Source organism: Anaeromassilibacillus sp. 1001302B_160321_C8, assembly GCF_015554745.1.
Taxonomy (GTDB): Bacteria; Bacillota; Clostridia; order Oscillospirales; family Acutalibacteraceae; genus Anaeromassilibacillus; species Anaeromassilibacillus stercoravium.
The window spans coordinates 1-57671 of the sequence record NZ_JADNJD010000018.1 but is presented as its reverse complement, the minus strand read 5'-3'; the positions used below and the strand labels follow the sequence as shown (position 1 = coordinate 57671).

The 57671-nt window shown below is 54.2% G+C and carries 53 protein-coding genes, 1 tRNA gene and 1 riboswitch (1 of these 55 running past the window's edge); of the genes, 43 read left to right on the top strand and 11 right to left on the bottom strand.

Annotated features, from left to right (window positions below; genetic code table 11):
- The 3 genes from I2E77_RS11700 to I2E77_RS11690 all read right to left on the bottom strand — a co-directional run.
- Positions 1-880 carry the 5' portion of an alpha/beta hydrolase gene (locus I2E77_RS11700; protein WP_191448355.1) on the bottom strand. It extends 152 nt beyond the left edge of the window, so 880 of the gene's 1032 nt are visible here — the first part of the coding sequence; it begins with the start codon at positions 878-880; its stop codon lies off the left edge, out of view.
- Between the two features lie 118 nt (positions 881-998).
- A complete protein-coding gene (locus I2E77_RS11695) occupies positions 999-1241 on the bottom strand; it encodes a hypothetical protein (RefSeq protein WP_191362340.1) in 243 nt (80 codons plus the stop codon).
- A 117-nt stretch (positions 1242-1358) separates the two neighbouring features.
- Positions 1359-1434: transfer RNA gene (locus I2E77_RS11690), tRNA-Ala, on the bottom strand.
- 450 nt (positions 1435-1884) lie between these two features.
- Between I2E77_RS11690 and I2E77_RS11685 the strand changes: the two genes are divergently transcribed.
- The 19 genes from I2E77_RS11685 (at position 1885) to I2E77_RS11595 (ending at position 23638) form a co-directional block, all read left to right on the top strand.
- Positions 1885-3144, top strand: a complete 1260-nt coding sequence (locus I2E77_RS11685) for an HlyC/CorC family transporter (protein ID WP_191362717.1) — start codon at positions 1885-1887, stop codon at positions 3142-3144.
- Positions 3145-3249: 105 nt separating this feature from the next.
- On the top strand, positions 3250-4212 hold the full coding sequence (locus tag I2E77_RS11680) for a glycosyltransferase family 2 protein (RefSeq protein WP_191362716.1): 963 nt from the start codon (positions 3250-3252) through the stop codon (positions 4210-4212).
- Positions 4213-4299: 87 nt separating this feature from the next.
- Positions 4300-4665 carry a PadR family transcriptional regulator gene (locus tag I2E77_RS11675; RefSeq protein WP_087234885.1) on the top strand — a complete coding sequence of 122 codons (366 nt, stop codon included), beginning with the start codon at positions 4300-4302 and terminating at the stop codon, positions 4663-4665.
- Positions 4662-5882: a DUF4097 family beta strand repeat-containing protein gene (locus I2E77_RS11670; protein WP_195451282.1), complete on the top strand. Its 1221-nt coding sequence runs from the start codon at positions 4662-4664 to the stop codon at positions 5880-5882. The genes I2E77_RS11675 and I2E77_RS11670 overlap by 4 nt, the downstream gene beginning before the upstream one ends.
- 355 nt (positions 5883-6237) lie before the next feature.
- Complete coding sequence (gene miaB / locus I2E77_RS11665; protein ID WP_243252611.1) at positions 6238-7641, top strand: tRNA (N6-isopentenyl adenosine(37)-C2)-methylthiotransferase MiaB; 1404 nt, start codon at positions 6238-6240, stop codon at positions 7639-7641.
- A 71-nt stretch (positions 7642-7712) separates the two neighbouring features.
- On the top strand, positions 7713-8117 hold the full coding sequence (locus I2E77_RS11660) for a YlbF family regulator (protein WP_191362713.1): 405 nt from the start codon (positions 7713-7715) through the stop codon (positions 8115-8117).
- A 105-nt stretch (positions 8118-8222) separates the two neighbouring features.
- A complete protein-coding gene (gene mutS, locus I2E77_RS11655) occupies positions 8223-10835 on the top strand; it encodes a DNA mismatch repair protein MutS (protein WP_195451280.1) in 2613 nt (870 codons plus the stop codon).
- 36 nt (positions 10836-10871) lie between these two features.
- Positions 10872-12851, top strand: coding sequence for a DNA mismatch repair endonuclease MutL (gene mutL, locus I2E77_RS11650; RefSeq protein WP_195451279.1), 1980 nt, complete (start codon positions 10872-10874; stop codon positions 12849-12851).
- A 32-nt stretch (positions 12852-12883) separates the two neighbouring features.
- Positions 12884-13849: a tRNA (adenosine(37)-N6)-dimethylallyltransferase MiaA gene (miaA, locus tag I2E77_RS11645; protein WP_237966828.1), complete on the top strand. Its 966-nt coding sequence runs from the start codon at positions 12884-12886 to the stop codon at positions 13847-13849.
- Positions 13850-13877: 28 nt separating this feature from the next.
- Positions 13878-15266 (top strand): HlyD family efflux transporter periplasmic adaptor subunit, encoded by a 1389-nt coding sequence (locus tag I2E77_RS11640; RefSeq protein WP_195451278.1) that lies wholly within the window; start codon positions 13878-13880, stop codon positions 15264-15266.
- A complete protein-coding gene (locus I2E77_RS11635; RefSeq protein ID WP_191395324.1) occupies positions 15247-15987 on the top strand; it encodes a YggS family pyridoxal phosphate-dependent enzyme in 741 nt (246 codons plus the stop codon). The genes I2E77_RS11640 and I2E77_RS11635 overlap by 20 nt, the downstream gene beginning before the upstream one ends.
- A gap of 96 nt (positions 15988-16083) precedes the next feature.
- Positions 16084-16563, top strand: a complete 480-nt coding sequence (locus I2E77_RS11630) for a cell division protein SepF (RefSeq protein WP_087234877.1) — start codon at positions 16084-16086, stop codon at positions 16561-16563.
- A complete protein-coding gene (locus I2E77_RS11625; protein WP_195451277.1) occupies positions 16563-17321 on the top strand; it encodes a YlmH family RNA-binding protein in 759 nt (252 codons plus the stop codon). The genes I2E77_RS11630 and I2E77_RS11625 overlap by 1 nt, the downstream gene beginning before the upstream one ends.
- A 16-nt stretch (positions 17322-17337) precedes the next feature.
- Positions 17338-18039, top strand: a complete 702-nt coding sequence (locus I2E77_RS11620; RefSeq protein WP_191441166.1) for a DivIVA domain-containing protein — start codon at positions 17338-17340, stop codon at positions 18037-18039.
- 21 nt (positions 18040-18060) lie between these two features.
- Entirely contained in the window at positions 18061-20850 is a 2790-nt protein-coding gene (gene ileS / locus I2E77_RS11615; RefSeq protein ID WP_195451276.1) for an isoleucine--tRNA ligase, read from the top strand.
- 130 nt (positions 20851-20980) lie between these two features.
- On the top strand, positions 20981-21463 hold the full coding sequence (lspA, locus tag I2E77_RS11610) for a signal peptidase II (protein ID WP_237966826.1): 483 nt from the start codon (positions 20981-20983) through the stop codon (positions 21461-21463).
- Complete coding sequence (locus tag I2E77_RS11605) at positions 21450-22439, top strand: RluA family pseudouridine synthase (protein ID WP_442858924.1); 990 nt, start codon at positions 21450-21452, stop codon at positions 22437-22439. The genes lspA and I2E77_RS11605 overlap by 14 nt, the downstream gene beginning before the upstream one ends.
- Positions 22408-23217 carry a Cof-type HAD-IIB family hydrolase gene (locus tag I2E77_RS11600; protein WP_191362706.1) on the top strand — a complete coding sequence of 270 codons (810 nt, stop codon included), beginning with the start codon at positions 22408-22410 and terminating at the stop codon, positions 23215-23217. The genes I2E77_RS11605 and I2E77_RS11600 overlap by 32 nt, the downstream gene beginning before the upstream one ends.
- Positions 23218-23239: 22 nt before the next feature.
- On the top strand, positions 23240-23638 hold the full coding sequence (locus I2E77_RS11595; RefSeq protein WP_087234870.1) for a ComEA family DNA-binding protein: 399 nt from the start codon (positions 23240-23242) through the stop codon (positions 23636-23638).
- A 52-nt stretch (positions 23639-23690) separates the two neighbouring features.
- Here I2E77_RS11595 and I2E77_RS11590 read toward each other — a convergent pair whose 3' ends face one another.
- The 4 genes from I2E77_RS11590 to I2E77_RS11575 form a co-directional block, all read right to left on the bottom strand.
- Positions 23691-23939 (bottom strand): hypothetical protein, encoded by a 249-nt coding sequence (locus I2E77_RS11590; RefSeq protein WP_087234869.1) that lies wholly within the window; start codon positions 23937-23939, stop codon positions 23691-23693.
- Positions 23940-23961: 22 nt separating this feature from the next.
- A complete protein-coding gene (locus I2E77_RS11585; protein WP_191362704.1) occupies positions 23962-25038 on the bottom strand; it encodes a 6-phosphofructokinase in 1077 nt (358 codons plus the stop codon).
- 165 nt (positions 25039-25203) lie between these two features.
- On the bottom strand, positions 25204-27330 hold the full coding sequence (locus tag I2E77_RS11580) for an RNA degradosome polyphosphate kinase (RefSeq protein ID WP_195451275.1): 2127 nt from the start codon (positions 27328-27330) through the stop codon (positions 25204-25206).
- Positions 27331-27388: 58 nt separating this feature from the next.
- Complete coding sequence (locus I2E77_RS11575) at positions 27389-28942, bottom strand: Ppx/GppA phosphatase family protein (protein ID WP_087234866.1); 1554 nt, start codon at positions 28940-28942, stop codon at positions 27389-27391.
- Between the two features lie 471 nt (positions 28943-29413).
- Between I2E77_RS11575 and I2E77_RS11570 the strand changes: the two genes are divergently transcribed.
- From I2E77_RS11570 to I2E77_RS11550, 5 genes are all read left to right on the top strand, one after another.
- Positions 29414-30793, top strand: a complete 1380-nt coding sequence (locus I2E77_RS11570; RefSeq protein ID WP_172749750.1) for a Sapep family Mn(2+)-dependent dipeptidase — start codon at positions 29414-29416, stop codon at positions 30791-30793.
- A gap of 18 nt (positions 30794-30811) precedes the next feature.
- Entirely contained in the window at positions 30812-31486 is a 675-nt protein-coding gene (locus I2E77_RS11565; RefSeq protein ID WP_087234864.1) for an HD domain-containing protein, read from the top strand.
- A 97-nt stretch (positions 31487-31583) separates the two neighbouring features.
- Positions 31584-33923: an ATP-dependent DNA helicase gene (locus I2E77_RS11560; RefSeq protein ID WP_191448664.1), complete on the top strand. Its 2340-nt coding sequence runs from the start codon at positions 31584-31586 to the stop codon at positions 33921-33923.
- A 101-nt stretch (positions 33924-34024) separates the two neighbouring features.
- Positions 34025-35509, top strand: a complete 1485-nt coding sequence (locus I2E77_RS11555; RefSeq protein WP_087234862.1) for a DUF1846 domain-containing protein — start codon at positions 34025-34027, stop codon at positions 35507-35509.
- A 21-nt stretch (positions 35510-35530) separates the two neighbouring features.
- Positions 35531-35935 (top strand): DUF3842 family protein, encoded by a 405-nt coding sequence (locus tag I2E77_RS11550; protein ID WP_087234861.1) that lies wholly within the window; start codon positions 35531-35533, stop codon positions 35933-35935.
- Positions 35936-36032: 97 nt separating this feature from the next.
- Here I2E77_RS11550 and I2E77_RS11545 read toward each other — a convergent pair whose 3' ends face one another.
- Positions 36033-36674 carry a phosphoribosyltransferase gene (locus tag I2E77_RS11545; RefSeq protein WP_087234860.1) on the bottom strand — a complete coding sequence of 214 codons (642 nt, stop codon included), beginning with the start codon at positions 36672-36674 and terminating at the stop codon, positions 36033-36035.
- Between the two features lie 283 nt (positions 36675-36957).
- Here I2E77_RS11545 and I2E77_RS11540 point away from each other — a divergent pair, with 283 nt between their 5' ends.
- From I2E77_RS11540 to I2E77_RS11455, 18 genes are all read left to right on the top strand, one after another.
- Positions 36958-37782, top strand: a complete 825-nt coding sequence (locus I2E77_RS11540; protein WP_087234859.1) for a mechanosensitive ion channel family protein — start codon at positions 36958-36960, stop codon at positions 37780-37782.
- Between the two features lie 12 nt (positions 37783-37794).
- Positions 37795-37978: riboswitch (cobalamin riboswitch) on the top strand.
- A 135-nt stretch (positions 37979-38113) separates the two neighbouring features.
- Positions 38114-39253 carry a cobalt-precorrin-5B (C(1))-methyltransferase CbiD gene (gene cbiD / locus I2E77_RS11535; RefSeq protein ID WP_195451274.1) on the top strand — a complete coding sequence of 380 codons (1140 nt, stop codon included), beginning with the start codon at positions 38114-38116 and terminating at the stop codon, positions 39251-39253.
- The gene (gene cobM, locus I2E77_RS11530; RefSeq protein ID WP_195451273.1) at positions 39250-40029 is read left to right on the top strand and encodes a precorrin-4 C(11)-methyltransferase; all 780 of its coding nucleotides are present in this window, start codon (positions 39250-39252) and stop codon (positions 40027-40029) included. The genes cbiD and cobM overlap by 4 nt, the downstream gene beginning before the upstream one ends.
- Positions 40019-41044: a cobalt-precorrin 5A hydrolase gene (locus I2E77_RS11525; RefSeq protein WP_195451272.1), complete on the top strand. Its 1026-nt coding sequence runs from the start codon at positions 40019-40021 to the stop codon at positions 41042-41044. The genes cobM and I2E77_RS11525 overlap by 11 nt, the downstream gene beginning before the upstream one ends.
- 17 nt (positions 41045-41061) lie before the next feature.
- Entirely contained in the window at positions 41062-41787 is a 726-nt protein-coding gene (gene cobJ / locus I2E77_RS11520; RefSeq protein ID WP_191395332.1) for a precorrin-3B C(17)-methyltransferase, read from the top strand.
- 13 nt (positions 41788-41800) lie between these two features.
- A complete protein-coding gene (gene cobK, locus I2E77_RS11515) occupies positions 41801-42574 on the top strand; it encodes a precorrin-6A reductase (RefSeq protein WP_195451271.1) in 774 nt (257 codons plus the stop codon).
- Between the two features lie 23 nt (positions 42575-42597).
- Entirely contained in the window at positions 42598-43809 is a 1212-nt protein-coding gene (gene cbiT, locus I2E77_RS11510; protein WP_191395334.1) for a precorrin-6Y C5,15-methyltransferase (decarboxylating) subunit CbiT, read from the top strand.
- Positions 43806-45182, top strand: a complete 1377-nt coding sequence (locus tag I2E77_RS11505; RefSeq protein WP_195451270.1) for a cobyrinate a,c-diamide synthase — start codon at positions 43806-43808, stop codon at positions 45180-45182. Before cbiT ends, I2E77_RS11505 begins: the two co-directional genes overlap by 4 nt.
- Complete coding sequence (cobT, locus tag I2E77_RS11500) at positions 45179-46237, top strand: nicotinate-nucleotide--dimethylbenzimidazole phosphoribosyltransferase (RefSeq protein WP_195451269.1); 1059 nt, start codon at positions 45179-45181, stop codon at positions 46235-46237. Before I2E77_RS11505 ends, cobT begins: the two co-directional genes overlap by 4 nt.
- 14 nt (positions 46238-46251) lie before the next feature.
- Positions 46252-46785, top strand: a complete 534-nt coding sequence (locus tag I2E77_RS11495; RefSeq protein ID WP_195451268.1) for a bifunctional adenosylcobinamide kinase/adenosylcobinamide-phosphate guanylyltransferase — start codon at positions 46252-46254, stop codon at positions 46783-46785.
- A complete protein-coding gene (locus I2E77_RS11490) occupies positions 46785-47543 on the top strand; it encodes an adenosylcobinamide-GDP ribazoletransferase (protein ID WP_195451287.1) in 759 nt (252 codons plus the stop codon). The genes I2E77_RS11495 and I2E77_RS11490 overlap by 1 nt, the downstream gene beginning before the upstream one ends.
- A gap of 16 nt (positions 47544-47559) precedes the next feature.
- Positions 47560-47943, top strand: a complete 384-nt coding sequence (locus tag I2E77_RS11485) for a bifunctional adenosylcobinamide kinase/adenosylcobinamide-phosphate guanylyltransferase (RefSeq protein ID WP_191441158.1) — start codon at positions 47560-47562, stop codon at positions 47941-47943.
- Complete coding sequence (cbiB, locus tag I2E77_RS11480) at positions 47940-48929, top strand: adenosylcobinamide-phosphate synthase CbiB (protein WP_191520948.1); 990 nt, start codon at positions 47940-47942, stop codon at positions 48927-48929. The genes I2E77_RS11485 and cbiB overlap by 4 nt, the downstream gene beginning before the upstream one ends.
- On the top strand, positions 48920-49981 hold the full coding sequence (gene cobD, locus I2E77_RS11475; RefSeq protein ID WP_195451267.1) for a threonine-phosphate decarboxylase CobD: 1062 nt from the start codon (positions 48920-48922) through the stop codon (positions 49979-49981). The genes cbiB and cobD overlap by 10 nt, the downstream gene beginning before the upstream one ends.
- 2 nt (positions 49982-49983) lie before the next feature.
- Positions 49984-51510 (top strand): cobyric acid synthase, encoded by a 1527-nt coding sequence (locus tag I2E77_RS11470; protein WP_195451266.1) that lies wholly within the window; start codon positions 49984-49986, stop codon positions 51508-51510.
- Complete coding sequence (locus tag I2E77_RS11465) at positions 51503-52135, top strand: precorrin-8X methylmutase (protein ID WP_191362687.1); 633 nt, start codon at positions 51503-51505, stop codon at positions 52133-52135. The genes I2E77_RS11470 and I2E77_RS11465 overlap by 8 nt, the downstream gene beginning before the upstream one ends.
- A complete protein-coding gene (locus tag I2E77_RS11460; protein WP_195451265.1) occupies positions 52132-52974 on the top strand; it encodes a sirohydrochlorin cobaltochelatase in 843 nt (280 codons plus the stop codon). Before I2E77_RS11465 ends, I2E77_RS11460 begins: the two co-directional genes overlap by 4 nt.
- Positions 52975-53141: 167 nt before the next feature.
- Entirely contained in the window at positions 53142-53924 is a 783-nt protein-coding gene (locus tag I2E77_RS11455) for an alpha/beta hydrolase (protein ID WP_195451264.1), read from the top strand.
- Positions 53925-54110: 186 nt separating this feature from the next.
- Here I2E77_RS11455 and I2E77_RS11450 read toward each other — a convergent pair whose 3' ends face one another.
- Positions 54111-54836, bottom strand: a complete 726-nt coding sequence (locus I2E77_RS11450; protein ID WP_195451263.1) for an MBL fold metallo-hydrolase — start codon at positions 54834-54836, stop codon at positions 54111-54113.
- Between the two features lie 120 nt (positions 54837-54956).
- Here I2E77_RS11450 and I2E77_RS11445 point away from each other — a divergent pair, with 120 nt between their 5' ends.
- Positions 54957-55685: a M48 family metallopeptidase gene (locus tag I2E77_RS11445; protein ID WP_195451262.1), complete on the top strand. Its 729-nt coding sequence runs from the start codon at positions 54957-54959 to the stop codon at positions 55683-55685.
- Here I2E77_RS11445 and I2E77_RS11440 read toward each other — a convergent pair.
- Together I2E77_RS11440 and I2E77_RS11435 are read right to left on the bottom strand one after the other, a co-directional pair.
- Positions 55663-56988: an MATE family efflux transporter gene (locus I2E77_RS11440; protein WP_195451261.1), complete on the bottom strand. Its 1326-nt coding sequence runs from the start codon at positions 56986-56988 to the stop codon at positions 55663-55665. The genes I2E77_RS11445 and I2E77_RS11440 overlap by 23 nt on opposite strands.
- Positions 56975-57415 (bottom strand): MarR family winged helix-turn-helix transcriptional regulator, encoded by a 441-nt coding sequence (locus tag I2E77_RS11435; protein WP_087234839.1) that lies wholly within the window; start codon positions 57413-57415, stop codon positions 56975-56977. The genes I2E77_RS11440 and I2E77_RS11435 overlap by 14 nt, the downstream gene beginning before the upstream one ends.
- Positions 57416-57671: the final 256 nt, after the last annotated feature.

Here is a 57671-nt window from a genome sequence, read left to right as displayed (position 1 = left end):
TGGTACGCCAGTTGGCGATGCCATCGTTTTCGCCGGCGCAGGCAAAGGTGGGTGGATCATTTTCTGTGTAGTCGCTGTGGCCGGTGTACTGCATAATCACTGCACCCGGCTGAGGGAGATCGTCCCCGCCAAAAGCTGCCGGGCCGTAAGAGCCAAGCCAAGCCGCCATCCGCGCCCCTGCAGAACCGCCCCAAAGGGAATAGCAATCGGTGTCTACTTCCAGTTCTTCTGCGTTTTCAAAGATAAAGCTGATTGCCCGCGCCAGATCTTCGCAGGCTGTTTGATCCCCAGGGCGGTAGATGAGGGCAAAGGCGTTATAGCCCTGCTTAGATAATTCCAGCGCATGGGGAAAACTATCTTGCATGGCGCCTACATAGGCAAATCCGCCTCCAGCATTGCACACGGCAAACTTTTCTCCCGGCTCACCCTTAAAGAAGAACAACCCGGTGTTCTCCTTTTCGGGGTCTGCCAATTTTTCTTCTTCGGTGTAAATATCGTAGAAAACCGTTTCACCCGCATCGGCCCGTTTCCACAAAGTATTGACGATCTCCACTGTTTCTGCCGGATCGATGTTGTGATACCAGGTCAACTGCAAATCTCCAAGGGTGCTTCCACTCATATACCAATCATCTGTGGGAAACAGCAGGTGGCCATAATTGCCAAACACTGGATCGCTGCGCACCATATCAATCTCTGTATTTTCATCAAAAGGTTCCTGTGTCACATCTATATCCACATCCGGCACAGAACTTTTTTCTAAGGTTTCCCACTCTTCATTGGGAATAGCGGAAACATCGCGGAGGGTTTTCTCTTCGTTACCACACCCTGTCAGGCAGAGCAGGATACACAAAGCTGACACAAATATTTTCTGTACCTTCATGTCCTTCACCTACCTTTCCTTTTGCTGGTTTTATTATAAAAAAACGAGACCTCCGCAGAAGTCTCGATTGGTTATTCAGTATTTACCGTTAGGTTAACAGTGGATTTTTCTTTTGATCCTATGCATTTGTGCTGTAAAGATCCATATCCATAATTTGCATTTGAGGATGCTTTTCCAGAGATCCCCTCTGAACAGACCAACATAGTGGTTTCATTTGCATTTCATAAGCATCATAAGCATCAGCTTCTCGATGTACAAATTCTGTACAGTCAGTTTGTCCTTCTGAACCAACTTGTGGTGGATAGAAACGGCGCAGAATAATATGGCAACTCTTTTTGTCTGGAAGATCAAAATAAAACACACAGCGCTCCATAAAAGAGGCCATCGCGTTTTATGGCGGATATGGGATAAATTTCAGGGCGATAAAAATAAATCCGAACCCATCGCCTAACGGCACAAGGTTCGGATTTGTACGATGTGGTGGAGCATAGCGGGATCGAACCGCTGACCTCTACACTGCCAGTGTAGCGCTCTCCCAGCTGAGCTAATGCCCCATAGTTTGCTCGAAATGGAATCGCTCGAAACAGCTTTTTTATATTAGCACACTTTTATTTTCAATGCAAGAGGTTTTGGCAAAAAAATTGTAAAAATAGAGTCTGCCCCATCCTCTGGCAAAGTAAATGGTTCCGAATGAATCTGAAAAGAGAAAACCACTCACAAGATCCGCCTAACTAAAGGCTGGGAAGCCCGGGGTAAGGTTCCGCTATGTAAACCACTTGTATAATAGGAACCAATGTCCATTCGGATGGAAGCCGGCGATTGTCCCGCTAAATCATCGCGATGAGAAGAAAATCCATAAGAGCATCCGATGGAATAAAAGATCGGCGTGATTCTCTGGCTATTTCAGGCTAGGGGCAAAAACTAGCGGATTGAAAATCAAGTAGAAATCTGATAAAATTGTATCAATATCAATCTATTTTACTGCAAAAGAGGAGTAATATATTATGCTAGGTGCCGATTTTGGCATTATTGTAGGGATTATTATTTGTGTAATGTTTTCAGCGTTCTTTTCTGCTTCTGAGACAGCCTTTACAACGTTAAACCGAATTCGTCTAAAAACTGAGGCCGAGGCAGGCGACTCTCGGGCCGCACTTGTACTTTCCATCGCAGAGAACTATGATAAAATGCTGTCCACAATCTTAATCGGGAACAATATTGTGAATATCGCCAGTGCTTCTCTGGCGACGATTGTATTTACCCATGTGCTGGGTGATGCCGGGGTGTCTGTGTCCACGGCGGTTATGACGGTCATCGTGCTGATTTTTGGGGAAATCTCTCCCAAAAACCTGGCCAAAGAGCATCCGGAGGCGTTTGCACGGTTCAGCGCCCCATTTTTAAGACTCTTGATTACCATCTTGACCCCGATTAATTTTATTTTTTCCCAGTGGAAGAAGCTGCTCAACAAGATCTTTAAGAAGAAGTCGGACAATCGAATGACCCAGGAGGAACTGAAAACCATTGTGGATGAAGCACAAAGCGAAGGTGGCATTGACGAGGAAAAGGGCGAGCTGATCCGCTCAGCGATCGAATTTGACGACCTGACGGCTGACGATATTTTGACGCCTCGTGTGGATATTGTTGGCATCGACGAGGAATGCCCTTTTCAGGAAATCTCGGATATTTTTCTCAAGAATACATACTCTCGCTTGCCCGTTTATTCCGATTCCATTGACAACATCATAGGAATCGTTCACGAAAAGGACTATTTCAGCGCTCAGAAAAGTGGCATCAGCGATATCAAACAGGTGATGAAGAAGGTCCTTTACATCAGCCGGACCGTAAAGATTTCCGACCTGTTGCGAACCCTGCAAAAGACAAAATCCCACATGGCGATCGTCGTCGATGAATTCGGCGGGACAGAGGGGCTTGTCACGATGGAGGATATCATCGAGGAGCTCGTGGGCGACATTTGGGATGAACACGACGTGGTGATCGACTACTTTAATCAAATCGACGACCATACTTATGTAATCAATTGCAGCGCGGACCTGCATGACCTATTTGAAGAATTTGATCTAGGAGACTCGGATGAATTTGAGTCTGCTTCCGTCGGCGGATGGGCTATGGAACTGCTCGGAAAAATCCCGTCGGTGGGGGACACTTTCGATTTTAAGGGATGGCATATTACCGTCACGAAGGCGACTTCTCACCATGCAACACAGTTGACAATGGTTTCACCAGAAGAGGGGGCAAGGGACGAATAATCTTTGGGAAAATTGGCGCTTTTATCTTTTGGGATTTGTGCTATACTGAATAAAAGTTTTATCAATAAACTTGTGCGCGGCTTCGCTTGGATAAGGGGTGAGTGTATGCAAGCGATCAACCTTTCCATTATTCTGCCTGTTCGGAATGTAGAGCAGGAGATTTCTGGGATCTTGCGTTCTGTGGTGAGGCAGACAAACGGGATCGAGGCAGAATTTATTTTGGTGGATATGGGGTCCGAAGATGGGACGCCTTTGGAGTGTGTGCAGCTCATCAAAAATGAGAAGTTACATGGCTTTGTGATCCAAAATGGCGACGGCGACGTTGCCGCAGCGCTCAATACCGGAATACAAAAAGCCAGCGGAACCTATGTTTCCTTTATTTTTGCCCGGCGGTTGTATATGGACTTCTTAAAAGGCTATCTGGAAACCGCGGAGCGCACAGACGCAGATTTTGTATTTGGCAGTTTCAGTGAAGAAGATGTCCGTTTAGCGGAACGCCGTTCGCTCAGTAAGGCGGTCCAGCAGCAGTCCGGCGTGCAATACATGAAGGAAGTCATCCGTGGAAATTTGCAGATCGACCTTTCGGCAGTGTTATTGAAACGCAGTTTCCTGCGCGAATGCGGGCTGCATTTTACCGAGGGATGCCGGTACGGGTACGCGCAGGAGTTTTTATACCGCTGCCTCCTGAATGCGCAGAATATCGTGCAATCTCCAACACTTTTAAAGCGGGATACGGTGTTTGAACTCAAGCGTGGAAAAGAGAAGCCAGTCGGCAAGGAAATTTTCCAGGCGGTGGAGGCAATTCAACGGGTGGAATTGCTGTTGCAAACCAGCTTTAAGCAGGAAACGGAACTACAGGCGCTGTTTTCGCAGGAGTTGCTTCCGCGGACCGTTATGAACAGTGTGGATGTCATGCTGCGGGAGGGCAGCGGATATAACGCGGTGCGTGGCGTTTTGCGGGTTTTGGGGTACGATTCATTGCTCAAAACAGGCAGACGTACAGAGAAAAATCTAAAGCGGCGTATCCGCGTTTGGAATCTAATCCCTTGGATGTACCAGGCAAAATGAGGTGGCTGTGTAAATTGGTATTACACAGCCATTTCTTGACAGACAATACTATGTATTATATAATATAGTAGAATAGGAGGTATCTATATGGACATACAGCTGAAAAAGGGGCTTTTGGAGGTATGTGTCCTAGCGGTGGTGGAGTGGCAAGATTCATATGGATACCAAATTATGAAGGATTTATCCGCCTGTGTGGAGATCTCGGAATCGACGTTGTATCCCATCTTGCGCCGTTTGGAGGCGAGCGGATACCTGACAACATACTCTGTTGCACACAACGGCCGTCTTCGGAAATATTACCGGATAACCTCTTTGGGGAAACGGCGGCTTTCTGATTTTTGCGAAGAGTGGAAGGAATTGGAACGCATTCATGCGTTCATTTTACAGGCAGGATGCGAAAAGCACCAGTTGCCTGCGGGGGAACGTACGGACAAGGAGGGGAAGAACCCGTGAAAAAAGAGACCTATTTCCAAACGCTGTACAAGCTGCTTCGGAAACTTCCGGAGAATGACCGCCAGACAACCGTTGCGTTTTATCGGGAAATCGTAGAGGACCGGATGGAGAACGGGCTTTCAGAAGAAGCAGCAGTGGCAAGCCTGGGAGACGTCCACCAGCTTGCCCAGAAAATTCTGTTGGAAAATCCACAGCGGCGGTCCAGCACGAAACCGTTATGGATTGCCTTGGGCGTTACGATGGCTGTCCTAGTCGGAATGGGAGCCCTGGTTACCTGTGGCGTTTTGACCTATCGGGAACTCCGGACATCTTCGGTTGCCGAACCGATCGGCCCTATGGAGGATTCTATCCCATCTTCTCAGCTTCCAGAGGGAGCTGTACAAGGGGAGAAGGCTTCCACCCCTCCATCCGAAGAGGGCCAGACGGAGAAGCATATGGAAGAATACCGCACATCCGTCGAGGAAGTGGATGTAGTGGAGGTTGATGCAGAAAACAAACAGATTCTTTTTGAATCCTCAGAAGAGGAAGAACTGGTGATCCTCTACGAGACCGATGACACACAGTTTTATTCCATCAAGAACGAAGGCCGTTCTGTAACTTTGAAAAATGAAGACCACCGGCGTTCCGACCAAACAGAGGGGAGCTATCGCATTCATGTGCAGATTCCTTCGGCTTACATGGGAAGTTTGAAGGTGGAAACCGGAAACGGAAAGATCGTTGCAAAAAATTTGCAGGAACTTGCAGATTTCTCTTGTGTGACAGACAATGCCGCAATCGTTTTGGAAGAGTTTGCAGCTCAAAAACTATCGGTAGAAAGCAAGAACGGAGCGATTTCTTTGCACGACGTCCAGGCAGATCAATCGCTGGCACTCCATGCGACGAACGGCTTTATCGGATTAACCGGTTGCACCTCGCCAGAGATCGGGATTGCGACCCGAAACGGTGCGATCTATTTGACACAGGTTCAGGCGGCGCAGGCCATCCGGGTCGAAAGCTCTAATGGGGCAATTTCCCTGGATTCCCTGGAATCCCCGGACATTCAATTGCAAAACCAGATTGGAGCAATCACTGGAAGCATCCAAGGGAAAAAGGCGGATTATCGGATCGTCACAGAACAGAAATTGGGCGAAAACAACTTGACCGAGCAATCCGGCGGCACGAAACAGCTGCAAGTGAAAACCAATCTGGGACGCATCCACGTCACTTTTAACGAATGAAGAATACAAACGAAGCAGAAGCTGGCGGAAAGAAATGCTGGCTTCTGCTTTGTTTGTTTTTTACCGTAAAGACGTTGTTCGCTTCGGTTGTAAGAGAAGGCGCTGTTTACGCCTGCAAAGCGAATCCGCCGTCCTGTAAAGCGCGCTTCGCTCGCTTGTTTTATGTATGGTGGGATTTTGGGGCAGCGGAGGAAAGGGCGAGTCTTGGGAAGGGCGGGCGGCATTGAGCGAGAGATTCGGATAAGATGGAAAATTTGTGGGGCTTATCTTGTGAAAAATGCTGCAACCCTTGCGAGAATATGCACAATATGGTATAATGACTCGAAAACCATACAACATGGGGAGGGCTAACCTTTTGGCAGAATTTTCCCAAAAACAATATATGGAGGACGTGGCGCAGATCATGGCGGTCCGTGCGCGCGGGCCTCAACCCATGGCATTTGTACACACCTATGGATGCCAGCAGAACGTCGCGGACGGCGAAAAAATCAAAGGCCAGTTGGAAGAGATGGGGTTCGGTTTTACGGACGACGTAAACGAAGCGGACTTTATTCTGTTCAACACCTGTGCAATCCGCGAACATGCCGAGGACCGGGTGTTCGGCAATGTGGGTGCTTTAAAGAATGTCAAACGCCGCCATCCGTCCGTACTGATTGCGTTGTGCGGATGCATGATGGAGCAGGAACATGTGGCGGAGCGCATTCGCAAGAGCTTTCCTTATGTCAATTTGGTCTTTGGCACACATGTGATTCATAAATTTCCGGAGCTGATGTTCCGCATGTTGACGGACGGGCGCCGTGTGTTTGAGCGCGGCGACGACAGCGAGGATCAGCAGATTGTGGAGGGGCTTCCCATCCACCGCGATGGAAATGTGCGCGCGTGGTGTACGGTGATGTACGGCTGCGACAATTTCTGTTCCTACTGTATTGTTCCCTACGTGCGCGGCAGGGAGCGCAGCCGCTCTCCTCAGGCGATTTTGGAGGAATTCACCGGCTTGGTGCAGGCCGGGTATAAAGATATCACCCTGTTGGGGCAGAATGTGAATTCCTACGGCAAGCATCGGGAGGAAGGGGTCAATTTTTCAGCGTTGCTGCGCATGCTCGACGAGGTGGAAGGCGATTACCGCATCCGCTTCATGACCTCCCATCCCAAGGACGCAACCCATGAGCTGATCGATACCATCGCGCAGGGAAAGCACATCAGCCACCATCTGCACCTTCCGTTCCAATCCGGCAACAACCGTGTGCTGCGGGAGATGAACCGCGGCTATACGCGTGAAAAATATTTGGACCTGATCGCCTATGCGAAGGACAAAATTCCGGATCTTTCTCTAACCTCGGACATCATCGTCGGCTTCCCCGGGGAAACCTATGAAGAATTCCTCGACACGGTGGACCTCATTCGGCGGGTGGAGTTTACCTCCCTCTACACGTTTATCTATTCGCCGCGCGTGGGAACCCGTGCCGCAAAGATGAATGATCCCATCCCGGCGGAGGAGAAAACCAAGTGGTTCCAGGAGCTCTGTTCTGTGCAGGAACAGATTGCGGCGCGACGCTGTGCGGCGGCTGTGGGAACCGTCCAGCGGGTGCTGGTGGAAGAGCAGAATGAAAAGACCGGCCTGCTGACCGGCCGGACGGACGGCAACGTCGTGGTGGATTTTCCGGGCGATGCGTCTCGGATCGGAACGTTTGCCGATGTTCGTGTGACAGCCGCGCGCAATTGGATTTTGCGCGGGGAACTGGAAGAAGCAAACAATTAAAGCGCTTTGAAACCTTTTTTAAGGATTCTTGATATACCACCTATATTTGATAAGGAACAGGAGCGATGGATATGGATATTATTGAGTTGGCCAGAGAGATCGGCCGCGAGCTACAGAAGGACGAGCGTTATCTGAACATGCGCACCGTGAGCGCACAGTGCGATAAGGACGAAGAGCTGCAGGAGCTGATCGGGGAGTTTAACCTCAAGCGGATTGCCATCAGCAACGAGACCCAGAGCGACACGCGCGACGAGGAAAAACTGCAGCGTCTGAACGGCGAGATGCGCCATATCTATGCACGCATCATGCAGAATGAGAACATGACGGCCTATAACCGCGCAAAGGAGGACTTTGACCGGCTGTTGCAGCGCATCAGCGCGATCATCAGCCAGAGCGCCGACGGCGAGGACCCGAACACGGCCGACTATGTGGAATCCTGCGGCGGGAATTGTTCCGCCTGCGGCGGTTGCGGCTGATCCCGCCAAGGACGAAGAACATTCGAATGGAACCGAGAGACGATCCTCCCGCCGGGCCTGTTCCGGCGGGGATTGTTTCTTTTTTGAAAGAGGAGAGGCATTGGCATGGCGAATTTATCCCCGATGATGCAGCAGTATTTTCAGATCAAGGAGCAGTATCCCGACACGCTTCTGTTTTTCCGCCTGGGCGACTTTTATGAAATGTTTTTTGACGATGCAAAGCTCGCCTCGCGCGAGTTGGAATTGACCCTCACCGGGCGCGATTGCGGGCAGGAGGAGCGCGCGCCCATGTGTGGCGTGCCGTTCCACAGCGCGGAGACCTATATCGCCCGGTTGGTTGCGAAGGGGTACAAGGTGGCCATCTGCGAGCAGATGGAGGACCCTGCGCTCGCAAAGGGGCTTGTCAAGCGCGACATCGTCCGCGTCATCACCCCCGGCACCGTGCTGGAAAGCAGTATGCTGGATGAGACGCGCAACAATTTTATCTGTTCGCTCTGCGCGGAGGGAAAGCAAGCGGGAATCTGTTTTGCAGACATCTCCACGGGGGAGCTGCATGCCACCACCCTGGAAGGGGAGGATTTGGAGGAACGCTTGGTCAATGAGCTCTCGCGCTATTCACCGCGGGAGATTCTCATCAACCCGGACGCTTTGGAATACAAAACCCTGCCGCCCTTCATCAAGGAACGCCTTTCCGCCAGCTTGGAGCTTTTGGAGGCGGCGGAGTATGAGGCGGAGACGTGTGAACCGCTTGTTTTGGAGCAATTTCAAAAGGAGACGCTCGAGGCGTTGGGTCTGGAGCAAAGCCCGCTGGTGGTGCGGGCGATTGGCGCCCTGCTGTGCTATTTAAAGCGCACCCAGCGGACGGGACTGGAGCGTATGACGGAGGTCGAGCTCTACAGCGGCGCTCAGTTTATGCGGCTGGACCTGAATGCCCGCCGGAATTTGGAACTGCTCGAAACCATGCGGAACAAGGAAAAGCGCGGGTCCCTGCTCTGGGTGTTGGATAAGACCCGCACGGCCATGGGCAAGCGCCTGATCCGCGCGTGGATTGAGCAGCCGCTTCTCAGCCCGGCGCAGATCAGCCGCCGCTTGAATGCGGTGGAAGAGCTCTCGGGGGATGCCATTTTGCGCGGCAGCCTCTCGGAGCAGCTCACCGGAATCTACGATTTGGAGCGCCTGATGTCGCGGATTGTGTACGGCTCCGCCAATGGGCGGGAACTGCGGTCTTTGGCGGCGGCAGCAGCCAAGCTGCCGGGGTTGAAGGGCCTCTTGAAGGATGCGCAATCGGCCATGCTTTCTGGCGTTTACCAGGACCTGGATACGCTCGACGATGTGTTGGAGCTGATCGACCGCGCCATTGTGGAGGACCCGCCGTTTACCATCCGGGAGGGCGGCATCATCAAACCCGGCTACAGCGCGGAGCTGGACGAGCTCAAGGGCGATATGAGCGATGGGAAGGGGATCATCGCGCAAATCGAGGCCAAGGAGCGCGAACGCACGGGGATTCCGAAACTGAAGGTCGGCTATAACCGCGTATTTGGTTATTATATCGAGATCACCAATGCCTACAAGGACCAGGCGCCCCCGGAGTACATACGCAAGCAGACCCTCACCAATTGCGAGCGCTACATCACGCCGGAGCTCAAGGAGCTGGAGGGGCGCATCCTTGGCGCGCACGACCGCTCCGTCCAGCTGGAACACCAGCTCTTTGACGAGGTTCGCAAGACCGTGGCCGCCCAGCTCAACCGGATTCAAAAGACAGCGCGTGCAGTGGCCCGCCTCGACGTCTTGCTTTCCTTTGCGCAGGTCTCCGTGGACAACGGCTATACCCGGCCGGTGGTCGATCTCAATGGAAAGATTTTGCTCAAGGAGAGCCGCCACCCGGTGGTGGAAACGCTTTTGGACGCGCCCTTTGTACCGAACGACGTGCTGCTGGACAAGGGGGAGAACCGGGTTGCGATCATCACCGGCCCCAATATGGCGGGCAAATCGACCTATATGCGCCAGATTGCCCTGATTGTCATCATGGCGCAGATCGGCTGCTTTGTCCCGGCCTCCTATGCGGAAATCGGCATTGTAGACAGCATTTTCACGCGCGTCGGCGCGTCGGACGACCTCGCTTCCGGGCAGTCCACCTTTATGGTGGAGATGACCGAGGTGGCGGAAATCATCAAAAACGCGACGGACAAAAGCCTGTTGATCCTGGACGAGATTGGCCGCGGAACCTCTACCTACGACGGCATGAGCATTGCGCGCGCCGTGCTGGAATATGCCGCAGACAAAAAGGCTCTTGGCGCAAAGACGCTCTTTGCCACCCACTACCACGAGTTGACCGAGCTGGAGTCGCTTATCGACGGCGTGAAAAACTATAATATCGCGGTCAAGAAGCGCGGCGACGACATCACCTTCCTACGGCGCATCGTGCGCGGCGGGGCGGACGACAGCTTTGGCATCGAAGTGGCGAAGCTGGCTGGCGTGCCGGACAAGGTGGTTTCACGCGCGAAACAGATTTTGGCCGAGTTGGAACAGGGACAGCAGGTTTCCATGCCGAAGGCGCGCGGCAGAAAACGCCAGGAGGAGCCGGAAGTGCAGTTGGCCCTGATCCCTCCAAACGAGACAGAGGTGATGGACCGTCTGCGGCAGCTGGACGTCAACACACTGACGCCCATCGAATGCATGAACACGCTATTTGAGCTTTGTAGGATTGCAAAGGAATAAAGAGATCGGGATCGATGAAGATAAAGGAGGTGCCGTATGGGAAAAATCAATGTGCTGGATAAACATGTGGCCGAGCTGATCGCCGCCGGCGAGGTGGTGGAGCGGCCGAGTTCCGTCATCAAGGAGCTTGTGGAAAATGCAGTGGACGCTGGCGCGACCGTCCTGACGGTGGAGATCAAAAACGGCGGCACGACCTTTATGCGTGTTACCGACAATGGCTGCGGCATTGCGCGGGAAGACGTCCCGGTCGCTTTCCTGCGGCACGCAACCAGCAAGGTGAAGGTACAGGACGATCTGGAAAACATCGCCACGCTCGGGTTCCGCGGGGAGGCGCTGGCTTCCATTGCGGCGGTGGCGCATGTGGAGCTGCTCACCCGCACGGCGGACGAGCTGGCGGGGACGCACTATGTGATCTCCGGCGGGGAAGAGGAGTGCTGTGAGGACGCGGGCTGCGCCCAGGGGACTACCTTCGTGGTGCGCGACCTCTTTTACAACACGCCCGCCCGCATGAAGTTCCTAAAGAAGGATGTGACGGAGGCCAACGCGGTTGCGGCGGTGATGGACCGGCTGGCGCTTTCCCATCCAGAGGTTTCCGTGCGCTTCATTCGGGACGGCAAGGAGACGCTCCACACGCCAGGGGATGGAAAATTGAAGTCCGCCATTTACGCGGTGTTTGGCAAGGAGTTTACCGCCGGGTTGATGCCGGTGGAATACGCCTACAACGGGGTGGAGGTGTCCGGCTTTGTCAGCAAGCCTGCAAATGCCCGTCCCAACCGCAGCATGCAGCACTTTTTCCTCAACGGCCGTTATGTAAAGAGCCGGACCGCGATGGTCGCCTTGGAGGAGGCCTTTAAAGGCTCCCTGATGGTAGGAAAGATGCCGGCGTGCGTGCTGCATCTCCGTATGGCCTATGGTTCCGTGGATGTCAATGTGCATCCAGCCAAAATTGAAGTGCGCTTTTCAAATGAACGCCCGATTTTTGATGCGGTCTATCACGGGGTGAAGACGGCTTTGAATCAATGGGACAGCCCCCATGTGATGAAGCTGGAGCGCCCCGCCCAGGCCCCTTTCCCAAAAACCCGCACGGTGGAGCAGCTTCCCCTGCGGACGGAGCAGCCGGTTCCGCAGAAGGCCGTGGAGACGGAACATGCGGTACAGGAACCAGATGCTACACCTAAGCCGGAGGCACCTTCTCTACCGATCAAGCCCGCCGAGCCGCTTCCGGGCCTTGCCGTGAATGACAGTGGCGCGCCTGCGGGATTGACCCGCACCTTTGGCGCGGATATGCGCTTTGCGGATGTCGCCGGGCCGGAGGATGAAGAATGGGCGGCGGTGGAGGCGCTTCCGCAGCCGCAGCCGGAGGCCGTAAAAGAAGAGCAGCCGGTCCCCACAGAACAAATTCCCGCAGAACAAACTCCCACGGAGACGCTACTGCCCAAGCAAGAGCGCCCACCGGCCCGTTTGGTCGGGGAGGCGTTTGGAACGTATATCATCCTGGAGCGCGGGGATGAACTGGTTTTGATCGACAAACATGCCGCGCACGAGCGGATGCTCTACGAGGAGTTAAAGGCAAACCGTGGGACGGCCGCCCATCAGATGCTGTTGGAACCGGTGACCGTTACATTGGAAAAGAACGAATATGCCGCTGTGCTGAATGCCCTGGATCTCTTTGAGCAAGCTGGTTTTGAATTGGAGGACTTCGGCGCCGGGACAGTTTTGGTGCGCAGCGCACCGCTGATTTTGGGCGGCGAGGACATAGCGGACGCGGTGATGGAGATGGCGGGGTATCTCGCCAGCAGCAAGAACGATCTCACGACCGAACGGCTGGATTGGCTCTATCACAATGTCGCATGCCGCGCAGCGGTCAAGGCTGGGGACGAGAGCCACCCGGAGGAATTGCTCGCCTTGGCAGACCGGTTGGAGCAGAACTCGCAGATCCGCTACTGCCCGCACGGACGGCCTGTTTCGATCCTTTTGAAAAAACGCGATTTGGAAAAGCAATTCGGCCGTGTTTGACAAATTCTTTGCCAGATGGAGTTATAATAGAAATGATCTCAAAAGCAACAAAAATGGAGGAACGCATTCCTGTGGCCGCAGTGGTCGGACCCACCGCCTCCGGCAAGAGCTGGCTGGCGGTAGAGCTCGCCCTTCGGTACGATGGGGAGGTGGTCTCAGCTGATTCCATGCAGATTTATACCGGCATGACGATCGGCACTGCCAAGCCTACGGTGGATGAGATGCGCGGTGTGCCGCATCATCTGATCGACTTTGTGGACCCTCACACGCCGTTCAGCGTGGCGGACTATGTGAAATTGGCGGCACAGTGCGTGGCGGATGTCCATGCGCGCGGACGGCTTCCCATCCTAGCGGGTGGGACGGGCCTCTATGTGCGCTCTTTTCTACAGAATCTGCAATTTACGAAGGAAGACCGCGACGACGCTCTGCGCGCGGCGCTCAAGAAACGCGCAGAAGAGGAGGGCGTCCAGGTTTTGATGGACGAGCTGCGGTGCATTGACCCGGAGTCGGCGGCGCGCCTTCATCCGAACAACCTGGGAAGGGTGATCCGCGCAATTGAGATCTATCGTACAACCGGCCAGACCATGACCCAGCAGATTGCGCACTCCCGCAGGGAGCCTTCTCCCTATAATGCCTGCGTGATCGGCCTGGATTTTCTCGACCGGGACAAGCTTTATGCCCGGATCAACCGCCGGGTAGACGAGATGTTGGATGCAGGCTTGGAGGAGGAAGCCCGCCAGTCGCTCGCCCAAAGTGCTTCTACAGCGCGGCAGGCGATCGGCTACAAAGAGTGGATTCCCTATTTTCAAGGGGCGTGCACCCGGGATGAGGTGGCCGAGAATATCAAGCGCGAGACCCGCCGCTATGCCAAACGGCAGCTGACCTGGTTCCGCCGGGACGAAGGCGTCCATTGGCTGCATGTAGACGATTATCCCGATGGTGCGGCTCTCGTATCGGCGGCACAGGTTATTTTGGATGAGTGGCGGGACAATGGCTGACCGCCGGCGCTGCAAAGGGGGAATGTGAATGAACAATTCCATGTTGAAGCGATTGCTGTCCATCTTTATCGCTCTGTTGCTGTTTTTTTACATCGGCTATCAAATTTACAGCGCCAATTACAGCACCGTGCGGACAGAAACGGCTTTGAGCAAGACGGAAGCGGATACAATCGAGACGACCGGGATCGCCATCCGGAAGGAAAGCTTGATCGAGCAGCCCGCGAACGGCGTGGTGGCCTATGCCATCGAGGACGGCGGGCACATTCACAAGGGCGGTACGGTGGCGGTCACCTATGCGAACGAAGCCGACGCCACAGCGCAGCGGCGGCTTCAGGAGCTGGACAGTGAAATTGAAAAGCTGCAAAAGCTCAATGCCCCCGGCGATACATATGCGGCGAACCCGGATTCGTTGAACAAGCAGATTAACCAGGAACTGACGGATCTGCTCATTGCTTCCCGGCAAGAAGGCTTAAGCGGCCTCTCGGAATATCGGGAGGAGTTTCTTTATCTATTGAACGAAAAGCAGATTGTCACAGAAAAGGTCACCGATTTCAATGCGCGCATCAGTACGCTCCAGGCGGAGCGGCAGTCCATTGCATCGTCCCATGGGACACAGACGGGAAGCATCGCTTCGCCGGCCTCCGGCTATTTTATCAGCCATGTGGACGGCTATGAAGGGGTGTTCGATTATGACCAGATCGAAGACATCACCCCGGAGGAGATCCGCGAAAAGATGGCCATGCAGGTGACACCCTCCGCCTCGATCGGCAAGGTTTGCGGGGACTTCAACTGGTATTTTGTCTGCGTTGTCGACGCGGACACCGCTCTGAAATTCCAGGAGAAGGCCAACCAGACCAGTTATGAAGCCCGTTGCGTTACATTGACGTTCCCATTTGCATCCGCTGAGCTGCTCCCGGCGGAAGTCGTCAAGGTCAATCAAAAGGATAAGGAATCCGAGGGGGCCGTTGTGATGCGCTGCAATAATATGAACGCTTCGTTGGCGCGCCTGCGAAACGAGACGGTCCAGATTGAGATCGAGGAATACGACGGAATCCGCGTCAGCCAAAAGTCGGTGCACTTTGAAACAATCACCAAAGAGACATACGACAAGGACGGCAATGTCAATGGGACCGTTACCAAGGAAGTGAAGGGCGTTTACGTCATGCATGGCAGCGAGATTCAGTTCTGCCAGATCTTCCCCCTGTACAGCACCAACAGCTATGTGATCTGCGAAGTGTTGACGACGGAAGAAGAAAATTCGCGGTCGTATGACCCCTTTGTCCAGGATGATACAGAGGGGGATGGGACGCAGCAGGAAGAACCTGTGGAAGGGCTCTTCACCGATCGGACGGTACATCTTTACGATGAAGTGGTAGTAGAAGGGACGGATTTGTACGATGGAAAAGTTGTCGAATGACGAGCTGGCGCAGCGCTGCCGCGCTCTGGAAGAAAATTTAAAGCGCATCCGGGCGGAGATCGCAGAAGCGGCGGTCCGCTCAGGCCGCAAGCCGGAGGATATCACCCTCCTTGCGGCGACCAAGACGGTCCCGGTGGAGGTCATCAACCATGGGATCGAGCTTGGGCTGGATCACATCGGGGAGAACCGCGTGCAGGAATTGTGCGACAAATACGACGCCCTGGAGCGCGAAAAAACCGATGTGCAGTTCATCGGCCATTTGCAGACAAATAAGGTGAAGTATCTGATCGGGAAGGTCAGCATGATCCAGTCGGTGGACAGCATGAAGCTGGCGCAGGAGATTTCCCGGTTGAGCGTCCGGGAACATCAAACAATGGACGTCCTGGTGGAGGTCAACATCGGCCGGGAGGAGAACAAATCGGGAGTCCTGCCGGAGCAATTGAGCGGCCTGTTGGAGGAAATTTCCAGTTTGCCTGCGCTCCGGGTGCGCGGATTGATGGCGATCCCGCCAGCGGATGCCGGTGATGTTGCTACACAGCACTATTTTTCAAAGATGTTCGAATATTTTATTGACACGAAACACAAAAAATTAGATAATGTTTCTATGGATGTTTTGTCCATGGGAATGTCTGCGGACTATGTGCAGGCAATTTTGGCCGGCGCCAACATGGTGCGCGTCGGTTCGGCGCTGTTTGGCGCTCGAAACTATACCAATCTTTAAGAGGAAATTCTCCGAGGGAATCGGTACATGGGTCTGCGCCGCAAGTATGGCCGGCCGTTCCACGGGGAGCAGAAGAATTTTAGGAGGCTTTGGATTATGGCAGGACTGGTACAGAAATTTAAAAATATGTGGAATCCGCCAGATGACGAGTATGATTATGACTATGATTATGACGAGGCGGTGCAGGAAGAGGAGAAATCCTTGGAACATGAAGCTATCTCGGAGCCGCGCGACAGCATTCGCCGTGCGCCGTCCAGTTCTACCGGCAATAAAGTGGTCAATATCCACGCAACCGCTCAGCTTCAGGTGGTACTCTTTAAGCCGGAGCATTATGGGGAAGAAGTGCGCGCCATTGCGGACGAGCTTTTGAAACGCCATACGGTGGTGCTCAATTTGGAAAATACGGAGAAGAACATCTCCCGCCGCATTCTCGATTTCCTCAGCGGCGTCGCGTATGCACAAAACGGCAAAATTAAGCCGGTGGCTACGCGCACCTTTATCATTACGCCGTACAACGTCGATCTGACTGGCGACGATGTGCTGGACGAATTGGAAAACAACGGCGTGTATTTTTAATGGAAAAGCGCGCAGGAATGGACGACGCTGTTTTAGAGGCCAAGCTGCGGGACGCTGTGCGCATTGCAGAGCGCGGCCGCCCGCATTTTGTCGGCTTTTTGGATGAACGGCAAGCGGGTGTGGCGCAAACCATCATGCGCCGCACCGGCTTTTCCAATTATTTGCTTTGGGGCGGGTATGTGGAGGCGGAACGTGTGCTCTTTGGCGCTTTCCCGGATTATCTGGAGGCGTGCCCGGAGGAGTTCCCCTTGGAAACGGTAACGGTTTCATACCGGCAGTGCGATTCGCTCACCCATCGTGATTTTTTGGGATCGCTGCTTTCCAAGGGCGTTGTCCGCGAGACGTTGGGGGATATCCTGGTGGAACCCGGGCGCGCGGTTTTATTCGCGCGCTCTGAGATTGCGGATTTCCTTTTGCAGCAGACCGACAAGATCGGGCGCGTGGGAGTAAAGCTTTCACGCGGGGCGCAGGAACCGCTCCCTGTGCCGCATACGTTTGCGCCGTTTTCCGGGGTGGTGGCGTCTGCCCGCCTGGACTGCATCGCCGCGTTAGCCGCGGGGGTCAGCCGGGAAAAAGCGGCGGGTTTGATTTCCGCAGGATTGGTGATGCTCAATCACGAGGTGGTCACCTCTGTTTCCACGCCGGTTTCAGAGGGGGCTAAGCTGTCTGTCCGGGGAAAAGGACGGTATATTCTGGACCGTGTAGGTCCCTTGACAAAAAAAGGGCGGCTCAGCATTGCCGGTAGAAAATATATTTGATTGGGAGGCTTCCTATATGCTTACGTTGAACGACATCATCAATGTTAGCTTCCGAAAGTCGCGGCTTTCCGGGTACAACACCGAAGATGTGGATAATTTCATCGATCAGGTGAAGGAATCGTACGACGAGCTGCAAAAAAAGAATATTGAGCTGAAGGAAGAGATGGAGAAGCAAAACGCAGAGAAAGAGCAGCTTCTCAAAAAGCTGGAAGTCCTGGCCGGAAAGATTGAAGATTACCGGCAGGAAGAGGACGAAATTAAGAACGCCCTCGTCAGTGCGCAGAAGCTGGGCGATGCTTCTATCCGTGAAGCGCGTCACAAGGCGGAGATCATCGTAAAAGATGCGACGCTGAAAGCCGGGAATATCGCCAGCGCAGCGGAGGAGAATATTCAGGAGCAAAAACGCGAGTTGGAGCGCTTGAAGAAAGAGGTCTCCGATTTCCGTGCACAGCTTTTAGAGACTTACAAGAAGCATTTGACAATGATCGATGCGATTCCAACCTACAAGCCGCAGCCGGAACAGGAGGCAAAGCCGCAGCTCGCCAAAGAGCCGGAAGAAGCGCCTGCCCCTGAGGAACCGACGATGGAATTGCCGCCGGATTTCCATGTGACCATTGCGAATTTTGACGATGATTTGGACGTTTCGCCGCAGGAGCCTCTTCCACACGGCGAGGACGGCCTGAATATACCGACGGATGTATTTACGCCGGGCAAATAAAACCAAGGAGAGTAGAGACCGATGGATTATAAAAGTACGCTGAACCTTCCCAAAACCGATTTCCCGATGCAGGCCAGTCTGCCGAAGCGGGAGCCGGAGATGCTCAAAAATTGGGAAGAAAAGCATATCTATGAAAAAGTGTTGGAAAAGAACGAGGGGAAACCGCTCTTTGTGTTGCACGACGGCCCTCCGTATGCCAACGGCGACATTCATCTGGGCACGGCTTTAAATAAAACGTTGAAGGACATCATCGTCCGCTACCGCAATATGGCGGGATATAAAGCGCCGTATGTGCCCGGCTGGGATACACACGGCCTGCCCACGGAGCTCAAGGCGCGCAAAAAGGCGGGTGTGGAGAATTCCACAACCATTTCGGACGTCGAGCTGCGTGAAATTTGCCGGGAATTCGCGCTGAAATATTTGGACGACCAGCGCAACCAGTTTAAGCGTTTGGGCGGCATTGGCGATTGGGAACACCCCTACATCACCTTGACACATGACTTTGAGGCAGAGCAGATCAAGATCTTTGCAGAGATGGCGACAAAGGGCTATATCTACAAGGGCCTCAAGCCCGTGTATTGGTGCCCGGAGTGTGAGACTGCCCTGGCGGAAGCAGAGATCGAATATGCGGAAGACCCCTGCAATTCCATCTATGTGAAGTTCCGCGTGACGGACGACAAGGGCCTGTTTACGGCAAAAGGAGTTGACCTCTCCAAGACCTATTTCGTCATTTGGACCACGACCACGTGGACCCTGCCCGGCAACGTTGCCATTTGCTTGGGCCCGGAATTTGAATATTCCCTGATCAAATGCGGGGACGAATATTATGTGATGGCCTCTGCGTTGATGGAAAGCGCTATGAAAGAGGCTGAAAAGACCGATTATGAAGTGGTTGCCACCTTTAAAGGGAGCGACCTCGAATATATGAAGGCGCAGCATCCGTTCCTGGACCGCACCTCTTTGGTGATCTTAGGCGACCATGTCACCCTGGAAAGCGGCACGGGCTGCGTGCATACGGCTCCCGGACACGGTGTGGAGGACTTTGAGGTCTGCCGCGACCATTATCCGGACCTGCCCATTGTGGTGCCGGTGGACAGCCACGGCAAGCTCACCGAAGAGGCAGGGCAATTTGCAGGATTGACCACTGAGGCAGCCAATAAGGTGATCGCCAAGCACCTGCAGGAGACCGGCGCGATGTTTGCTATGCAGCACATCATCCACCAGTACCCGCACTGCTGGCGCTGCAAGAATCCGGTGCTCTTCCGCGCGACAGAGCAGTGGTTCTGCTCCGTGGACGCCTTCAAGAAGCAGGCGGTTGAGGCCATCAACGAGGTGGAATGGATCCCGGGATGGGGCAAAGACCGCATCACGTCCATGGTATTGGACCGCAAGGACTGGTGTATTTCCCGCCAGCGCCGCTGGGGTGTGCCGATCCCGATCTTCTACTGCAAGGAGTGCGGCGAGCCGTTGATCGACAAAGACGTGATGCTGCACATCTCGGACATCTTCCGGGAGAAGGGTTCCGACGCCTGGTATGCCATGGAGGAGAAGGATCTTTTGCCGGAGGGCATGAAATGTAAGAAATGCGGCTGCACGGACTTTAAGAAGGAACACGACATTATGGACGTCTGGTTTGACTCCGGTTCCTCCCATGCGGCGGTTTTGCAGCAGCGTTCCGAGCTGAAATGGCCGGCGGATCTCTACCTGGAGGGTGCCGACCAGTATCGCGGATGGTTCCAGTCCTCCCTGCTGACCAGCGTTGCAACACGCGGCACCGCGCCCTATAAGGCGGTCGTCACCCACGGATGGGTGGTGGACGGCGAAGGCCGCAAGATGAGCAAGTCCCTGGGGAACGGCATTGTCCCGCAGGAGATCATCGACCAGTACGGCGCGGACATCCTGCGCCTATGGGTGGCTTCCTCTGATTACCATGCGGATATCCGCATTTCCAAGGAAATTCTCAAACAGCTCTCCGACGCCTATCGGAAGATCCGCAACACGGCGCGCTTTATCCTGGGCAATCTTTCGGATTTTGACCCGGATCAAGATCGCGTTTCGCTCGACCAGCTTCAGCCGATCGACCGTTGGGCGCTGACAAAGCTGGATGCACTGGCTGCAAAATGCAAAGAGGCCTATGAGACGTATGAATTCCACAATGCCTATCACGCGATTCACAATTTCTGCGTGGTGGATATGTCGAACTTCTATCTCGATGTGCTGAAGAACCGTCTCTATGTGGAGAAGGCGGACAGCCAGAACCGCCGTGCAGCGCAGACCGCTATGTATATGATTCTGGATGGCATGACGCGCTTGGTTTCGCCCATTCTGGCCTATACCTCGGATGAAATTTGGCAGGCAATGCCGCACGACAGCAGTGCTGACAAGGAATGCGTGCTGTTTAATGAGATGCCGAAGACGACCGGCGTGGATGTGGACGAGGCGTTCACCGCACGTTGGGACCGCATCCATCAGCTGCGCGACGACGTCAAGAAGGCGTTGGAGCTGGCGCGTAAGAACAAGGTGATCGGTGCGTCTCTGGATGCAAAGGTGCAGTTGTTCTGCGAAGGCGAGCTGTATGACTTTGTCAAATCGGTCGAGGGCGAGTTGGCCGATGTGTTTATCGTCTCGCAGATCGAGGTATCGAACAGCGGAAAAGGCGAGTTCGCGGGCGAAGAGGTTCCGGAGCTTTCGGTTACGGTCAGCCATGCGGAGGGTGAGAAGTGCGCCCGCTGCTGGAGCTTCAGCGATACGGTGGGCAGTGATCCTGCACATCCGGATGTTTGCAAGCATTGCGCGGAGGCTTTAAGCTGATTCGCTGCGGCGATGGATTGAAAACCCATTGTATGGGAAGATAAAAAATATGGTAGGAAAGGGCGGGCAGAAGTTCGCCCTTTTTTCATCCAATACGAAACCGCGCGAAGGCGCAAAGGAGGAATTTATATTGGCCATTCTTTCCCTGGTCCTGGCGGTTGTGGCTGCCTTGGCGGATCAGCTGATTAAATGCCTGGTAGTATCACAACTCAAGCCGGTTGGAAGTGTGACAGCAATTCCGGGCCTTTTGGACTTCACTTATTTGGAAAATCGCGGTGCAGCGTTTGGAATGCTGCAAGATCAGCGTTGGTTTTTTATTGTTACAACGGGAGTCATCACGGTTTTGTTGATTGCAGGCCTATTCCTTTATAAAAAGCACAGTGCCTGCTCGATTGCTGCCTCCATTTTGATCATTGGCGGTGGGATCGGAAATTTGATTGACCGCATCTTTTTGGGATATGTCGTCGATTATATCCAGGTATCGTTTTTCCCTCCTATTTTCAATTTTGCGGACTGTTGCGTTACAGTCGGTACTGTCCTCTTGATGGTGCATATCCTGTTCTTTTTAGACAAGAAAGATGGGAAACAGTTGGAAAAGCATGAGAAATCCTGAAATGCTCCTGGGGGAGACACTGCACATCGTAGCAGGGCCGGAGGACGAGGGAATGCGCCTGGATAAGTTTCTCTCGGTCCGCGTGGAAGAACTCACACGTTCTGCCGCGGAGCGCCTGGCCGAGCAGGGCCAGGTTTCCAGTGGAGGGAAAACTCTGGATAAAAAATACCGCCTGCGCGCAGGGGATGCAATCGAAGTGATCTTGCCGGAACCGGTTGGGTTGGATATTCTGCCGGAGGCGATCCCACTGGATATCCGTTATGAGGATGCGGACCTGCTGGTGGTCAATAAGCCCAAGGGAATGGTGGTGCATCCGGCAGCCGGACATGCGGGTGGAACGCTGGTCAACGCGCTGTTGGCGCACTGCGGCGATTCCCTTTCGGGGATCAACGGCGTGATCCGGCCTGGGATTGTCCATCGGATCGATAAGGACACCAGCGGCCTGCTGATCGTTGCCAAAAACGATTTTGCCCATCAGCGTTTGGCAGAGCAGATCAAAGAACACAGTTTTACACGCATGTATGAGGCGGTGGTCCACGGGAACCTCAAGGAGGATACCGGCACCGTAGATGCGCCGATTGGCCGTCATCCGACGGACCGCAAGCGCATGGCAGTCACAGAAAAGAATTCCCGCCATGCCGTCACGCATTTTGAGGTGTTGGCGCGCTATAAGGGGTTTACCCACGTGCGTTTGAAATTGGAGACCGGCCGAACCCATCAGATCCGTGTGCATATGGCGTATATCGGCCATCCGGTAGCAGGGGACCCGGTCTATGGGCCGAAAAAGCCTGTGCCGAATCTGGACGGCCAGTGTTTGCATGCGCGTGTCATTGGTTTTGTCCATCCCCGCACAGGGGAATATCTGGAGATTACAAGCGAACTGCCGTCCTACTTCACGGCGTTTCTGGAAAAATTGAAAAAACAGACATTTGGAGGAATGGAATGTGGACTTGAGCGGGATTCTTCTGGTGAGTGATCTCGACGGCACCTTAATTGGGGAGAACTTTGTTGTCCCACAGCGCAACCTAGATGCCATCGCACGCTTTCAGCAAGAGGGAGGAAGTTTCGCCATTGCGACAGGGCGTTCGATTTTGTCGGGAGGACACTATGCAGAGCTGACACATCCCAAAGGCCCCTGTATCTGCCTAAATGGGACAATCTTGTACGATTATACCCAACAGAAGATGCTGTGGGATTGCCACCTGGATCAACGTACTGCTGCTGAATACATCCAAAGATTATACGACCGGTTTCCCACAGCGGGAATCGAATATTTTTGCATCAAGACCATACACATTCTCCGACGCAATGCTTATGTGACCGAACATCTCAACCATGAAGGCGTCTCCTGGAAAGAAGGGCCGCCGATCGATCCTGCGCAGCCTTGGTATAAGGCGCTGTTTGCGGACGATCCGGAGAAAAAGGATGCAATGGAAGCCTTTTCCGCGACCTTTCCACATCCGGGAGTGCGGTTTGTCTCCTCTTCGGAAAATTATCTGGAAATGCTTCCGGAACAGGCAAGCAAGGGAAATGCCCTTGTAAAGGCGGCGGAGTTGGCAGGATTCCGTATGGAAAACGTCTATGCGATTGGGGATTACTACAACGACACGGAGCTTTTGGAGGCGGCCGGCGTGTCGGTAGTCCCAGAAAATGCGCCGGACGACTTAAAAGAACAAGCTGATCTGGTGGTAGGGCACTGCTACCAGGGGGCGGTCGCGGACTTGATCGAGGAGATCGAACGAAGGCATCGCTAAAGCGGGGGGAAGTGGCTGGAACATGGAGGAGGAAAAACGGCAGACGCGGATTCTCATCGCAATTGCGCTGGTCTTTTGTGCGCTATTGATCGGATACAATGCCTTTTATGTGCCGGATGCTTCCTTGGAGAGCTTTGTAGAGACCGACGTTTCCGCTGATGGTGTGGACGAGTCGCAAGCGGAATCACCCGGGAAGATCAATCTGAATACCGCTTCCTTGGAAGAGTTGGATACGCTGCCTGGAATTGGCCCGGCGATTGCGCAACGCATTCTCGATTACCGGGAAGAGTACGGCGGTTTCACCCGCGTGGAAGAGCTCAAGGAGGTAAAGGGCATTGGCGACGCCCTTTTTGCACAGATCCAAGAAGACGTTACAGTGGATGAACCTTCTGAATCAAAAAGAGACGGTTATGTACAATAACCGTCTCTTTTTTCACATAGCAAATCTTGCTTATATATTCGGATGGGAACGTTTAAAAGGAAATGCAGTCGCTGTCCTCGGAGAAATACTCGTCATCCAGCTCCTTTTCATTCTTTTCGATGTATAGGGCGGACGCTTTTTTGATTGTGGGCAAAGATTTTTGCACGGTATCCATGCAGCGAATCCATTTCCAAAGGGCCCAGCCACTCACAGCGGTCAAAAGCACGCCAATTCCTGCGGCAACCATTCCGATCAGGCTAAGAATTTTCAAAAAGTGGTTGTGATTTTCAAAATCAAACATGGTCAGGCAACCTCCTTTACGATCAATCGCCGAAGCAGATGCCGATATCGCGCCCGGTCTGGATGACATCGCAGTCCTTCGGAACCGTTTTGAGCTTCCCAGCAACTTCCGAGAGAGGCACGGGAACAATTTTCCCATTTTGTAAAGCGACCATATTGCCGTACTGCTTCTGAACAATCAGCTTTGCGGCCGCAGCGCCAAAACGGGTGGACAGCACACGGTCATAGGGGCAGGGGCTGCCTCCACGCTGGAAATGTCCAGGAACCGTCACGCGGATCTCCTGGCCGGTCTTGTCGCCGATTTCCTTTGCCAGGCGATAGGAGATCGAGGGATATGTCATACTTGCGCGCGCAGCTTTAAATTCCTTTTTGCTGAGTTTTGCCTCTTCCTTGGACATAGCGCCCTCCGCAACGGCAAGGATGGAGAAACGTTTGCCCGATTCGTTGCGCTGACGGATGGTCTTAACAATGCTGTCGATGTCGTAGGGGATTTCCGGCAAGAGGATTACGTCGGCTCCGCCTGCAATGCCCGCGTACAGGGTGAGCCAACCGACCTTGTGCCCCATGATCTCGACAATAAAGACGCGCCCATGGGACGTAGCTGTAGTGTGGATACAGTCCAAAACGTTGGCGGCGATATCCATCGCGCTGTGGAACCCAAAGGTCATATCCGTGCCCCAGACATCGTTGTCGATGGTCTTGGGGAGCGAGACAACATTGAGCCCTTCTTCGCTGAGCAGATTGGCTGTCTTATGGGTACCGTTGCCGCCGAGGACTACCAAGCAATCCAGCTTCATCTTCTTGTAATTGTCCTTCATGTTTTTGACTTTATCCACGCTGTTTTCGTCGATGACACGCATCAGCTTAAATGGCTGCCGCGAAGTGCCCAAAATGGTGCCGCCGAGCGTAAGGATGCCGGAAAAATTTTCCGGTTTCATGCGCTTATAATTGCCTTCGATCAAGCCGCGGTAACCGTCGTTAATGCCATAAATTTCCACATTGTCGCCGAATTCTTCATACAGCGCTTTTGCAACGCCGCGAATAGCTGCATTGAGGCCTTGGCAGTCTCCACCGCTCGTCAAAATACCAATTCTTTTCATCAAAGCCACATCCTTTTTACATCAATAATAATTACGCCCAATTCTGGTGCAGAATTCTTTCCTGCGGCATAGCGCGTCAAAACGGACCTGTAACAGAGCGGGCAGATTTTCCAAGAAGAGACACGGAAAACCTCCGGGTTTATCCTTCGAATCGCATAAAGCGTATTATTCTGCAGTACTGCGAATCGGTTTATATGGCTGAGAGGCATCCGGTACCTGCAAGGCTTTCACAGCCTTTTGTGCCATAATTGAAAATTCTACCTGGCTATTGTGTGGGGCCTTTCCGCGCCGGTCGATATGCTCATATGTGGTGTCGGAGCGGAGCATACGTGCATTTATATTGTCATTCCACATCGTTTCCAAAATGCCAAAAGCACGTTCTTTCAGATCCTCATCTTCGATGGGGAATACCAGTTCCACACGCCGGTCCAGGTTGCGGGGCATCCAGTCTGCGCTGCCCATATAAATTTTGGGGTTCCCGGCGTTTTCAAATTTGAAAATACGGCTGTGCTCTAAGAGCTGGCCCACAATACTGATTACCGTAATATTCTCGCTGACACCCGGAAGCCCTGGCACCAAACAGCAGATACCGCGAACAATCAAGCGGATCGGAACATTGGCTTGCGAAGCCTGATAAAGCAACTCGATAATCTCTGGATCGACTAGGGAGTTGACCTTGGCTGTGATGCCACAGGGCAGGCCAGCCTGCGCATTGGCGATTTCCTTTTGAATCATTCGAACAAAGAATTCCCGCAGGCCGTGGGGGGCGACTGCGAATTTGTTGTAATCCGGGGGCAAAGAGTAGCCGGTCAATACATTAAACAGGGAAGAGGCATCCCTGCCGAATGGCTCTTTGCAGGTAAAGACGCCGATGTCGGTATAGATTTTGGCGGTCGAATCGTTGTAATTGCCGGTCGCCATGTGGAGATACCGGCGGATGCCGTCCTCGTCCCGGCGCACGACCAGGAGAATCTTGCAGTGCGTCTTCAGGCCTGCCAAGCCGTAGATGACATGGCACCCGGCTTTTTCCAGCTTCTTTGCCCAGAGGATATTGTTTTCCTCATCAAAACGGGCCTTCAATTCCACCAAAACCGTGACCTGCTTCCCATTTTCAGCAGCGCGGATCAAGGCGGCGACAATCGGGGAATGCCCGCTCACACGGTATAAGGTCTGCTTGATGGCCAGCACATTTTCGTCCTCGGCTGCCTGCCGTACAAAATCCACCACGCATTCGAAGCTCTCATACGGGTGATGGACCATGCGGTCCTTATCCCGGATCGCTTCGAACATATCGCTGTAGCCCCAGAACGCTGCGGGCGGGTAGACCGGCTTGATGGGCTTGAAGCAAAGATGCTCACAACCGGAGAGATTGGCAAATTTCGAGAGGAAGGTCAGATCCAGCGGACCAGGGACTTCGTAGATTTCGCTCTTATGGATCTCCAGCATTTCGATCAGGAACTCTTTTGTCTCCTTATCGCAGCGCTGGAGCAATTCCAGGCGGACAGGCTTACCGCGTTTGCGCCGCTTGATGGATTTTACAATCTCACTGAGCAGGTCGTCCGCCTCTTCATCGATCTCCAAATCGGAATCGCGGGTGATGCGGAACGGGCAGCTCGCTTGAATCTCATTGAACTCAAACAGCGATTCCAGCTTATAGGTAATCACATCCTCCAACAGGACAAACACGCGCCCCTCTTCACTGGGGACTTCTAAAAACCTGGAAAGAATACCCGGAACCTGCACGACCGCAAAATAGGATTCCTCGGATTTTTTGCTTTTCAAACGAACCGCTAAATTCAGGCTTTTGTTCGCCAGGAACGGGAACGGACGGCTGCGGTCCACCGCCAAAGGAGTGAGCACAGGGAAGAGGATCTTATCAAAATAGTCGGAAATGAACGCCGTCTGTTTTTCACTCATTTGATCCGGCGTAACAAACATAATGCCGTTCTTTTTCAGAGCAGGGACAATGGAACGGTGTAAACAGGAGTACTGGCGCTCTGTAAATCCATAAATCTTCGTATTCAATTGGGGAAGCAACTTCGCAGGGGTGAGGCCGGAGAAGTCCGCACGGTTGTAACCGGATTCCACCTGTTCTTTTACCCCAGCGACACGCACCATGAAAAACTCGTCAAGGTTCGAAGCAGTGATCGACAAAAACCGGATGCGCTCCATGACGGGATTTTCCTTTTCAAAGGCTTCTTCCAGGACACGGGCGTTAAAATCCATCCAGCTCAGTTCCCGGTTGATAAAGGGAAGCTGCTGCTTTTCCATTTTTTCATTTTTTTCAATCATATAACCACGCAGCCTTTTTAATAGTATTTACCCCTCGGTAAACGACGGGGGGAACCGCTCAAATCATGGTCGATTTGATGGTCAATTCCGGATTGATTCCGAACACCTCTTTAAAGAAGGGGGCTGTCTGTTCGAAAGCCCATTTTTCCAAGTAGAGGTTTTCATTGCTTTCCCCTGTAATCAACAGGCGGTTCTTGTCCAGCCGGACCTTAATATCGTCCAATTTCTGCTTATGCGCTTTGTCAAGCGCATTGGCCAGGCGGAAGATCGCCACCAATTTGGAGATGACCAACCGGATTGGTTCCCGGATGCGGATAAACTCCAAGCCATCGTAATTGGGGACATCGTATTCGTTATACCGTGCGATATAGGCGATAATCAACATTTCTTCGGCGGTCATGCCATAGAGGTCGATGTTTTTTAAAAGGTCAAAGGAACTGGAAAGATGCTCCTTTGCGTTGACATAATGGCCGCAGTCGTGCATGATGGAGGCGAGCTCCAAGAGCAGGCGCTTGCGCCGGTCCAAGCCGTGCATGCCTTTCATTTTATCAAAGATTTTGCACGCAAATTTACGGATGTTTTCTGTATGATGTTCGTTGACATTATAGACACGCGCCATAGCCCGCGCACAGGAGAGCGCGTTAACGCGCACATGTTCTGCATACTCATTAGCGCTTTTGGGGATCAGCATCTGCTTCATCAACGCGAACCAGAGGTCTACCTTAGGCGCGATGATATGATCCGCTTTGACAAACTGCATCAAACGCACATAGATGGCCAAAGCGGAATAGAGAAGCTCTGCAACCTCCTCTTCGATACCGAAGCGGTCGCTGATCTTTTCCTTGGAAAGGGAACGGATCTCCTTGAAGAGGCTTTTGATCTGTTTGGCTTTGATGATATAGCGGCCATTTTCCGGTTCAATTCCACAGATCTTAGCGATCAGCTCAATCTCGTTTCCTGTGAGGACAAGACTTTCAAAGCCGCCTTCCGGCTGGGGAAGACGGATGCGGCCGATGATGGAATCTAAGTATTCTTTTACAACAACATAGAAGGAATCGGTTTCTTCCTGAATGCTTCCTAGCATATCATGAAGTTTTAACGCGCCCATAGGGACGTTCTGGGAAAAGACCATATTTTGCCCGTCGAATACAGATAGGCCGATTGTACCCGCACCGATATAGGAGATCAATGCGTTGCCCATTTTCTGAGGAGCCATCGTTTGCAGGCCAGCAAGGATCTCCGAATAGATCAGTGTTTTTTCCTGGCTATCTTCTAAGACTTCCACAGTCATGTCGTTTTGAATTTTGAGCTGATCCAAAACGTAGGCCCTATTTTTGGCTTCCCGCAGGGCAGTGGTAGCGACCACTTTATATTGGTCTACACCATATTCCGCCATGATATCGCTGTATCCATGCAAAATGCTGGACAGCTCCCGCAGGCTTTCAAAACTGATTTTTCCTCCAGTAAAGACCTCATGTCCAAGATTAAGTGGATATTGCAGGCGGTCAAGGGTGACGATCTCCCCTTTACGGAGCTGGCAGATCCGCATTTTCAACAGATTGGACCCAATGTCGATCACAGCAGCAATTTTTCCGCCCTTCTTTTTGTTCATCTGTACACCACCTACTTATTTTTCAAACGGATGAAATTACAATTCGATGTGGAAATGCATGGAATTTTATGCTCCATAGTAGTGAGAATCGGTTCCAGCGTCTTGCACGGGAAATTTGAAAATCTCATCGATGTTTTATACTTTATTATAGCAAATCTTTGCCTTCTCAGCAATATAGGATTCCCAGTTTCTTTGCAAGATGGGATACTTCTAAATTTCTTTTAACAAATGCTGGTAGGAAAGTCGTTTTTCTCCTATTTTATTGGGAAAGATTTGTGGTATAATAACCTCACGGCATAAGCGGAAGCCAATGTTGGAAAAGGTTGCCGCCGTCTGGATGCCTAGGAAAAGAATGAACCATATGCAGAAAATGGTAACGTGTTTTCTGTTTAAGAGGGAGGCTGTCCAGCGTTTTGTTCCAGTACAATTGGTAGGATAACCTCAAATACAGTTGAAAGGAAGAGAACAAAATTGTATTTCGGAAATAAAATTTTAAAGTATCAGGATCAAATCTTTGCGGACTTGGCCAAGCTGATTGCAATCCCTTCCGTGCGAGGGGAAGCGGAACCGGGGAAGCCCTTTGGGACCGCGCCAGCACAAGCTTTGCAATGCATTTTGGAGATTGCGGAGAAGCTCGGATTCTCCACGCAAAATGTCGGAAATTATGCCGGCCACGCGGAGTACGGCCAGGGTGAGGAGATTGCAGCTGTGCTTTCCCATGTAGACGTTGTCCCGGCGGGGGACGGTTGGGAGACCGACCCATTCGTTATGACCAAAATTGGCAACCAATATTTTGGCCGCGGCGTGGCGGACGACAAAGGGGCGGCCATCGTATCGCTGTATTGCCTGAAGGTTTTGCAGGACGAGCAGGTTCCGACAAAGCGCCGCATCCGTACGATTTTCGGCGCTGGCGAGGAGACGGGAAGCGACGATCTGGAGCGCTACTTTGAAAAGGAACCCATGCCGGTGATGGGCTTTACACCGGACTCAGAGTACGGCGTGTGCAACCGGGAGAAGGGTATCCTGCGCATGAATTTCTCTGCGCCGAACGATTCTACGGTGTTGAAAAGCTTTACCGCAGGGACTGTGGTCAATGCGGTGCCGGCCGGCGCCTGTGCGGAGTTGGCCTGTACCAGAGATGAACGGGAACGTTTGCGCACGGCGATGGTTTCTATGGAAGGGCGTTTTACTTTGGAAGAGACGGACGAGGGCGCACGCATTACCTCGGAGGGGACGGCGTCTCATGCGATGCAGCCGCAGGAGGGCTTTAACGCGGCTTCCCATCTATTGGCGTTGCTTTTTGAAGTGTTCACGGAGGAACAAATGGGCACGCTTCCGGCCTTCCTCCAAAAACATATTGGCGTGGAGCTGGACGGAGCCTCTATGGGAATTAGGCAACAGGACGACGAGTCCGGCCCGTTGACGCTGAACTTGGGGCTGGTACACGCGGATGCATCCCTGTGTACGGCCGCCATCGACATCCGCTATCCTGTGACGTCGGACGGGTCTGCAATCATCGAAACGATTCAGAAGACCGCGCGGGCAGAGGATGTGTTTTCCGAGGAGGGCGGCCATATGAAGCCGCTGTTCCTGCCTGCCGACCGTCCGTTTATCGCCCTTTTGCAGAACGCTTATAAGGCATTCATAGGCGAACCCGCGCCGCTCTATTCCACCGGTGGAGGGACCTACGCGCGTGAACTGGGCGGAAAAGGGGTTGCTTTTGGGCCATTCTTCCCGGATGAGCCGGACCGCCGCTTGCACAATACGAATGAAAATATTGACATCGACCGGTTCATGCTCCACGCACAGATCTGTCTGGAAGCAATGTATCATATGGCGGTGGATGATTGAGTCCAGGGGAGGCCATTTATGGAAACATATCGGACAGTGACCTTTGAAGAGATTTGGAAAAGCGAAGAGGTCAACGCATATATCAAAAATGGAAATGATAACCTTGGCGTTATTGGCTTTACAGAGCACGGCCTAGCCCATGCAAAACGCAGTTCGGATGTTGCCAGGCAGATATTGCAAAGCTTAGGATATGATGCAAGAACCTGCGAGCTGGCGGCGATTGCCGGCTATATGCACGATATTGGCAACGTAGTAAACCGCTCCGACCATGCGCAGAGCGGCGCGTTGATGGCATTTACCATCCTGAACAAACTGCAAATGGACCCAGCGGAGATCGCCTTGGTGGTGGCGGCGATCGGCAACCACGACGAAGGAACCGCCGCGGCAGTGAACCCCATCGCGGCGGCGTTGATCCTCTCCGACAAAAGCGATGTGCGGCGTTCACGCGTGCGCGATAAAGGGACCGTGGCTGCGGACATCCACGACCGCGTCAATTATGCGGTGGAACGCTCTGCGATGGAAATTGACCCGGAAAACCGCACCGCCGTATTGAATATTGTGATTGATACCACGATTTGCCCGGTGATGGAATACTTCGAGATCTTTTTGACCCGCATGGTGCTTTGCCGGCAGGCGGCGCAGTTTTTGAACCTGCAATTTGAGCTGATTATCAACGATACACGCCTGTTGTAACTATTTTTGACAAAAATATTTTGAATTTGTCTTAGGCTGGCCCGTCCCAACGGCGCCAGCCTTGTGCTTTGGTACAGCGGACGAAGGAGGGAGACCGATGGCCTATGAGATTCGCATCTCGGTCAAAAAGCTGGCGGAGTTTTTGTTGCAGAGCGGCAGCTTGGACAACCGGTTCGGCGGTATAGACCGGGCCAGCGAGGGAGCGCGCATTCATCGCCGCCTGCAAAAGGCGGGAGGACCGTCGTACCGCGCAGAGGTGTTCCTTTCCCAGCAGACGGAGCGCCATGGATTTCTCTATCGGGTGGAGGGAAGGGCCGACGGCGTGATTACGGATGCCGTTGGGGTGACGGTCGACGAGATCAAGACGACTGGAGCCCCGCTCACGATGATTACAGAGGATTTCAACCGGGCGCATTGGGGACAGGCGATGTGCTACGCCTATTTTTATTGCCTGCAAGAGAATCTGGAGCGGATCTCCGTACAGCTCACCTATTTTCAGGTGGACACAGAGGAGATCCGGCGCTTCCAGCGGGTGTATACTGCTGAAGAACTGGAAGCGTTTTATCTGGATCTTCTCGATCAATATGAGAAATGGGCGGCCATCCAACGGGATTGGACATCGGTGCGCGACCAGTCCATCCGGGCGTTGGCGTTTCCCTTTGCTACATACCGCGCCGGGCAGAGGCAAATGGCGGTGGCGGTCTATCGAACCATTGCGGCAAAAGGCCGGCTGTTCTGTCAGGCTCCGACCGGCATTGGGAAGACAGTTTCAACCTTGTTCCCAGCCGTCAAAGCGATGGGCGAGGGGAAAGCAGAGCGCATTTTCTATCTGACCGCTAAGACGGTCACGCGCAGGGCGGCAGAGGATGCGTTTGCCCAGATGCGGGATCAGGGCTTGCGGCTCAAGACCATCACGCTGACCGCCAAGGACAAAATCTGCTTTTTGGAACAGAGGGATTGCAACCCGGAAGCCTGCCCCTATGCGAACGGCTACTATGACCGCGCCAACCAAGCACTGTATGAGCTGGTCCACGATTGCGAGGCGGTGACCCGGGAAGCGGTGGAGGCCTGCGCGCAAAAACATCGAGTGTGCCCGTTTGAACTCTCTTTGGACGCCGCCCTTTGGTGCGACGCCATCATCGGTGACTACAATTATCTGTTCGACCCGGTGGTGTATCTGAAGCGCTTTTTTGGGGAAAGCCCAGGCGAGTATGTCTTTTTGGTGGATGAGGCGCACAACCTGGTCGACCGCTCCCGCGACATGTATTCGGCGGCGCTGCACAAATCCACCGTGTTGCAGGCAAGGAGGCTCGTTGGAAAGGAAGAGCGCAAGCTTTTCCGTGCACTGGGCGCCGTGAACACCGAGATGCTTACTCTGCGCAAGGCGTGCGGGGAATCCCGAACGCTTACGCAGGAAGAAGCGCCCAAAGAACTCCTGACCGCTCTGAACCGCTTTATTTCTTGCTGGGAGGAGTGGGCGGAGGAGCACCGCCATTCCCGGACCGATCCGCTCCTGTTGCAGCTCTATTTTGACGCATTGTTTTTTCTGCGGATTGCGGAGCTCTACGACGATCACTTTGTCACCTACGTGACGGTCAGCGGGAGCGATGTAACAGTGAAGCTCCTCTGTCTGGATCCGTCGCCCTTGCTGGACAAGGCGATGCAGCGCGGCCGTGCGTCCATTTTCTTTTCTGCCACACTTTCCCCGTTGGACTATTTTACTTCGGTGCTCGGCGGGGATGACACCACAAAGAAATATGTGCTGCCCTCCCCGTTCGATCCGGCCCACCTGGGGCTCTTTATCGACGACCGGGTCAGCACCAAATATCGGGATCGGGCGCGCAGCCTCCATCCTGTCGCGGAATTGCTTTATGCCATGTTACAGGGGAGGCAGGGAAATTATTTGGCCTATTTCCCGTCCTACTCCTATATGAACGAAGTGTACCGTGTTTTCCGGGAGCGTTACCCAGAGGTGCAAACCCTTTTGCAGACCGCTGGTATGGACGAAGAAGCACGGATGGAATTCCTCAACCGTTTTGATGTGGAGCCGGAAGGGACCTTGCTGGGGTTTTGCGTATTGGGCGGCATTTATGCAGAGGGGATCGATCTGCGCGGGGAGCGGTTGATCGGCACGGCGATCGTCGGCGTTGGACTGCCGCAGGTGAACGCAGAGCAGGAGATCCTGCGCGCTTACTATGACCGGACAAACGGGGAAGGGTTTGCCTTTGCCTATCAATATCCAGGGATGAACAAGGTTTTGCAAGCGGCAGGGCGTGTGATCCGCGGCGAGCAGGACCGCGGAGTGGTCCTGCTGATCGACAGCCGCTTTTCCACCGCATCCTACCGAAACTTGTTCCCCACACATTGGCAGCATTTTCAGACGGTGCGTTCGGCTCCCGAATTGGAACAGGCCGTGGCTGCCTTTTGGGAGCACTAAAATTTGAGAATCTTTTTGCAGGAAGTTGCATTCTCTCCGTGCTTTTACTATAATATGAGTATTATTGAGGTCTTAAAGGGAAATGATGAGAGAGGTAGAACATGAAAGCAGTAGGGTTTGATAACGACAAATATTTGGAGACACAATCGAAGCATATTTCCGAGCGCATTTCCATGTTTGACAACAAGCTGTACTTAGAGATGGGCGGGAAACTGTTCGACGATTTTCACGCTTCGCGCGTGTTGCCGGGATTCCAGCCGGACAGCAAGATGAAGATGCTTCTGCATCTTTCCGATCAAGTGGAAATCGTGATTGTCATCAATGCGACGGACATCGAGAAAAGTAAAATGCGTGGGGACATCGGCATCACCTACGATGCGGATGTTCTGCGTCTGATCGATGCGTTCCGGGACATCGGCCTCTATGTGGGAAGTGTAGTAATTGCCCAGTATGCAGGGCAACCCGTAGCGGATGCCTTTAAAAACCACTTGGAGCAGTTGGGCGTAAAGGTATATCTGCACTATCCGATTGAGGGGTATCCGTCCAATATCCCCCATATCGTCAGCGACGAAGGCTTTGGCAAGAATCAGTATGTGGAAACCTCGCGTCCGCTGGTGGTGGTGACGGCTCCTGGGCCGGGCAGCGGAAAAATGGCGACCTGCCTTTCACAGCTCTACCATGAATACAAGCATGGCATCAAAGCGGGATATGCCAAATTCGAGACGTTCCCGATTTGGAATCTGCCGCTGAAGCATCCGGTCAATCTGGCGTATGAGGCGGCGACGGCCGATCTCAATGACGTCAACATGATCGATCCGTTCCATTTGGAGGCTTATGGGGAGACCACGGTCAATTACAACCGCGATGTGGAGGTGTTCCCGGTTTTGAATGCCATTCTGGAAAAGATCACCGGAAGCAGCCCCTATAAGTCGCCGACGGATATGGGCGTCAATATGGCGGGAAATTGCATCATTGACGATGAGGTTTGCCGGGAGGCATCCAAACAGGAGATTGTCCGCCGGTATTACCACGCGATGTGCGAGCAGCGGCAGGGGCGCATTGCGGAAGACGTTGTATATAAACTGGAACTTGTGATGAACCAGGCGGGCGTTACGGTGGAGGACCGCCATGTGGTGCGCCCCGCCTTGGAACGTGCAGAAGAGACCGGCATGCCTGCTGCGGCCATTGAATTGGGGGATGGTAAAATCATCACAGGGAAGACCTCTTCGCTCTTGGGGGCCTCCGCTGCGGTGCTGCTGAACGCACTCAAGCATCTGGGGGGGATCAGCCATACCATGCCGCTGATTTCTCCGATTGTCATTGAACCCATCCAGAATTTAAAAACGAGGCATTTGGGGAACCTGAACCCACGTCTCCATACAGATGAAATCTTAATCGCTCTTTCCATCTGTGCTGCTACCAATCCAACCGCAGAGTTGGCGCTCCGCCAGTTGCCGAAATTGCGCGGATGCGAAGCCCACTCTTCGGTGATCCTTTCCCCGGTGGATGAGACCACCTTCCGCAAATTGGGCGTCAATCTGACCTGCGAACCGAAGTACCAGACCAAAAAGCTCTATCATAAATAACGGCGGGAAGGGAGAAGCGATATGCGGATTGTCGTAATCGACGGACAGGGAGGCGGCATAGGGAGAAGCCTCGTAGAGCGCATTCGTTCCGAATTGCCAGACGTGCAGATTGTTGCCGTCGGCACCAATTCCCTTGCAACGTCGGCTATGCTTAAGGCGGGGGCAAATGTCGGCGCGACGGGCGAAAACGCCGTGATTTGTAATGTGAAACATGCGGATGTAGTTGCCGGCCCAATCGGGATGATGGTGGCAAATTCCCTGTGGGGTGAAATTACCCCGGCAATGGCGTCGGCAGTTTCTGAAAGCCCTGCGCAAAAGGTGTTGATCCCCGTGGAGCAGTGCCATGTGCATGTGGCCGGTGTTGTAGAAAAGCCGATGTCCCGATATATCGAGGACGCGGTGGCTGTTATTCGATCCTGTCAATAAAAAACCGCTGCCAGTGCTTTTTGCATGGCAGCGGTTTTTTATAGTCCAAACGGCTTGGTGCCCCTTTTTTTTTAAAGTAGCGCCAAACCAAGGCCGGTCAAATTTTTGAATACCCGTAACTGTTTACAATGGCGTCGATCTTGCGCTTCTGCTGGCAGTCCGGACAATCTTTAAAAGCATAGGTTTGGTAGTTTGGAATATCTTCGGGAGTAAAGATGGTATCGACATGCACACCGCCCATTTCGGTGATTGCGCTGAAAATGGCGGAGATTCCGATCACATTGCCTCCATAGTATTTGATGCATTCCAGGGATCGGTTGATGGTTTTGCCGGTGGTTGCGGAAGCCACCAGGAGGAGAATGTTCTTTTGCCAGACCATCGGCTGGATATTGTCGCGGAAAATCATCTGCCCGTTGGTATTGAATTCCGGGGTGATGATGCAGATGTCGCTCTTATCGTTCATGGACATGATGCCAGATTTAGAAAGATAGCGCGCTAAGAAAGCGGCGATAACCTCACAGCCATCCATACATACGATTGTGTCTACCATGGTGTTGTTTTCGTACTTCATCGCCATGGTCGCTGCCGCTTCATAAGCCATTGCATGGCGGTGCTTGATACTGGTCATATCAATATAATAGTTGATATGCGAGTGATTGGTGGCAAAATGACCCGGGATCACTTTGATCGAGATTTTGCTGTTCTTAGGGGATTTAATTTTGATCGCTCTGCTTTCCATACGATTCCTCCATTCTCCAATTGCTGGAATGAATTTTCAAGCCGCAGCCATCCGCAAATTGGCGTTTTGATGCAAAAAGCTGATGCCCTGGAAATTTTGCAAACACGAATCGCTGTGGATTTATCTATACCATACCATTTATTTGTAAAAAACGCAATATAGTTTAAAAAATATATACAAAACATATAAATTCTTGTGCGAAATTTTTTGCAAGACTTTGTTTAATATAATAGGAATTGTTAAAGCGAGTGTGGCAAATCTTTTCGAAAGGGATGCGATCGAAATGTCATTTGAAGATGTTTGGCAAAAGTTTTTAACATGGCTCTTAGATATGTTGCCCAATGTAATTGGCGCCGCGCTAATCTTTGCCGGCGGATGGTGGCTGAGCAACGTGGTAGTGCGCTTAATCAAGCGCACGATGACACGAGCCCGCACAGAGACTGGGATCGTTACATTCTTGTGTTCCCTGGCGAATGCAGCGGCGAAGATTATCATCAGCATTATGGCCCTGTCGCAGTTGGGGGTTCCCGTCGGGCCAATGATCACGGCGATTGGTGCGGCAGGAGTGACCGTTGGCTTAGCGTTAAAGGAAAATATGACCAACATCGCCAGCGGTGCACAGATCGTTTTTACAAAGCCCTTTGCAGTGGGGGATTACCTCTTGGTAGACAATGTAGAAGGCACAGTGGAGCGCATTGAGATGATGTTCACAACCCTTCGGACCTTTGACAACAAGGAGATCGTTATCCCGAATTCGACCATTACCGTCAGTACAATTATAAATTATACGGCGATGAAAACACGGCGGTTGGATTTGCGCTATTCGGTGGGATACGAAGACGATCTTTCAAAAGTAAAAGAGGTGCTTCAAGAACTGACGGATAAGAATCCTTTGGTCGAGCGGGATCCAGAGCCATTGATCGCCGTGGAGGAACATAAGGACAGTTGTATCCAAATGCTGGTGCGCGTTTGGTGCAAAACGGACGATTACTGGACGCTTTACTATCAGATGCAGGAGGATGTGAAACTGGCATTTGACCGCGAGGGAATTCACATTCCATTTCCACAATTGGATGTGCATCTGGACCGGCCGGTTGACAAAATATAGAAATCCGTTTAAAATAGGGCACAGGATATAGGTGCTCCTTTCCAGGAAAGGGGCTGAAAAGGGAAGCGGGTGTGATTCCCGCGCAAGTCCGTTGCTGTGAATACGGAGCGAGCTCCAAAAACCACTGGGAAACCGGGAAGGTGGAGTGTTGCAGAGATGTATGAGCCAGAATACCTGCCTATATGCTTCATGCGACTCCACGGTACTGGAGTGCGCGTGGCTGAAGGAACCACAGTGGGAGCAGAAGGACTGCGCCCATGATTTCCGCCATTCACGCCATTCGGTCATGCGAGTGACTGAATGGCGTTTTTTATTCGCAGGAGGACCGCCCATGAAGCTGGAGGAATATGTTTACCGGGACCAGAAGCGCCTGCGGTGTGGTTATACCACCGGCAGCTGTGCAGCGGCAGCGGCAAAGGCCGCCGCGCAGATGCTGCTTTCCGGTGAGCGTGTCGATCAGGTGGCGCTTTCTACACCGAAGGGGGTTCTTTTGCAATTGCCAGTCGGCCATATCCGGCTTTCGGAGGAGTCTGTTTCCTGCGCGGTGCAAAAGGACAGCGGGGACGATCCCGATGTGACGGACGGCGTATGGGTATTTGCAGAAGTGCGCCGTGCGGACAAGGGGGTATATATTGCCGGCGGAGAGGGCATTGGCCGGGTGACGCGCCCGGGGCTTGCTTGCGCCGTTGGGGAGGCGGCCATCAATCCCGGCCCGCGCCGGATGATCGCCAACGTTTTGCAGGAGGTTGGGGAAACCTATGGGTATACCGGCGGTTGGCAGGTGACCCTTTCCGTACCGGAGGGGAAACGGCTTGCGGAAAAGACCTTTAATCCCCGGCTGGGGATCACCGGGGGGATTTCCATCCTGGGGACTAGCGGGATTGTGGAGCCGATGAGCGAACGCGCGCTGGTCGATACCATCCGGACGGAGCTCCGGCAGTTGCGCACCTTGGGGGCGCGTACGGTTGTGGCGGTACCCGGAAATTACGGAGAAACCTTTCTGCGGGAACAGATGCGCCTCCCTTGCCGTGCCGTCTCGTGCAGCAATTACATTGGGGAGCTGCTGGACATGGCGGTGGAATTCGGCTTTGAGGGGCTTTTGCTGGTGGGGCATGCGGGAAAGCTGGTCAAGCTGGCCGGTGGCGTGATGAATACCCATTCCCGTTACGCGGATGCCCGGATGGAGATTATCACCGCCCATGCTGCGCTCTGCGGCGTTTCCCCAGTGTTGGCAGGAAAGCTGATGGACTGCGTCACAACGGATGAAGCGTTTGAACTCTTGCAAAAAGAACAGTTGCTGTCCCCTGTGATGGACAGCCTCATACAAAAGATACATTTTCATATAAACGCCCGCGTCCGCGGACAGCTGACGGTTGGAGCGGTCTTGTTTTCCAATGCATTTGGCCTTTTGGGGCAAACCGCAGAGGTAGATGGATTGTTGCAACGCCTGAAAGGAGAGGAAATCGAATGATTCATATTGTCGGAGCGGGGTCCGGCGCCGTTGATTTGATTACGGTGCGGGGCGCACGGCTGCTAGAAGAAGCGGATACGGTGGTCTATGCCGGTTCCCTGGTGAATCCGGAAATCCTCACGACCTATACGAAATCCGGCTGCAAAGTCTATGACAGTGCCCGGATGACCCTGGAAGAGGTGCTGGACGTGCTTCTGACAGCGGAACGGGCAGGGGAAAAGGTGGTCCGGCTGCACACAGGAGATCCGTGCTTGTACGGCGCCATCCGGGAGCAAATGGATGCCTTAGATGCCGCCGGTGTACCGTATGAAGTGGTGCCGGGGGTCAGCTCATTCTGTGGGGCGGCCGCTGCGCTGCACGCGGAATATACGCTGCCGGGCGTCTCGCAGTCCGTTGTGATCACGCGGATGGCCGGGCGGACGCCGGTCCCGGAAAAGGAGTCGGTCGCCAGCTTTGCGAAGCACGGTGCGACCATGGTCGTTTTTTTGAGCACCTCCTATTTGGAAGGCCTGCGGGAGCAGCTCCTGGAGGGCGGATATGCAAAGGACACGCCCGCAGCCATTGTCTATAAGGCGACTTGGCCGGACGAAAAGGTGGTCCGCGGCACGGTGGACGACCTCCCACAGATGGCTTCGGAAAATGGGATTACCAAAACGGCGTTGATTTTGGTCGGCGGATTCCTTGGAACGCAGTACGACCGCTCAAAACTCTACGCGCCCGATTTCTCCCACGGATACCGCGCAGCGAAAACCGGAGGCGCGCCCCATGCGGATTGAGTGTATCGCATTCACCGCCAGCGGCGTCCGGTTGGCGCAGCGGTTGGCGGAGTTTTTCCGCGACGGAGGGGATATTTGTACCGTAAGTGCGCCGGAAAAATACGCGAAAAATGGCGTTGCGGCCTTGGATTCGCTTGCAGATTGGACAGCGCGCTCCTTTGGACAGGCGGATGCGCTCATCTTTGTCAGCGCCTGTGGCATTGCAGTCCGCAGTGTTGCACCGCATTTAAGGAGCAAATTTACCGATCCGGCGGTAGTGGCTGTGGACGACTGCGGACGGTTTGCCATACCGCTTGTATCCGGGCATGTGGGGGGAGCCAATGCGCTCGCCCGGCGGATCGCCGCTGCAATTGGAGCACAGGCGGCTGTCACTACGGCAACCGATGGGAACGATGTATTTGCGGTGGATACATGGGCGGCGGATCAGGGATTCCTGGTCGTGCGTCCCAATGCGGCAAAAGCCGTTTCCGCCGCGCTGCTCAATGGGGAACCGGTGGGGTTCCATAGTGACTTTCCAGTGGAGGGGACGCTTCCAAAAGGAATCGTTCCTGCGAAGGAAGGTAAAGTCGGAATCCGCATATCCCTTACGTATGAAGAGACGTTTCAGACGACCTGTTGGCTTCTTCCAAGGATTTTGACGCTTGGAATTGGCTGCAAAAGAGGGACAGAACCGATCAAGATACAAAAAGCGGTTGATTCCACCTTACAAGGGAAATACCTTTACATGGAAAGCGTGCAAAATGTTGCGTCCATCGACAAAAAATGCGATGAAATCGGGCTTTTGGAGTTCTGTAAAGCAAATTGCCTTGTCTGTAATTTTTTCTCGGCGGAGCAGCTAACGAGGGCAAAAGGCCGCTTTACGGGGTCTGCATTTGTGCAAAATACGGTCGGCGTGGACAATGTTTGCGAGCGCGCAGCCGTACTGGGGAGCGGCGGAGCGCTTCTCGTGGGAAAACAAGTATTTTCGGGTGTGACCGTCGCAGTGGCGGCCGCGCCGCTGGTGATTCGATTTTAGTGGAAAGAGGGGATGCTATGAGACTCTATATTGTTGGAATCGGTCCGGGAGAGGCGACGCAGATGACCCAGCGTGCGCAGGCTGCCTTGGAGCGCAGCGAGTTGATCGTGGGGTATACCGCTTACGTCGATCTGGTCCGCCCTCTTTTCCCTGAAAAATCGTTTTTGACCACTTCGATGCGCGGCGAGGTGGAGCGCTGCCGGTTGGCGGTGGAACAGGCGCTAACCGGGCGGACCGTATCCTTGGTTTGCAGCGGCGACGCGGGCGTTTATGGGATGGCAAGCCCAGCGTTGGAGGCGGCGGAGGCCTATCCCCAGTTGGACATCGAGGTGGTCCCGGGGGTGACGGCCGCGTGCAGCGGTGCTGCGCTATTGGGAGCGCCTCTTTCCCACGACTTTGCCGTCATCAGCCTGAGCGACCTCTTGACCCCTTGGCCATTGATTGAGAAGCGGTTGGCTTGCGCGGCGGAGGCGGATTTTGTCCTGTGCCTGTACAACCCGTCGAGCAAGAAACGCGCAGATTATCTCCGCAGGGCCTGTGAGATTGTCCGGCGGTTCCGCCAGGCGGAGACCCCTGCGGGGGTTGTGCGGGAGATTGGACGTGCGGGGGAGTCCCATGCGTTGATGACCTTGGAGGAATTGCAGGAATACCGAGCAGACATGTTTACGACGGTATTCATCGGCAACTCCCAGACCAAGATCCTCAACGGCCGCTTGGTGACGCCGCGCGGCTATCGAACCTGATGGAGGAAGAAGCATGGCGCCACAAATTTTGCTGTTTGCAGGGACCAGCGAGGGGAGGCGGTTGGCCGAACGCCTTTCCGCGCATGGGATTTCCTTCTATGTCAGTGTTGCAACCGCATACGGCGAGACGCTTTTAGAACATGCGCACGCCTCCATCCTACAGGGGCGGATGGACCGGGAGGAAATCATCGCGTTTTTGCGGGCACATCCCGTCGAGTGTGTGGTGGACGCCACGCATCCATACGCAGCTTTGGCCACGGAACATATCCGAGGCGCCTGCCGGGAGACGGGGACGGAGTATCTGCGCCTTTTGCGTGAAGAGTCTGAAGATGGCTGGCGGGAAGATTGTCTCTATGTCTCCACCGCGCAGGAAGCGGCGCAATCGCTCAAGAACTTGCCGGGAAATATCTTATTGACGACCGGGTCAAAAGAGCTTTCGGCTTTTACGGAAGTCCCGGACTATGCAGAACGGTCCTTTGTGCGGATGCTCCCTACGGAAGAGGCCGTGCGGAAGGCGTTGTCGCTCAGATGGACGCCGGGGCATCTGATTTGTATGCAGGGACCTTTTTCCGAGGAGCTGAACCTCGCCTTGCTCCACCAGCTCGACATTCAGGTTCTGGTGACCAAGGAATCCGGAAAAGCGGGCGGCTTTTGGGAAAAGCTCCGTGCAGCACAGAAAGCGGGGGCGCGCACCATCGTGATCGGGCGGCCGCCCCAAGTTCCAGGGGATTCATTTGAGGTGCTTTGGCAAAAGTTGTGTAAGCGATTTATGATAAACTCCCGATAAAGAGAGAAAAGGCGGTGGTAGGCATGGCAAAGAAGATTTGGCTGGTAGGAATCGGCATGGGGAATCGGGATACCTTGACCATTGGCGCATGGAACATCTTAAAGAACTGTGACTGTCTGATCGGCGCCCAGCGGATGCTCGACGCTTTCCCAGAGCTTACCTGCCGTCGATTCGCAGCAACGGCTCCGGAAAAGATCGCTGCCTATCTCCAAGAACACCCGGAGTTCCAAACGATCGGCGTGGTGTTCTCCGGCGATGTGGGCTTTTACAGCGGGGCGAAAAAGCTGCGCAGTTTGTTTCCAGAGCATTTGATCGAGGAATGCTGCGGCATCAGCACGGTAGCCTACCTCTGCGCCAAGCTGCATACCCCTTGGGAGGACGTGCGCCTTGTGAGCGCGCACGGGCAGGCTTGCAACCTGGCGGGAGAGGTGCGCACCCATGAAAAGGTCTTTGTCCTGGCGGGAAAGGTTTCGGCGCAGGAACTGTGCAAAGCGCTTTGCCGGGCTGGGCTGGGCGGCGTGACCGTATCGGTGGGGGAACGGCTTTCATATCCGGAGGAGGCCATTACGACCGGTCCAGCGGAGCGGTTGTCCGGGCAGACATTTGATCCTCTCAGCGCCCTTCTCATCCAGAACCCCGCGCCTTTGTCCAATGACACTCTTGCATTCGGCTTGCCGGATGAGCGGTTCATCCGGGGAAACACGCCGATGACTAAATCCGAAGTCCGGTGTATCTCGCTTTCCCGGCTTCGCTTGCAGCGGGAGAGCATCGCCTGGGATATTGGCGCGGGGACCGGTTCGGTGTCCATTGAGATGGCGTTGCAGGCGGCCCGCGGCATGGTGTATGCGGTGGAAAAGGATGCGGACGCATGCCAATTGATCGAGCAGAACCGGCGGCAATTTGCATGCACGAATTTGCGCGTTGTCCATGGGGCTGCGCCGGAAGTGTTGGACGGATTGCCTGCGCCCGACTGCGTTTTTGTCGGTGGGAGCGGCGGCAACATAGACGAAATTCTTCGGCTGGCTTTGCAGAGGAACCCGTATGTGCGGGTGGTAATCAATGCGATTACGTTGGAGACGGTGGCGGCGTCCATGCAGGCGTTGGAAGCGCTCGGCTTCGTGGATGTCGCCGTTTCGCAGATTACGGCTTCCCGTGCAAAGCGCGCTGGAGGCTATCATATGATGCTTGGACAAAATCCGGTGTATATCCTGAGCGGACAGGGGGCGGGACTATGACCGTCTATGCACCGCGCGTCCTGTTTGCAGCGCCGTCCAGCGGCGCAGGAAAGACAACGGTGACGTGTGCCATTCTGCGTGCTTTCCACCGCCGGGGCCTGCACCTTGCAGCATTTAAATGCGGGCCGGATTACATTGACCCTATGTTTCATCGGGAAGTGCTCGGCGTTCCTTCCACCAATCTGGATCTTTTCCTGTTGGGGGAGGACATGGTCCGGCAGATCCTTCTGGAACATGCGCGGGGAGCGGCATTTTCCCTGTTGGAGGGAGCGATGGGCTATTACGACGGGATCGGTTTCACCGAACGCGCAGGGAGTTATGACTTGGCGCGCGCGACCCGGACGCCGGTCGTTCTGATTGTGGATGGACGAGGTGCGGCACAATCCCTATTGGCGCAGGTGAAAGGCTTCCTGACCTATCGGACGGACAGTCGGATTGCAGGCGTTATCTGGAACCGGTTGTCTCCAAGCTTGTATCCCGCTTTGCAGCAGCGTCTGGAGCAGGAATTTGGAATCCGGTCCCTGGGCTTTTTGCCGAAGATGGATGCGGCTGTTTTGGAGAGCCGCCACCTCGGGCTGGTCACGGCGGCGGAGGTGGACAAGCTTCAACAGAAGATGGACTGTTTGGCGGAACAAGCGGAGCGCACCGTCGATTTAGACGGCCTTCTTGCCGTCGCGCAACAAGCGGAGCCGCTTTCGCAAGAGGGTTTGGAGCTTCCAGAGAGGGGACGTGGCCGTCCGCGGATTGCCGTAGCGCGCGACCGGGCGTTCTGCTTTTATTATGCGGATTCCCTGCGGTTGTTGGAGCGCCTGGGGGCGGAGCTTTGTTTGTTTAGCCCTCTGACGGACGCCGCCTTGCCGCCGGGATGCAGAGGGATGCTGCTGGGCGGCGGGTATCCGGAGCTTCACGCGGCGGAATTGGAGCGCAACGATTCGATGCGGGAGAGCGTGCGCGCCGCCGTACAGGACGGGATGCCGTGTGTGGCGGAATGCGGCGGATTCTTATATCTGCATCGGACGCTGGAGGACGCGCAGGGGATTTCCCATCAAATGGTGGGGGCGATTGCAGCGGATGGCAAGAGGACTAACCGGCTGCAACGCTTCGGCTATGCGACGTTGACCGCTCTTAGGGATAATCTCCTTTGCAAGGCTGGGGAGCGCATCCCCACCCATGAGTTTCACTATTGGGAGAGCACGGACAGCGGGAATGCATTCCAGGCGGAAAAGGCATCCAACGGCCGGACATGGCCCTGCATCCATGCGGCTGAAACGCTGTTTGCCGGTTTTCCACACATACATTTTTGTTCCAACCCACGCTGGGCCCAACGTTTTTTGGCGGCGTGTGTACAATATGAGGAGGCGCAAAAATCATGACATTGGAGGAGACGCTTCGCCGGATTGTTCCTGCGGATCGTTCGATCGAAGAAGAGGCTTGGCGGCGTTGGGATAGCATCGCAAAGCCCTTGCGCGGATTGGGGCTGCTCGAAGAGGCGGTTGCGCGCATCGCCGGGATGACGCGCACGGTGGAGGTAGACCTCAGCCGCCGTGCCGTTGCCGTCTTCTGCGCGGACAACGGTGTGGTGGAAGAGGGCGTGACCCAGACCGGGCAAGAGGTTACGGCGGTGGTCACGGAGAATCTCTCCAAGGGGGACACCAGCGTTTGCAAAATGGCGCGCGTCGCCCATGCGGATGTGTTTCCCGTGGACATCGGCGTAAAGTGTGCGGTTACAGGGGAAAACATCCTTCCCCGCAAGGTCGCTCACGGAACGCGCAACATGACCAAGGGCCCGGCCATGACAAGGGAAGAGACGGTAAAGGCCTTGGAGGTTGGGATCGATCTGATGCAGGACCTCAAACAACAGGGATACCGGATTGTCGCCACGGGAGAGATGGGCATCGGCAATACGACGACCAGCAGCGCGGTGGCTTCGGTCCTGCTGGGCCTGCCTCCGGAAGAGGTCACGGGCAGGGGCGCGGGACTTTCCTCCGAGGGCTTGGCGCGCAAGAGGCTTGCGGTCCGCCGCGCGATTGCGTGCAATGCGCCAGACCCATCGGATGCGTTCGATGTTTTGCAAAAGGTCGGTGGACTCGATTTGGCGGGAATGGCTGGGGCATTTCTCGGCGGTGCGGCTATGCAGATGCCCGTGGTGATCGACGGCTTCATCTCGGCGGCGGCCGCTTTGCTTGCCGCCCGCATGTGTCCTGCAGTGGTGGATTATATGCTTGCCTCCCATGTATCCGGGGAGCCGGCGGCCCGCCTGCTTTTGCAGGAGCTGGGGTTAACCCCCTTTTTAACGGCGAATATGACCTTGGGAGAAGGCACCGGTGCGGTGGCGGCCCTGCCGCTTTTGGACATGGCTTGTGCGGTATACGGCACGATGCGGACGTTTGAGCAAATTTCCATTGAGCCCTATCAGCCGTTGCACTGAGGGAGGGACAACCGGTGTTTGTTTTGGTTACGGGCGGTGCGGCCAGCGGGAAATCCGCCTATGCGGAAAACCTGCTTCTCCGGTCGCCGGCGTCCCCGAAATGGTATCTTGCAACCATGTTGGCGCAGGATGCGGAAAGCCGGGCGCGCGTGGAGCGCCACCGCGCCATGCGAAAAGGGAAAGGATTTCTGACGCTGGAATATCCTTTTGCTTTGGAGACGCTTGTTGTTCCAAAGAATTCCGCAATATTGTTGGAATGCCTGTCCAACCTCTTGGCAAATGAGTGCTTTTGTCCGGAAGGGGCAGGGGAACATGCGCAGGAAGCCATTTTACGGGGGATCGAGCGCCTCTGTTCCACGGCGGCGGACATCGTCGTCGTTTCCAATGAAATTTTTTCGGATGGCACTCCGTACGACCCATCCACGCAGGCTTACATTGCACGTTTGGCGCGCCTGAATGCGGCTCTGGCGCAGAGAGCAGACGCTGCCGTTGAGGTGGTCTGTGGGATCCCCATTGTACAGAAAGGGAGGGAACGGCTGTGCACCTGATGAAGTCCTGCCTGATCGCCTTCTCCATGTATTCGCGCATCCCCATGCCGCGCACCGAATGGCAGGAAGAGGATATGCGCTATGTCATGTGTTTTTTCCCCTTGATCGGTCTGGCGATTGGCCTGTTGCTCTGCGGTTGGGTCTGGTTGGCCGGGCGTTTGCAGATTGGGGCGGCGCTCTTTTCCGGGGTCGCTACGGCGCTTCCTGTGCTGATCACCGGGGGAATCCATTTGGATGGCTTTTGCGACACGCTGGACGCCCTGAGTTCCCGGCAGCCACAGGAGCGAAAGCTCGAAATTCTAAAGGACTCCAACAGCGGCGCGTTTGCCGTCATCGGCTGCGGCCTGTATTTTCTGCTCACCTTTTGTTTCTGGATGGAGTGGTATCCGCAGGGCCGGTATACATGGATGTTGGCTTTGGGATTTGTCCTTTCCAGAACGTTGAGCGGCCTATCGGTCGTGCGGTTTCCCTGTGCAAAGAACAGCGGCCTGTTGGCGATGTTCTCCCATGCGGCCGCCAAAAAGCGCACGGCATGGGTCTTATTCGGTTACCTAATCCTGTGCGGCGGAGCGATGCTCCTGTTTGGAACGTTCGTGGGGGCGGCGGTGCTTTTGCTCGCCCTAGGAGTGTTTGGGTATTATCATCATGTTTCCTGCAAAGAATTTGGAGGGACGACCGGCGATGTAGCGGGCTGGTTTTTGCAATCGTGCGAACTGGCGCTGCTCGCTGGAATGGTGCTTTTACAAAAATGGATTTGAAAAAGGAGGGAGCCGTATGCGGCTGGTCATAGGCGGAGCGTACCAGGGGAAATTGTACTGGCTCCTACAGCAGACGGGATACACATCCTCCGACGTTGCATATACACTGGCGGATGCACAGCGGAAACCGATCCTCGCCGCCCTGCATTTGGAGATCCGCAAGCTGCTGGAAGAGGGGCGGGAGCCCATGCGGGAAGTTGAAGCGCTTTTGCAGGAGAATCCCGCCGTCGCCGTCGTCTGCGACGAGATTGGATGCGGTGTGGTGCCGGTGGACGCCTTTGAGCGGGCATGGCGCGAGGAAACGGGGCGTGTTTGCTGCATGTTGGCGGAAAGGGCTGCGCGCGTCGACCGGGTCTTCTGTGGGATTGCCACCTGCCTCAAACGGGAGGGAACCCCATGACAGCCTGGTTGTTTTTGTTGCCGCTACCTTTGGGCTTCCTGTTGGACCTCTGTTTTGGCGACCCCCATTGGATGCCGCATCCGGTGCGCGCCATTGGCTGGCTGATCGCCCGATTGGAAAGGCTCCTGCGCGGTTTGTTCCCCAAAACGCCCAAAGGGGAGCGTTTGGCGGGCGTTTTTTTGGCTGTGTTAGTACCTCTCTTTACCAGCGGAGCGGGAGTCCTGCTTTTGTGGGCGGCATATGCGCTTCATCCCGGGCTTTGGTTTGTTTTGGAAACACTGCTTTGTTACCAGCTTTTGGCGGCGAAGGCGCTCCGGGTGGAGAGCATGAAGGTCTACGACCGGCTGCGCGCGAACGATTTGCCCGGCGCGCGGCAGGCGGTTTCCATGATCGTGGGGCGCGATACGCAGGCGCTCACAGAGGAAGGCGTGACCAAGGCGGCCGTCGAGACGGTCGCGGAAAACACTTCGGACGGGGAGATCGCCCCGCTGTTGTTTTTGGCCTTAGGCGGCGCACCGCTCGGGTTATTTTACAAAGCGGTCAATACCATGGACTCCATGGTTGGATATAAAAACGAAAGGTATCTCTATTTTGGCTGGGCAGCGGCCAAGCTGGACGATGTACTCAACTGGATTCCGGCGCGGTTGTCGGCCTGGCTGCTGGTGGTCTCTGCATATTTGCTCGGCATGGATGGGAGGAATGCGGCGCGCATCTATAAACGGGATTGCCGCAAGCACGCCAGCCCAAACAGTGCGCAGACGGAAGCGGCCTGCGCAGGCGCTCTGCGCGTCCAGCTGGCGGGCGACGCCTATTACTTTGGAACGCTCTACAAAAAGCCGACGATCGGGGACAATCTGCGGCCCATCTGTACAGAGGATATCCGCCGGGCAAACCGGCTGCTTTATGCGGCGTCTTTCCTGGCGCTGGCCCTTTTGCTTGTTATGCGCCTGGGAATCGGAATTTTGGGAGGCTGGCTATGCATCTGATACACGGCGGCGACGTATATTCCGCGCGTCAGAAAATGAAACAGGAACCGCTCGATTTTTCTGCGAACATCAACCCGATGGGGATGCCGCCGGGGACTGTCCGCGCGGCGGCGGATGCGTTGCAGCAATGTACGCAGTATCCAGACCCACTTTGCCGGGAATTGCGTGCAGCGCTTGCGGCGTATGAGGGCATCCCAGCGGAACAGATCGTCTGTGGAAACGGTGCGGCGGATCTGATTTTTCGGATCGTCGCAGCAACGCATCCCCAAAGGGCGCTGCTGCTAGAGCCGACCTTTGCAGAGTACGAGCAGGCGCTCCGCTCGATGGATTGTTCCATCGCGTATTTTCCTTTGCAGGAGAGCGAGGGATTTGTGTTGCCCGAAGCATTTTTACAGCAGCTGACACCGGAGATCAATTTGCTCTTCCTCTGCAATCCCAACAATCCCACGGGACGGACAGTGTCTCCGGCGCTGTTGCAGGAAATCTGGAAGCGCTGTGAAGAAGCCGGTATTCTCCTTGTGGTGGACGAATGTTTCAACGAGTTCCTGGAACATCCAGAGCAGAATACGCTAAAGGATGTGCTGGAAACAGGGGCAAATGCCGTGATCCTCAAGGCGTTTACAAAGAGCTTTGCCATGCCGGGCCTGCGCCTGGGGTATGGCCTCTGTGGAAACAGGGACTTGGCGGAACGGATTTTCTCCTGCGGGCAGCCGTGGGGCGTGTCCATCCCGGCACAGGCGGCGGGGGTCGCCGCGTTGCAGGAGCAGGGATATTTGGAGCGCATGCGGCGCCTGATTCAAACGGAGCGGCGTTGGCTTTCGGAAAACCTTGCCCGGTTGGGATTGTGCGTTTTCCCGTCGGAGGCAAATTATATCCTGTTCCGCACGGAGACAGAGATCCCTCTGCGGGAGCGGATGGAACAGCGCGGCGTGCTCATCCGCGCCTGCGGCAACTACCGCGGGCTGGACAACCGCTACTACCGCATTGCTGTGCGCGGGCACGACGAAAATGAACGTTTGATAGCGGCGCTGAAATGCGCCTTGGAGGAATAAACATGGCGAAGGCAATTATGGTACAGGGCACGATGTCCAATGCGGGAAAGAGCTTCCTGGTGGCGGGGCTTTGCCGGATCTTCCGGCAGGATGGCTACCGGGTGGCGCCGTTTAAATCGCAGAACATGGCGCTCAACTCGTTTATCACAACGGAAGGGCTGGAAATGGGCCGGGCACAGGTCATGCAGGCCGAAGCCGCCGGCGTGGAACCCAGCGTGCGGATGAACCCCATCTTGCTGAAGCCGACCAACGATACGGGTTCCCAGGTGATCGTCAACGGTGTGCCCATCGGAAACATGGATGCGGCGGTGTATTATCAATATAAACGGAAGCTGGTCAAGCCAATCATGGAGGCGTATGACTCCCTCGCAGCGGAAAACGACATCCTGGTGCTGGAGGGAGCGGGGAGCCCTGCCGAGATCAACCTCAAGCAGGAGGACATCGTAAACATGGGGATGGCAAAACTGGCCCATGCGCCGGTGCTCCTGGCAGGGGACATCGACCGCGGCGGCGTGTTTGCTTCCCTATACGGGACGATGGCCTTGTTGGAGGAATCGGAACGCGCCATGGTGAAAGGGATGATCATCAACAAATTCCGCGGGGATGTCGAGCTGCTAAAGCCCGGCTTGCGCATGTTGGAGGAGCGGACGCATGTGCCCTTTGTGGGGGTGGTGCCCTATCTTCCCATCGAATTGGACGACGAGGACAGCCTGTCGGAACGGCTGTCCGGACGGCCCAAAGAGGGGGTGCTGGACCTGGTGGTGATCCGCTGGCCGAAGGTCTCGAATTTTACGGATTTCAACCCATTGGCCCGCATCCCCGGTGTAACATTGCGGTATGTGGACCGCCCGGAATGCTTTGGGGAGCCGGATCTCGTCCTGCTGCCCGGCACCAAAAATGTGATGGGCGATCTCGCTTGGATGCGCAGCAACGGGTTGGAGAATTGCGTCCGGCAGTATGCGTTCCAAGGAGGCCCGGTTCTGGGAATCTGCGGCGGGTATCAGATGCTGGGGATGACCATCCGCGACCCAGAGCATGTGGAAAGCGGCGGCTCCATGCAGGGGATGGGCCTTCTGCCGGTCGATACGGTCTATGCGCGGGAAAAGGTGCGCACCCGCGTGCGCGGTACGGTGCTGCCGGTGGGCGGTGAGCTGCGGGAACTGTCCGGCGTGCCGTTTGTTGGATATGAGATTCACATGGGACGCACAACACGGCGGGAAGGTGCAGCTCCTTTTGCGGTCCTACAGGAGCTCGGTGGCGCGGAAAAGGAGGACGGCGCGGTCTGCGGGAATGTCTACGGCACCTATGCGCACGGCTTTTTCGATGCGGAACCCGCCAGCGCCTTGGCGCGCATTTTGCTGCGGAAAAAAGGCTTCGATGGGGACGCTATTCAGTCGGTTGACGCCCATGCGTTTAAAGAACAACAATACAACCAGTTGGCGGACGCCCTTCGGACGCATCTGGATCTAAAAAAAATCTATGCCATCTTGGAACAGGGCTTGTCAGAAGGGGGAGAAGCGGATGTTTGAAACCATCTTGCCAGAAGAAATTGAACAGCGCAGTTTCGCTATCATCGAAGAAGAACTGGGGGAGCAGGTACTCAATCCGGTACAGGCCCCTGTCATAAAGCGTGTCATCCACACCACGGCGGATTTTGACTATGTGGAAAACTTGTGTTTTTCCGAGCAGGCGGTGGAAAAGGGTGTCAGAGCCCTAAAAGACGGCGCGTGCATTGTAACCGACACAGAGATGGCGCGTGCGGGAATCAACAAGAGGGCCCTCGCCCGCTTTGGTGGAGAGGCGTTTTGCTTCATATCCGATGAGGAGGTCGCGCGCGAGGCAAAGGCCCGCGGCGTCACTCGCGCCAGCGTCAGCATGGAGCGGGCGGCTTCTTTACATAGGCCTTTGGTCGTTGCAATCGGCAATGCGCCCACGGCGCTCGCCCGCTTGTACGAATTGACCCGTGAGGGGAAAATCTCTCCCGAGCTGGTGATCGGCGTGCCCGTGGGATTTGTCCATGTGGTAGAGGCCAAAGAGCTGTTTTTACAGAGTGAAGTCCCCCATATTGTCGCGCGCGGCAGAAAAGGCGGCAGCAATGTGGCGGCCGCGATCTGCAATGCGCTGCTCTATCTGGCAGGGGGGCGAACCCTATGAACGTTACAGAAACCATTGTAGTAAATGACGCAGCAACATTGGAAAGGAGCGATACCGTGAGCAGAAATGCAATTTTAGCGGTGAGTTTTGGCACGGTTCACACAGAGACACGGGATAAGACGATTGGTGCGATTGAACAGACCATGCGGGAAGGGTTCCCAGGCTGGGAGGTGCGGCGCGCCCTCACAAGTCCGACCATTCTGCGAAAGCTGGCAGCGGCCGGAGAGCCCACGGCCAATCTTTGGCAGGCGTTGGGGCAATTGCGGGAGGAAGGTGTTTCCCGGGTGGTATGCCAATCCACCTATGTGGTCAACGGAGAAGAGCAGGAAGCGATGGTGCGCGAAGCGGAAAAATGTGCGCATTGGTTTGACCAGCTTGTCTGTGGCACTCCGCTTTTGACATCGCAGGAAGATCTCGAAGCGGTAGCTCGCGCCATTGAAGCGGAATTTTCCGGCCTTTCTTCGGAAGAAGCGCTTGTATTGGTGGGACATGGGACAAGGCACAGCGCGAACACGGCCTATGCCGCATTGGAATATGTCTTTCACGATCACGGCGCCTGTAATATTTTTGTGGGGACGGTGGAATCCTACCCCGGGCTTTCGTCAGTGCTCCGCCAGGTGGACCGCTTAAAGCCGCAAAAGGTGACCATTGCACCGCTGATGGTTGTCGCGGGTGAACATGCGCGCAACGATATGGCCGGGGAGCGCCATTCCTGGAAGGCAGCTTTTGAAGAGCGAGGGTATCCGGTGCAGGCTATCCTGAAGGGGCTGGGGGAATATCCGGGCATCCGTGCGGTTTACGCCGCCCATGCGAGGCAAGCGGCGGAACAACTGCAATAAAGAAGTAAAGAGACTGGTTTTCTTTTGCGGGTTTCACAGGGCAAAGAAATTCTCTGTGAAAACCCAATACATACGCCTGAAATGGATGTTGGGATTCCCATAGCCGTTTTGAGGCGGAAACGATATACAAACATGAAAAGGAAACCCGTAAAGGAGGGAATCTTTCGATGATTTTACGCGGAACCGTCTTTTCCAACATCTTGGGGAAGGACACTGGGATCACCATTGTGACGCCCGGCAATTTGCAGGAAGGCGGTCCCTATAAAGTGGCGTATCTTCTGCACGGCTTGTGCGGGGATAGCGCAACTTGGGTGGACGATTCCATGCTTCCGGTCTATGCGCGGGAAGGGCGCACGATTTTTATTCTTCCGGACGCGGCCAGAAGCTTTTACACCGATATGCGGCATGGCCCGCGCTACTTTACGTATTTGGTGGAAGAATTGCCGCAGCTCTGCAAAGCGGTCTTTCAGATCTCCGCCCGCCGGGAGGATACGGCCATTCTGGGCGCATCCATGGGTGGCTATGGCGCGCTCAAGTGCGCGTTGTCCCGGCCCGAGCAATACGGAATGTGCGGGGCGTTTTCTTCCGCCTGCCTTTTTTTGAAAGATGGTCTTGCAGAACAACAAAAACCGGGTGGTAAACAGGTGTTCATTGAGCAGTATGGGGAGCAGCTATACCTGGACTTCCTCGCAATCTTTGGCGAAGAACTGGAGTGGAAGCCGGAATACGAGTTATTGGAGTTGGCAAAGCGGTTTCAAAATAAGGAGAGCAAGCCAGCAATCTATATGACCTGTGGCAGCAGTGATTCATTCCAGCCATCCCACACGCAATTCCGAAAAGAGATGGAGCCCCTGGGCTTTGATTTTCAATATGAGGAATGGCCGGGAGGGCACGACTTTTTCTTCTTCGACCATTCGTTAAAGCGTGCGATCCATCATTTTGGGTTGTAGAAACGGAACGATATTCCGCATCGTAAGGCCGGGAGAAGCGGCAGCGTTCTCCGTGTATCTTGCGGTCACGGCTGAAAGAGAATGGCTTTTTCAAATAAATGAAGATTGAAGGGGCGTTTGCGCGAGATAGATGCAAAAAATCCGCCATGGGCTTTGATTCTTGCCCATGGCGGATTGTCGTTTGATTTAAGGAATGGAAATCTGGAAACGCTGGCCCCGGTGGGAAATCTGCAAAATACGATCCCGATAGGAGGCTGTGCGGGGGTCGTGGTTAATGCGTTCAAAGATGGAACCATTGGATCCAAAGTGCATGGGGACGATCCAACGGGCGCCCACCTGCTTCATGAAATAGTCCAATCCCAATAGGGCATTTTCCTCCTGGCGTGGATCGACCGGGATGAAAGCGGTGTCGATGGATTCCCCCTTTAAGGAGTCGATCTGTTGTTGATACCGGCGGGCCATCGCGCGATTGGCTTCCTCCGGTTCGTCGTTCCAGTGCCACCAGTTGAGGTCCCCGGCGTGATACAGGCAAAGCCCGTCCGCCTTGACCAGGAAAGCGACGCCTAAATCGGTGGAATCCAAGGTGCGCACCTCCAGGCCGCCAAGCGGGTAGGTTTTGCCTGCTTTAACGGAAAGGACGTCTTCTTTTGTTGCAATTTCATCCGCAAGGATATAGCGAATCTGTGGATTTCCTTTACGCCATTGGAAAATGGCTGGATTGTAGTGGTCGCCGTGGCTATGGGATACGAAGACAACCACGTCGCGGCCTTGCAGCATCGAAGGGGAGACAACTCCCTGGTCCGGCCCACAGCCGCGCGGTGTATCCAAGTAGTAATCGAAAATAAACAGGTGGGACGCGGTTTCGACCGCGAATCCGCTGTGGTATAGATATCGGATAGAAACGGACGGCATCTTTTTCCCTCCATTCACATTTCAATGGAACCGGCAGACGCCACGCAAATTGCATCTGCAATTGAGATTGATTATAATGGGTTCGAAGGGAACTGTCAATGAAAAGGATGAGCGATAAAGATGGAACGAACGGTCTTATGCAACGGGGAACCATTGCAGTACCAGCTACACTATAAAAAAGTCAAGAATGTAAATATCCGGGTCGTTTCGGGAGGCGTGGTACAGGTTTCTGCCAGCCGCCGGGTCGGAGCGGCGGAAGTGGATCGGATTGTTCAAAAAAAGGCCGATTGGATTGCCCGCGCGAAGGCGTATTATGCCAGCCGTTCTGAGGAACCACAGATGCCCCGCACCTATGCGGCGGGAGAACCTGTGTGTCTTTTAGGGCGGAGATACCGGCTTCGAATAGAACTCTCCGACCGGGACCGGGTAGCTATCCAAGGGGAAGAGGTCGTACTCTTTTTGCGAAACCCCGAAAACGAATCCCGCCGCAAAAAGGTGTTTGAGGCTTGGTATGGCAGCTTGTGCAGCGAGCTCTTCCAAGCGGCGGTAAAGCGCGTTTATCCGCTTTTTCAAGCCTATCGAATCCCGATGCCCGCCTTTCGCATCCGGCGGATGAAAACGCGATGGGGGAGCTGTTCCCCGCAAAAACGTGCGGTGACGCTGAATCTCTATCTGGCCCAAGCGCCGGTTCCCTGCGTCGAGTATGTGATCGCGCATGAGCTGGCCCATTTGGTGCAGCCCAATCATTCTCCCGCGTTTTATGCGGTGTTGGATGCGGTCATGCCGGATCACCGGGAACGCAAACAGCTTTTACGCGAGCAGAAGATCAACTGTTCTGGGAGTCCGTGAGCGCCATTTTGGTTGTATGCTGCTTTTCTTTCCAAATCAGGAGAAGGCTGGCCGCTGCGGTTACGATCTGAGAGATCGGGACTGCCAGCCAGGTCCCTTGGATTCCAATGGCGGTTGGAAGGACAAGCAGTAGGAGAAATAAAAGCAAAGGTTCTCCATAGATCAGCAGATATGCGTGTACATTTTGATTGATCGCATAGAAAAAGGCTGTTGTTACCCTGGAAATACTGGCAAACAGGAACCCCACGATAAAGATAGGTAGGATACGCGCGACCTCCTGCGTTACCTGCGGGGAAGCGCCGAAGATTTTTGCGGCGTTTTCCCGCGTAAAGAACAGGACGGCCATGCAGATTGCCGACACAACCCCGGCGAATTGGTACCCCAGATTGCGCACAGCTTTTGCGCGAGGGAGATCCCCCTCTCCATAGGCGAGGCTGACCAAAGGCTGGCTGCCGTCGCTGACGCCTTGCAGGAGGAGCATCACCACACAGGAAATGTAGCTGACGGTGGCATAGCAGGTGACGGCCATTGTGCCGCCAAATAGGGCTGCGCTCTTATTGACCAGAATCAAGGTGATATTGGGAGAAAAGGTCAACCCGAATGGGGAGAGTGCAACGCTCAGAACATGTTTTGTAAAGAAGCACTGTTGCTTTTCAAATTGGAAACAGGGGCGCGCTTTTTTCCAAATAAAGAACAGTACGCACACCAAAAAAGTCATCGCTTGCCCAATGACCGTGGCAACTGCCGCGCCCATCATCCCCCAGGGGAGAACCCATACAAACAAGTAGTCCAGAAAAATATTGGTCAGAAATCCCACAACCATGGCAGCCATGGCGGTGACGGAGCTTCCCATGTTGCGGATAAAGGGGACCAGCCCCGTCCCCAATACCTGGAAAATGGCGCCATAGCTGATATAGAGCAAATATTCCTTTCCCAGTGTTTCAATTTCGCCGGTAGCGCCGAAAAGGTGAAGGACAGCCGGGGCGCCCAATAAGAATAGCACGGTCAAAAGAATGCCCGCCGAAACAAGCAGGATGAGGGACATCCCAAAAAATTGATTGCCACGTTTTTCGTTTTTGTTCCCGATGCTGATGGTGTAGCTGACAGCGCCGCCCATGCCAATCCCTGTGCCCACGGCTTGTAAGAACGCCGTAAGCGGATATGCCATATTGATAGCGGCGAGGGCGTTATCTCCCAGCGCATTCCCCACAAAAAAGCCGTCGGCAATGGCATAGATTCCCGATAGGGCAAACGCCAGCATAGACGGGATTACATAGCGGAAAAATTCTTTATGTATCTTCATTGAGGCCGGCCTCCTGGAAATATTGGTTGTATCGCCTTGTATATTCAATTAACGCATTTGCCCGCTCCGCACCGAGCTTTTTCCAGACAGCCCGTTCGCAGCGCTGTAATTCACCGGCAATTGCACAGATGTTTTTTTCTCCGATTGGCGTTAGACGGATTGTTTTATTCCTTCGGTCGTCTTCACAGGGAGTAAGTTCAACCCATCCGTGTTGCACAAACGCTTTTAAAATAGTATGGACGGTCTGTTTGGGAAGCTGCCAAACTTGGCAGATGTCCTTTTGTTTACAAGCGGATTTATCTGCCAAAGACAGGATGACAAGCAGTTCGTAATACGATAGCCCATGCTTTTTCGCCCATTTCTCGTATAAAGCGTTTGTCTCCTGCCAAAGAGTGGTATACAATTTTATTTGTTCTGCAATTTTCATTGGTGGTATGCCTCCTGTATAGTCTGCAAACAGACTAATTCTAACATAGAAAAATGCGCGCGTCAAGGAAGTGCCTTGGTGTGATAGTTCAAAATGGGCCAGCCTAAAGGGAGCTTTTTAAAAATAGCAAAAATAAAATCCGGACTCTTTACCATTTTTGAACTGCACCCCATTTGTTAGACAGTATGATATACTGAATAACAAGTGGGGTGCATTATTATGCCGAAAGGAATACCAAACAAACGCTATACACCAG

Coding starts and splice junctions, on each gene's coding strand:
- I2E77_RS11660 (WP_191362713.1), top strand. CDS start 7,713: ATGGATATTATTGAGTTGGCCAGAGAGATCGGCCGCGAGCTACAGAAG.
- I2E77_RS11470 (WP_195451266.1), top strand. CDS start 49,984: ATGGCGAAGGCAATTATGGTACAGGGCACGATGTCCAATGCGGGAAAG.
- I2E77_RS11685 (WP_191362717.1), top strand. CDS start 1,885: ATGCTAGGTGCCGATTTTGGCATTATTGTAGGGATTATTATTTGTGTA.
- I2E77_RS11620 (WP_191441166.1), top strand. CDS start 17,338: ATGCTTACGTTGAACGACATCATCAATGTTAGCTTCCGAAAGTCGCGG.
- cobK (WP_195451271.1), top strand. CDS start 41,801: ATGGCGCCACAAATTTTGCTGTTTGCAGGGACCAGCGAGGGGAGGCGG.
- I2E77_RS11605 (WP_442858924.1), top strand. CDS start 21,450: ATGAGAAATCCTGAAATGCTCCTGGGGGAGACACTGCACATCGTAGCA.
- I2E77_RS11585 (WP_191362704.1), bottom strand. CDS start 25,038: ATGAAAAGAATTGGTATTTTGACGAGCGGTGGAGACTGCCAAGGCCTC.
- I2E77_RS11490 (WP_195451287.1), top strand. CDS start 46,785: ATGAAGTCCTGCCTGATCGCCTTCTCCATGTATTCGCGCATCCCCATG.
- I2E77_RS11595 (WP_087234870.1), top strand. CDS start 23,240: ATGGAGGAGGAAAAACGGCAGACGCGGATTCTCATCGCAATTGCGCTG.
- cbiD (WP_195451274.1), top strand. CDS start 38,114: ATGAAGCTGGAGGAATATGTTTACCGGGACCAGAAGCGCCTGCGGTGT.
- I2E77_RS11450 (WP_195451263.1), bottom strand. CDS start 54,836: ATGCCGTCCGTTTCTATCCGATATCTATACCACAGCGGATTCGCGGTC.
- cobT (WP_195451269.1), top strand. CDS start 45,179: ATGACATTGGAGGAGACGCTTCGCCGGATTGTTCCTGCGGATCGTTCG.
- I2E77_RS11580 (WP_195451275.1), bottom strand. CDS start 27,330: ATGATTGAAAAAAATGAAAAAATGGAAAAGCAGCAGCTTCCCTTTATC.
- I2E77_RS11555 (WP_087234862.1), top strand. CDS start 34,025: ATGAAAGCAGTAGGGTTTGATAACGACAAATATTTGGAGACACAATCG.
- cbiT (WP_191395334.1), top strand. CDS start 42,598: ATGGCAAAGAAGATTTGGCTGGTAGGAATCGGCATGGGGAATCGGGAT.
- cobJ (WP_191395332.1), top strand. CDS start 41,062: ATGAGACTCTATATTGTTGGAATCGGTCCGGGAGAGGCGACGCAGATG.
- I2E77_RS11505 (WP_195451270.1), top strand. CDS start 43,806: ATGACCGTCTATGCACCGCGCGTCCTGTTTGCAGCGCCGTCCAGCGGC.
- I2E77_RS11560 (WP_191448664.1), top strand. CDS start 31,584: ATGGCCTATGAGATTCGCATCTCGGTCAAAAAGCTGGCGGAGTTTTTG.
- mutL (WP_195451279.1), top strand. CDS start 10,872: ATGGGAAAAATCAATGTGCTGGATAAACATGTGGCCGAGCTGATCGCC.
- I2E77_RS11540 (WP_087234859.1), top strand. CDS start 36,958: ATGTCATTTGAAGATGTTTGGCAAAAGTTTTTAACATGGCTCTTAGAT.
- I2E77_RS11440 (WP_195451261.1), bottom strand. CDS start 56,988: ATGAAGATACATAAAGAATTTTTCCGCTATGTAATCCCGTCTATGCTG.
- miaA (WP_237966828.1), top strand. CDS start 12,884: ATGATCTCAAAAGCAACAAAAATGGAGGAACGCATTCCTGTGGCCGCA.
- I2E77_RS11590 (WP_087234869.1), bottom strand. CDS start 23,939: ATGTTTGATTTTGAAAATCACAACCACTTTTTGAAAATTCTTAGCCTG.
- I2E77_RS11435 (WP_087234839.1), bottom strand. CDS start 57,415: ATGAAAATTGCAGAACAAATAAAATTGTATACCACTCTTTGGCAGGAG.
- cbiB (WP_191520948.1), top strand. CDS start 47,940: ATGACAGCCTGGTTGTTTTTGTTGCCGCTACCTTTGGGCTTCCTGTTG.
- I2E77_RS11565 (WP_087234864.1), top strand. CDS start 30,812: ATGGAAACATATCGGACAGTGACCTTTGAAGAGATTTGGAAAAGCGAA.
- I2E77_RS11640 (WP_195451278.1), top strand. CDS start 13,878: ATGAACAATTCCATGTTGAAGCGATTGCTGTCCATCTTTATCGCTCTG.
- I2E77_RS11550 (WP_087234861.1), top strand. CDS start 35,531: ATGCGGATTGTCGTAATCGACGGACAGGGAGGCGGCATAGGGAGAAGC.
- I2E77_RS11460 (WP_195451265.1), top strand. CDS start 52,132: ATGAACGTTACAGAAACCATTGTAGTAAATGACGCAGCAACATTGGAA.
- I2E77_RS11635 (WP_191395324.1), top strand. CDS start 15,247: ATGGAAAAGTTGTCGAATGACGAGCTGGCGCAGCGCTGCCGCGCTCTG.
- mutS (WP_195451280.1), top strand. CDS start 8,223: ATGGCGAATTTATCCCCGATGATGCAGCAGTATTTTCAGATCAAGGAG.
- cobM (WP_195451273.1), top strand. CDS start 39,250: ATGATTCATATTGTCGGAGCGGGGTCCGGCGCCGTTGATTTGATTACG.
- I2E77_RS11485 (WP_191441158.1), top strand. CDS start 47,560: ATGCGGCTGGTCATAGGCGGAGCGTACCAGGGGAAATTGTACTGGCTC.
- I2E77_RS11545 (WP_087234860.1), bottom strand. CDS start 36,674: ATGGAAAGCAGAGCGATCAAAATTAAATCCCCTAAGAACAGCAAAATC.
- cobD (WP_195451267.1), top strand. CDS start 48,920: ATGCATCTGATACACGGCGGCGACGTATATTCCGCGCGTCAGAAAATG.
- ileS (WP_195451276.1), top strand. CDS start 18,061: ATGGATTATAAAAGTACGCTGAACCTTCCCAAAACCGATTTCCCGATG.
- I2E77_RS11575 (WP_087234866.1), bottom strand. CDS start 28,942: ATGAACAAAAAGAAGGGCGGAAAAATTGCTGCTGTGATCGACATTGGG.
- I2E77_RS11525 (WP_195451272.1), top strand. CDS start 40,019: ATGCGGATTGAGTGTATCGCATTCACCGCCAGCGGCGTCCGGTTGGCG.
- I2E77_RS11455 (WP_195451264.1), top strand. CDS start 53,142: ATGATTTTACGCGGAACCGTCTTTTCCAACATCTTGGGGAAGGACACT.
- I2E77_RS11465 (WP_191362687.1), top strand. CDS start 51,503: ATGTTTGAAACCATCTTGCCAGAAGAAATTGAACAGCGCAGTTTCGCT.
- I2E77_RS11675 (WP_087234885.1), top strand. CDS start 4,300: ATGGACATACAGCTGAAAAAGGGGCTTTTGGAGGTATGTGTCCTAGCG.
- I2E77_RS11680 (WP_191362716.1), top strand. CDS start 3,250: ATGCAAGCGATCAACCTTTCCATTATTCTGCCTGTTCGGAATGTAGAG.
- I2E77_RS11625 (WP_195451277.1), top strand. CDS start 16,563: ATGGAAAAGCGCGCAGGAATGGACGACGCTGTTTTAGAGGCCAAGCTG.
- I2E77_RS11630 (WP_087234877.1), top strand. CDS start 16,084: ATGGCAGGACTGGTACAGAAATTTAAAAATATGTGGAATCCGCCAGAT.
- I2E77_RS11445 (WP_195451262.1), top strand. CDS start 54,957: ATGGAACGAACGGTCTTATGCAACGGGGAACCATTGCAGTACCAGCTA.